This window comes from Halobacillus ihumii (genome assembly GCF_902726645.1).
In the GTDB taxonomy this organism is placed as follows: domain Bacteria; phylum Bacillota; class Bacilli; order Bacillales; family Halobacillaceae; genus Halobacillus_A; species Halobacillus_A ihumii.
The window spans coordinates 748,192-805,862 of the sequence record NZ_CACVAO010000001.1; the positions used below are offsets into that span (position 1 = coordinate 748,192).

General features: G+C 42.0%; 55 protein-coding genes, 1 tRNA gene and 1 other RNA gene (2 of these 57 only partly in view). 11 read left to right on the forward strand and 46 right to left on the reverse strand.

What is annotated here, in order from left to right:
• The 10 genes from G6R08_RS04010 to G6R08_RS04055 all read right to left on the reverse strand — a co-directional run.
• Positions 1-423, reverse strand: partial view of an IucA/IucC family protein gene (locus G6R08_RS04010; RefSeq protein ID WP_163526789.1) — the start only. 1,380 nt of this gene lie to the left of the window's left edge; 423 of the gene's 1,803 nt are visible here — the first part of the coding sequence; its start codon is at positions 421-423; its stop codon lies beyond the left edge, outside the window.
• Positions 402-1,757, reverse strand: coding sequence for a lysine N(6)-hydroxylase/L-ornithine N(5)-oxygenase family protein (locus G6R08_RS04015; protein WP_420810416.1), 1,356 nt, complete (start codon positions 1,755-1,757; stop codon positions 402-404). The genes G6R08_RS04010 and G6R08_RS04015 overlap by 22 nt, the downstream gene beginning before the upstream one ends.
• Positions 1,750-2,316, reverse strand: coding sequence for a GNAT family N-acetyltransferase (locus G6R08_RS04020; protein WP_163526791.1), 567 nt, complete (start codon positions 2,314-2,316; stop codon positions 1,750-1,752). The genes G6R08_RS04015 and G6R08_RS04020 overlap by 8 nt, the downstream gene beginning before the upstream one ends.
• Positions 2,306-4,105, reverse strand: coding sequence for an IucA/IucC family protein (locus tag G6R08_RS04025; RefSeq protein ID WP_163526792.1), 1,800 nt, complete (start codon positions 4,103-4,105; stop codon positions 2,306-2,308). The genes G6R08_RS04020 and G6R08_RS04025 overlap by 11 nt, the downstream gene beginning before the upstream one ends.
• Positions 4,102-5,637 (reverse strand): pyridoxal phosphate-dependent decarboxylase family protein, encoded by a 1,536-nt coding sequence (locus G6R08_RS04030; protein ID WP_240339642.1) that lies wholly within the window; start codon positions 5,635-5,637, stop codon positions 4,102-4,104. Before G6R08_RS04030 ends, G6R08_RS04025 begins: the two co-directional genes overlap by 4 nt.
• 6 nt (positions 5,638-5,643) lie before the next feature.
• Positions 5,644-6,996: an aspartate aminotransferase family protein gene (locus G6R08_RS04035; RefSeq protein ID WP_163526793.1), complete on the reverse strand. Its 1,353-nt coding sequence runs from the start codon at positions 6,994-6,996 to the stop codon at positions 5,644-5,646.
• Between the two features lie 279 nt (positions 6,997-7,275).
• On the reverse strand, positions 7,276-7,851 hold the full coding sequence (locus G6R08_RS04040) for a histidine phosphatase family protein (protein ID WP_163526794.1): 576 nt from the start codon (positions 7,849-7,851) through the stop codon (positions 7,276-7,278).
• A 64-nt stretch (positions 7,852-7,915) separates the two neighbouring features.
• On the reverse strand, positions 7,916-9,610 hold the full coding sequence (gene ilvD, locus G6R08_RS04045; protein ID WP_163526795.1) for a dihydroxy-acid dehydratase: 1,695 nt from the start codon (positions 9,608-9,610) through the stop codon (positions 7,916-7,918).
• 217 nt (positions 9,611-9,827) lie between these two features.
• Entirely contained in the window at positions 9,828-11,321 is a 1,494-nt protein-coding gene (gene glpK, locus G6R08_RS04050; RefSeq protein ID WP_163526796.1) for a glycerol kinase GlpK, read from the reverse strand.
• Between the two features lie 42 nt (positions 11,322-11,363).
• A complete protein-coding gene (locus G6R08_RS04055) occupies positions 11,364-12,194 on the reverse strand; it encodes an MIP/aquaporin family protein (protein ID WP_079527040.1) in 831 nt (276 codons plus the stop codon).
• Positions 12,195-12,533: 339 nt separating this feature from the next.
• Here G6R08_RS04055 and murB point away from each other — a divergent pair, with 339 nt between their 5' ends.
• Positions 12,534-13,454, forward strand: coding sequence for a UDP-N-acetylmuramate dehydrogenase (gene murB / locus G6R08_RS04060; RefSeq protein ID WP_163526797.1), 921 nt, complete (start codon positions 12,534-12,536; stop codon positions 13,452-13,454).
• Positions 13,455-13,594: 140 nt separating this feature from the next.
• Positions 13,595-13,954: a DUF2512 family protein gene (locus tag G6R08_RS04065; RefSeq protein WP_163526798.1), complete on the forward strand. Its 360-nt coding sequence runs from the start codon at positions 13,595-13,597 to the stop codon at positions 13,952-13,954.
• Positions 13,955-14,027: 73 nt separating this feature from the next.
• On the opposite strand, the gene G6R08_RS22240 is transcribed toward G6R08_RS04065, so the two are convergent.
• On the reverse strand, positions 14,028-14,153 hold the full coding sequence (locus G6R08_RS22240) for a hypothetical protein (protein WP_275897923.1): 126 nt from the start codon (positions 14,151-14,153) through the stop codon (positions 14,028-14,030).
• Between the two features lie 217 nt (positions 14,154-14,370).
• Positions 14,371-15,165, reverse strand: a complete 795-nt coding sequence (locus G6R08_RS04070) for a DUF2935 domain-containing protein (protein WP_163526799.1) — start codon at positions 15,163-15,165, stop codon at positions 14,371-14,373.
• 367 nt (positions 15,166-15,532) lie between these two features.
• Between G6R08_RS04070 and G6R08_RS04075 the strand changes: the two genes are divergently transcribed.
• Positions 15,533-17,287 (forward strand): alkaline phosphatase D family protein, encoded by a 1,755-nt coding sequence (locus G6R08_RS04075; RefSeq protein ID WP_163526800.1) that lies wholly within the window; start codon positions 15,533-15,535, stop codon positions 17,285-17,287.
• Positions 17,288-17,421: 134 nt separating this feature from the next.
• Here the strand turns inward: G6R08_RS04075 and ssrA are convergent.
• Both ssrA and smpB read right to left on the reverse strand, forming a co-directional pair.
• Positions 17,422-17,782, reverse strand: a transfer-messenger RNA (tmRNA) gene (ssrA, locus tag G6R08_RS04080).
• 90 nt (positions 17,783-17,872) lie between these two features.
• Positions 17,873-18,337 carry an SsrA-binding protein SmpB gene (gene smpB / locus G6R08_RS04085; protein ID WP_079527050.1) on the reverse strand — a complete coding sequence of 155 codons (465 nt, stop codon included), beginning with the start codon at positions 18,335-18,337 and terminating at the stop codon, positions 17,873-17,875.
• A gap of 125 nt (positions 18,338-18,462) precedes the next feature.
• Here smpB and G6R08_RS04090 point away from each other — a divergent pair, with 125 nt between their 5' ends.
• Entirely contained in the window at positions 18,463-19,350 is an 888-nt protein-coding gene (locus G6R08_RS04090) for a GNAT family N-acetyltransferase (protein WP_163526801.1), read from the forward strand.
• 57 nt (positions 19,351-19,407) lie between these two features.
• Here G6R08_RS04090 and rnr read toward each other — a convergent pair whose 3' ends face one another.
• The 3 genes from rnr to secG form a co-directional block, all read right to left on the reverse strand.
• Positions 19,408-21,696, reverse strand: coding sequence for a ribonuclease R (rnr, locus tag G6R08_RS04095; RefSeq protein WP_163526802.1), 2,289 nt, complete (start codon positions 21,694-21,696; stop codon positions 19,408-19,410).
• Between the two features lie 42 nt (positions 21,697-21,738).
• The gene (locus tag G6R08_RS04100; RefSeq protein WP_163526803.1) at positions 21,739-22,482 is read right to left on the reverse strand and encodes an alpha/beta hydrolase; all 744 of its coding nucleotides are present in this window, start codon (positions 22,480-22,482) and stop codon (positions 21,739-21,741) included.
• A gap of 171 nt (positions 22,483-22,653) precedes the next feature.
• Complete coding sequence (secG, locus tag G6R08_RS04105; RefSeq protein ID WP_163526804.1) at positions 22,654-22,887, reverse strand: preprotein translocase subunit SecG; 234 nt, start codon at positions 22,885-22,887, stop codon at positions 22,654-22,656.
• 258 nt (positions 22,888-23,145) lie between these two features.
• Between secG and G6R08_RS04110 the strand changes: the two genes are divergently transcribed.
• From G6R08_RS04110 to ytzI, 6 genes are all read left to right on the forward strand, one after another.
• Positions 23,146-23,895 (forward strand): DeoR/GlpR family DNA-binding transcription regulator, encoded by a 750-nt coding sequence (locus tag G6R08_RS04110; RefSeq protein WP_163526805.1) that lies wholly within the window; start codon positions 23,146-23,148, stop codon positions 23,893-23,895.
• On the forward strand, positions 23,892-24,833 hold the full coding sequence (gene pfkB / locus G6R08_RS04115) for a 1-phosphofructokinase (RefSeq protein WP_163526806.1): 942 nt from the start codon (positions 23,892-23,894) through the stop codon (positions 24,831-24,833). Before G6R08_RS04110 ends, pfkB begins: the two co-directional genes overlap by 4 nt.
• Entirely contained in the window at positions 24,820-26,706 is a 1,887-nt protein-coding gene (locus tag G6R08_RS04120) for a PTS fructose transporter subunit IIABC (RefSeq protein WP_163526807.1), read from the forward strand. The genes pfkB and G6R08_RS04120 overlap by 14 nt, the downstream gene beginning before the upstream one ends.
• A 57-nt stretch (positions 26,707-26,763) precedes the next feature.
• The gene (locus tag G6R08_RS04125) at positions 26,764-27,030 is read left to right on the forward strand and encodes a phosphocarrier protein HPr (protein WP_163526808.1); all 267 of its coding nucleotides are present in this window, start codon (positions 26,764-26,766) and stop codon (positions 27,028-27,030) included.
• A 4-nt stretch (positions 27,031-27,034) separates the two neighbouring features.
• The gene (ptsP, locus tag G6R08_RS04130; protein ID WP_163526809.1) at positions 27,035-28,753 is read left to right on the forward strand and encodes a phosphoenolpyruvate--protein phosphotransferase; all 1,719 of its coding nucleotides are present in this window, start codon (positions 27,035-27,037) and stop codon (positions 28,751-28,753) included.
• 81 nt (positions 28,754-28,834) lie between these two features.
• Positions 28,835-28,999, forward strand: coding sequence for a YtzI protein (gene ytzI / locus G6R08_RS04135; protein ID WP_163526810.1), 165 nt, complete (start codon positions 28,835-28,837; stop codon positions 28,997-28,999).
• 562 nt (positions 29,000-29,561) lie between these two features.
• Here ytzI and G6R08_RS04140 read toward each other — a convergent pair.
• From G6R08_RS04140 to G6R08_RS04190, 11 genes are all read right to left on the reverse strand, one after another.
• Positions 29,562-30,158 carry a nitroreductase family protein gene (locus G6R08_RS04140; RefSeq protein ID WP_240339643.1) on the reverse strand — a complete coding sequence of 199 codons (597 nt, stop codon included), beginning with the start codon at positions 30,156-30,158 and terminating at the stop codon, positions 29,562-29,564.
• 11 nt (positions 30,159-30,169) lie between these two features.
• Positions 30,170-30,754 (reverse strand): YdcF family protein, encoded by a 585-nt coding sequence (locus G6R08_RS04145; RefSeq protein WP_163526811.1) that lies wholly within the window; start codon positions 30,752-30,754, stop codon positions 30,170-30,172.
• Between the two features lie 140 nt (positions 30,755-30,894).
• Positions 30,895-32,181, reverse strand: a complete 1,287-nt coding sequence (gene eno, locus G6R08_RS04150; RefSeq protein WP_163526812.1) for a phosphopyruvate hydratase — start codon at positions 32,179-32,181, stop codon at positions 30,895-30,897.
• A gap of 15 nt (positions 32,182-32,196) precedes the next feature.
• A complete protein-coding gene (gene gpmI, locus G6R08_RS04155) occupies positions 32,197-33,732 on the reverse strand; it encodes a 2,3-bisphosphoglycerate-independent phosphoglycerate mutase (protein WP_163526813.1) in 1,536 nt (511 codons plus the stop codon).
• Positions 33,725-34,486 (reverse strand): triose-phosphate isomerase, encoded by a 762-nt coding sequence (gene tpiA / locus G6R08_RS04160; protein ID WP_163526814.1) that lies wholly within the window; start codon positions 34,484-34,486, stop codon positions 33,725-33,727. The genes gpmI and tpiA overlap by 8 nt, the downstream gene beginning before the upstream one ends.
• Positions 34,487-34,507: 21 nt before the next feature.
• Positions 34,508-35,689 carry a phosphoglycerate kinase gene (locus G6R08_RS04165; protein ID WP_163526815.1) on the reverse strand — a complete coding sequence of 394 codons (1,182 nt, stop codon included), beginning with the start codon at positions 35,687-35,689 and terminating at the stop codon, positions 34,508-34,510.
• Between the two features lie 186 nt (positions 35,690-35,875).
• The gene (gene gap, locus G6R08_RS04170) at positions 35,876-36,883 is read right to left on the reverse strand and encodes a type I glyceraldehyde-3-phosphate dehydrogenase (RefSeq protein ID WP_163526816.1); all 1,008 of its coding nucleotides are present in this window, start codon (positions 36,881-36,883) and stop codon (positions 35,876-35,878) included.
• Positions 36,884-36,918: 35 nt separating this feature from the next.
• Positions 36,919-37,947, reverse strand: a complete 1,029-nt coding sequence (locus tag G6R08_RS04175) for a sugar-binding transcriptional regulator (RefSeq protein WP_163526817.1) — start codon at positions 37,945-37,947, stop codon at positions 36,919-36,921.
• 142 nt (positions 37,948-38,089) lie between these two features.
• On the reverse strand, positions 38,090-38,323 hold the full coding sequence (locus tag G6R08_RS04180) for a glutaredoxin family protein (protein ID WP_163526818.1): 234 nt from the start codon (positions 38,321-38,323) through the stop codon (positions 38,090-38,092).
• A gap of 67 nt (positions 38,324-38,390) precedes the next feature.
• Complete coding sequence (locus tag G6R08_RS04185) at positions 38,391-38,618, reverse strand: hypothetical protein (protein WP_163526819.1); 228 nt, start codon at positions 38,616-38,618, stop codon at positions 38,391-38,393.
• 172 nt (positions 38,619-38,790) lie between these two features.
• Positions 38,791-38,866: transfer RNA gene (locus tag G6R08_RS04190), tRNA-Arg, on the reverse strand.
• A gap of 324 nt (positions 38,867-39,190) precedes the next feature.
• Here G6R08_RS04190 and clpP point away from each other — a divergent pair.
• Positions 39,191-39,784 (forward strand): ATP-dependent Clp endopeptidase proteolytic subunit ClpP, encoded by a 594-nt coding sequence (gene clpP / locus G6R08_RS04195; protein ID WP_275897946.1) that lies wholly within the window; start codon positions 39,191-39,193, stop codon positions 39,782-39,784.
• A 107-nt stretch (positions 39,785-39,891) separates the two neighbouring features.
• Here clpP and G6R08_RS04200 read toward each other — a convergent pair whose 3' ends face one another.
• The 18 genes from G6R08_RS04200 to glpK (G6R08_RS04285) all read right to left on the reverse strand — a co-directional run.
• Positions 39,892-40,143, reverse strand: a complete 252-nt coding sequence (locus G6R08_RS04200; protein ID WP_163526820.1) for an HPr family phosphocarrier protein — start codon at positions 40,141-40,143, stop codon at positions 39,892-39,894.
• 133 nt (positions 40,144-40,276) lie between these two features.
• Entirely contained in the window at positions 40,277-41,236 is a 960-nt protein-coding gene (gene whiA / locus G6R08_RS04205) for a DNA-binding protein WhiA (protein ID WP_163526821.1), read from the reverse strand.
• Positions 41,237-41,286: 50 nt separating this feature from the next.
• Positions 41,287-42,240, reverse strand: a complete 954-nt coding sequence (locus G6R08_RS04210; protein WP_163526822.1) for a gluconeogenesis factor YvcK family protein — start codon at positions 42,238-42,240, stop codon at positions 41,287-41,289.
• 3 nt (positions 42,241-42,243) lie between these two features.
• Positions 42,244-43,128, reverse strand: a complete 885-nt coding sequence (rapZ, locus tag G6R08_RS04215; RefSeq protein WP_163526823.1) for an RNase adapter RapZ — start codon at positions 43,126-43,128, stop codon at positions 42,244-42,246.
• 16 nt (positions 43,129-43,144) lie between these two features.
• Positions 43,145-43,612 carry an 8-oxo-dGTP diphosphatase gene (locus G6R08_RS04220; protein WP_163526824.1) on the reverse strand — a complete coding sequence of 156 codons (468 nt, stop codon included), beginning with the start codon at positions 43,610-43,612 and terminating at the stop codon, positions 43,145-43,147.
• A 339-nt stretch (positions 43,613-43,951) separates the two neighbouring features.
• Positions 43,952-44,902, reverse strand: a complete 951-nt coding sequence (gene trxB / locus G6R08_RS04225; protein ID WP_163526825.1) for a thioredoxin-disulfide reductase — start codon at positions 44,900-44,902, stop codon at positions 43,952-43,954.
• A gap of 80 nt (positions 44,903-44,982) precedes the next feature.
• Positions 44,983-45,999 carry a tetratricopeptide repeat protein gene (locus G6R08_RS04230; protein WP_163526826.1) on the reverse strand — a complete coding sequence of 339 codons (1,017 nt, stop codon included), beginning with the start codon at positions 45,997-45,999 and terminating at the stop codon, positions 44,983-44,985.
• A gap of 1,089 nt (positions 46,000-47,088) precedes the next feature.
• Complete coding sequence (hisIE, locus tag G6R08_RS04235; RefSeq protein ID WP_163526827.1) at positions 47,089-47,715, reverse strand: bifunctional phosphoribosyl-AMP cyclohydrolase/phosphoribosyl-ATP diphosphatase HisIE; 627 nt, start codon at positions 47,713-47,715, stop codon at positions 47,089-47,091.
• Positions 47,712-48,470: an imidazole glycerol phosphate synthase subunit HisF gene (hisF, locus tag G6R08_RS04240; RefSeq protein WP_163526828.1), complete on the reverse strand. Its 759-nt coding sequence runs from the start codon at positions 48,468-48,470 to the stop codon at positions 47,712-47,714. The genes hisIE and hisF overlap by 4 nt, the downstream gene beginning before the upstream one ends.
• Positions 48,470-49,201 (reverse strand): 1-(5-phosphoribosyl)-5-[(5-phosphoribosylamino)methylideneamino]imidazole-4-carboxamide isomerase, encoded by a 732-nt coding sequence (hisA, locus tag G6R08_RS04245; RefSeq protein ID WP_163526829.1) that lies wholly within the window; start codon positions 49,199-49,201, stop codon positions 48,470-48,472. Before hisA ends, hisF begins: the two co-directional genes overlap by 1 nt.
• Positions 49,201-49,836 (reverse strand): imidazole glycerol phosphate synthase subunit HisH, encoded by a 636-nt coding sequence (gene hisH / locus G6R08_RS04250; RefSeq protein WP_163526830.1) that lies wholly within the window; start codon positions 49,834-49,836, stop codon positions 49,201-49,203. The genes hisA and hisH overlap by 1 nt, the downstream gene beginning before the upstream one ends.
• Entirely contained in the window at positions 49,837-50,424 is a 588-nt protein-coding gene (gene hisB / locus G6R08_RS04255; RefSeq protein ID WP_163526831.1) for an imidazoleglycerol-phosphate dehydratase HisB, read from the reverse strand.
• The gene (gene hisD / locus G6R08_RS04260; RefSeq protein ID WP_163526832.1) at positions 50,421-51,695 is read right to left on the reverse strand and encodes a histidinol dehydrogenase; all 1,275 of its coding nucleotides are present in this window, start codon (positions 51,693-51,695) and stop codon (positions 50,421-50,423) included. Before hisD ends, hisB begins: the two co-directional genes overlap by 4 nt.
• Entirely contained in the window at positions 51,692-52,330 is a 639-nt protein-coding gene (gene hisG / locus G6R08_RS04265; RefSeq protein WP_163526833.1) for an ATP phosphoribosyltransferase, read from the reverse strand. The genes hisD and hisG overlap by 4 nt, the downstream gene beginning before the upstream one ends.
• Positions 52,323-53,510, reverse strand: a complete 1,188-nt coding sequence (locus G6R08_RS04270; RefSeq protein ID WP_163526834.1) for an ATP phosphoribosyltransferase regulatory subunit — start codon at positions 53,508-53,510, stop codon at positions 52,323-52,325. The genes hisG and G6R08_RS04270 overlap by 8 nt, the downstream gene beginning before the upstream one ends.
• A 192-nt stretch (positions 53,511-53,702) precedes the next feature.
• A complete protein-coding gene (locus G6R08_RS04275; RefSeq protein ID WP_163526835.1) occupies positions 53,703-54,521 on the reverse strand; it encodes a hypothetical protein in 819 nt (272 codons plus the stop codon).
• Between the two features lie 95 nt (positions 54,522-54,616).
• Positions 54,617-56,284: a glycerol-3-phosphate dehydrogenase/oxidase gene (locus G6R08_RS04280; protein WP_163526836.1), complete on the reverse strand. Its 1,668-nt coding sequence runs from the start codon at positions 56,282-56,284 to the stop codon at positions 54,617-54,619.
• Positions 56,285-56,540: 256 nt separating this feature from the next.
• Positions 56,541-57,671 carry the 3' portion of a glycerol kinase GlpK gene (gene glpK, locus G6R08_RS04285; RefSeq protein WP_163526837.1) on the reverse strand. Its footprint extends 363 nt past the window's final position, so only the last 1,131 of its 1,494 coding nucleotides appear in the window; the start codon falls outside the window, past its right edge; the stop codon is at positions 56,541-56,543.

The following is a 57,671-nucleotide window of genomic DNA, read 5'->3' on the forward strand; positions in this document are numbered from 1 at the left end:
ATGAATTAACTCATCTGAACTTAAAGAACTGTCCTTTGAAATGTGAACATCAGCCAGCAAGGTATGATTCAATTCCTTGATTAAATGGCCGGCTGTTTCAGGTGACATGCCGATTAACGGCTGAATATCGAGAAGAAATTCAACTGCACTTACTGCTTCTTTCCTGTTTCCATCTTCCTCAATCTCAACAGAATCTATCCTTACATCAAAACTGTCAAAGTACCGCTTTCGGGCAAGAAATTGATAGATTTTACGATCGTTTACAACCAGTTTATAGGCAGTAAGCTCACTTTCAGCCAAAGCCTCAGGCTGAATCATATCTTCGTACATATATTCCGCCATCATTTTCGCGATCAACTGTTTATTGACATGCTTCCAGCGGTCTTTGTCCAATACCTCTTTTATTTGCTCGGCATATAACATACGGACCCTTCTTTCTCTGACTGATTTAAAGTTCCAAAAGTTTGGAATACATATTGCTTCTGTAAAGGAAATACTTCTCTTCCGGCGATCCTGTTAATAATGACTGAGTTTCTATAAGCTCCCAACCCGAGGTCAGGGGCTCCTACACCATGTGAGTGCATTTCCGCATTCTGGACAAATATCTTGTTACCTTGATTAATAATGTTATAGTCTTCTCCAACTTTGTACCTGCCCTGTTCATCCCATTCTATTAAATGATTAAGGGGGGCTAGAAACTTCGGTACTTCAGTTTTATATCCTGTTCCAAGGATAATCACATCACTTTCATTTTCAAATGTTACACCATTAATTAACTGACGGCCGTGCAGATTCCAATTTGTTTGTGCCTTTTCAATCGACGTAATTTCAGACATCGCTTGTAAATGCACGTTCAACGTTTGAGCGCCTCCAACTGTCCCTTCATATAAACAATCATATATATCCGAGATTGTTTCCATACTAATTCCTTTGTACAGCAGGTTTTGTTCCTGTAATAAGTCATCTTTCTTATGCTGAGGCAATTGATAAAAGAATTTTGTATAATCTGGAGAAAAATACTCTAATCCAAGTTTCGAATATTCCATCGGGAAAAAGCCCTTTGAGCGTGTGTACCAATGGATTTCCGCATCTTCTCCTCTAGTTTTTAACAAGTCGAGAAATACTTCTGCCGCACTTTGGCCAGATCCAACTACTGTAATCGAATCAGCATCTGATACGGCTTTCTTTTGCTCTAAGTATTCTGACGTATGGAAAATCGTTTCCCCTGTATGCTCCTTCAGATTTGACGGAATTGAAGGTACAGACCCGATCCCAACTACTAAATTTCTCGTCAAAATTCGAGTATTTGTTTTTTGGTCAAGGTCCTCGACATGTACCTCATACACTTTTTCTCCGTTCTCCAACTGAAGTTCATGCACAGCCTGTACATCCCTATTAAAATGGCAATTCTCAAGCTGCTTAGACACCCACTTGCAATAGTGGTTGTATTCTTTTCGTGAAATATGAAATTTCTCTAAAAAATAGAAGTGATACAATCGCCCATGCTGCTGCAAATAGTTCAAAAAGCTATAATCACTCTGCACATTTGCTAAACTTACTAAATCAGCGAAAAAAGGAACTTGCAGTGTTGTGCCTTCAATCATCATTCCAGGATGCCAGTCAAACTCTGGCTTTTTGTCAAGAAACATTCCACCGATATCGTCTACCTCATCTAGTAATGCGGCTAGGCCCAAATTAAATGGACCAAGCCCAACTCCTATTAAGTCGTAAATAAACTCCTGATCTTGTTCATGAATAGACACTTGACCACCTCTTTTCAAAAACTTCCCGCTCACAGAACATGAGCATTGCCTTCTTATCAGGTAACTGGATAGGTTCTACTTTTCTAAACCCACACTTTTCAAATACATGAATCATTTTCTCGTTTCTACAATCAGGTTCAGCAACCACTTTTTGAGTATCTTGATATGTAAATTGGAACTCCAGCATAGCTCTCAGTAAATGCTGTGATAATCCTTTACCAAGATAACTGGTTTCCCCGATCAACAAATGTATGCCTTGATCGTAAGGTTCTGTCTTATAGCTATTTTCCACGACATCCCCTTTGACCCAATAGCATTCCCAGTAGCTCATCGGCACGCCATCCAACAATCCGATGTATAACTTCTGATGCTGATCGGAAACGGCTTTTTCCATGTGCTTCAGCAAATTTTCTTCAGAGATATTTAATTGCCAGAACGGAATCACATGATCCTGGTGCATCCATTTCATGATCATCGGGAAATCCTTCTCAAGCTCAAAGGGTCTAAATGAAATAGTTTGACTGACCGCCTCATCATAAACCTTATATTCCATGTACACTCTCCACCTTTCTGTAAAGAGGATTCTCCACGAGCGTATAGACGGATTGATTTGCTAATGAACCTATGAGCTCGTCCATATCGTAAAATCGTGTTAATAGATTAGCTTTACAAGGCAACTGGGCATCATATAAAAGCGAATTTAGCAGCGCTGAAGATTCTGAGTTCTCGTCTTCATGCTGCTTTAATCGTTCGTGTAAAAGTTCTATCAACGGTTCCTCTGAGATTAACCCTTTCATTCCAAAACTATTGATTAATCCAAACAAGTGATTGAGGAAGAAGTAATATCTGAACCGTTCAACCGCAATGTCATCAGCACAAATCGTATCACTTTTTTTGTTCAAGTCTGGCAGAATCTTTCTTAAATATTCGGCTTTGGATTCGCTGTAATAGTATCCTTGGTTATCACGATAATAAAATTGAACAGGGTATCCATCTTGTAACTTAACTATCGAATTTTGCTGATGGGCTTCCAACACGATGCCATATTTCCTGTATAACCAAAGGAGAGGCTCCAAGGTTAAGGACAGATATCGATCAAACCAATCAAGGCTCACCTCATCTACCTTCCTGTTTTCGCTCGCAGCTATTTTTTCGATGAGTACTTGTAATCGTGATTGTTCACTGTAAGCATGATCCTGACATAAACCCGCCACTAACGTAACCTGACGACTGCCTTCGTAAAAGGGATTGCCCCGTAAAACTACATCATAACTAGAATCAGAATTAGGCAATTGCAGTTTAAGGTAAGCTGGGTCTTGAATAATCTCAAATCCCGGAAATTCTTCATACAAACGGCTTCCTACTTCCGTTTCCAGCAGTCTGGAGATCTCAACACCTCTGTCCAACTCTTTTTGCTGGTTGACACGTAATGAATTTGTAATTTTTATCGGAATCGAAAACTTGTACATGTACTCAGAATCTTTTCTATAAACCGTACGGAATGATGACGTTGCTGAATATGGTGAACCTAATGGGCCTAGATAGTCGAGCAGACCTTTCTTGAGTAACACTTTAACTTCCTGATCTTCAAGCATTGCTTGGGCTTGCAGGGGATGTACAGGCAATAGAACAAAACCGCTTTGTTCATTCAGGATTTGCTCGATTTTCTCCTGTGATATCTCTGGATCGTTTTGAAGCTGGTTAATAATCTGTTGTCCTGCTGAATGCTGCAATGAACTGTCCTGAATAATATAATCTTGCCTTGCTTTAAAGTAATGAAGCTGAAATTCGCCTTTCATTTCAGGTGAGTAAAGTTTGTCTTCCTTATCCGATATCCCTTGTTTACTTTTAGGAGTAGGGTGCAGCAAGTGTCCTAATAATAAAGATTGTTCCGCTTCGATAAAATCAAAATCATCTTGAACTAAACGCACCGAATCTTGTTCGCGATTTTCAATATATTTGCTTAAGTTTTGACAGCTCAAGATGACTCGAAGCATCAGTTCATCCTGCGTATTTCCTTGACCGTGATGTAAAGATAGCTCCTTCGTAATTAACGAGACTAATGAAATATAATCAAGAGTGATAACCGTCCCATCTCCTCCTGGCTGCAAATAAAATGGATAGGTAAATTGGTGGCGGCCGGTCAGTGACCAATAACGAACAGGAAAAAAAAGTGTCAAGTTTTGATGGGGTAATTTACATACGATGACTTGCTCTTCTTCTGTCTTCACCTGTGGAAATCCGCTGCTGCTTCTTAGTTTGTAATGCCCAGTTTCACGCAAATAACAATTCGCGAAGCTTTGCATGGTAACCTGCTCGGCAATCTGTTTGATATCATTCATTGAGTTACCCTCCTTGATTTGATCTCATTAAATCCCAACACCTCTATGTCATTTAAAATTGCTTTGATATCCGGGATCTCCGTTCTCGGATTTAATAACGTAAACTTTAAATAGATATCCTCTCCAACCTTAGTTTTTGCAATAGCAGCCATTCCTTTTTCAAATAACTGCTGCTGGATAGACCGATTGAGCTCATTTAGTTCCTTCCCCGCGACCCCCTTTGGTTCAAAGCGAAAAATAATCGTATTTAGTTCTGGAGTTGTTGTTAACACATTAAAATGATCTAACTTCTCTATTAGTTGTGCTGATTGATTGGCTACAACGAAAGTATGGTCGATCATGTCACAAAAACGGTCTGTTCCCACTGTTCTAAGTGAAACAAAAAGTTTGAAAGCATCGAATCTTCTTGTCGTTACAACGGACTTGTTAACCAGATTGACGATTCCTTCTTCTTCATCTGCTTCGGGGTTTAAGTAGTCAGCATGATAATTCGTATGTTTAAATGAACGACCATCATTAACGAGAAAAGCACCACAACTGATCGGCTGATAAAACAACTTATGAAAATCTACAGTAATCGAATCAGCAAATTGAATGCCATTTAATTTATGAGCATGTGTCCGGCTTAGAATTAATGCACCGCCAAAAGCAGCATCTGCATGGAACCATAATCCATTTGCGTCAGCTATCTCCGCCAGTTTTTCCAGTGGATCGATACTGCCGAAATCCGTTGTACCGCAAGTTCCTACTAAAGCAAAAGGCAAAGCGCCTTCCTTTCGCAATGTCTCCAGCTTTTCCTGCAAATCATAAATACTAACTCTATGATTATGATCTGTCTTTATGGTTATAACAGATTCAGCTCCCAATCCAAGTTGTGATGCTGACTTCTGAACCGTAAAGTGGGCATCTTCTGAACATAGAATTTTCATCTTTTTGAACGCTGCAGGTAATCCTTCTTGTTGTACCCGACAGCCCCAGTGCTTCTCACAAAAAGAATCTCTAGCTAAAAGAAGTCCCATATAATTGGATTGACTGCCACCACTTGAAAAGATGCCATCAGATGTTTCAGCAAGCCCAAAACGCTGAGTTAACCACGCAATCATCTCTCGTTCCACATAAGTAGCTGCAGTACTTTGATCCCATGAATCCATGGATTGATTGAGTGAACTGATGATCATCTCTGCCGCGATTCCTGATAATAAGGGAGGACAATGCAAATGAGCCACACTTTTTTCGTGAGATATATGGAGATTGTTTTTTAAAAAAGGGGCATCAATGGTTTCTAATAAATTGCTAATCGTCTCTCCCTGCCTCGTTGACATGGTGATCTTGCTTATTGCTTGTTGAACGTTATCAGGTTTTCCGCCCATATAAGGGTGGTCAAACCCTGAAAAAACATCAGTCAGTTTTGCGGATACGTGCTGTACCACCTCTTCATAGGCTTTTAATCCTTTTGCTCCTTGATGAAAAAACAAGTCATCAAACGTTTTATAGCTTGTGTTATCACTTCTCACTTCTTGTAAAGAATGCACGGTTCACTACCCCTTTTCTAATCCAGCAAGTATAGATTCTTTTATGATATTTGCCACGTCGTCAACTTGATGTTTGGTAATGATCAACGGAGGCAACAAACGGACAACACTCCCATGTCTGCCGCCAACCTCTACAATCAAACCTCGCTCTAAGCAATTTTTCTGAATGCCACTAGCAAGTTCTGGATTAGCAGGAAAACTTCCGTCAGAAGAGGGTTTTAACGTTGGATCTACTATTTCAACACCGATCATTAACCCCCTGCCTCTGACATCCCCTAGCTCTGGTACGTCTTTTTGCACCTTTGTTAACAAGCCCATTAATCGATCACCCATGTTTTCAGCGTGTGTCACTAGATTCTGATCCTTAATAAATTTAAGAGTAGCTGTGCCAGCAGCCATAGCCAATTGGTTTCCTCTGAACGTTCCAATGTGAGCTCCAGGCTGCCATTGGTCTAACTTCTTATCATAAATCACGACAGATAATGGCAGGCTGCCCCCTGTGGCTTTAGATAAGACCACAACATCAGGGACAATATCAGCATGTTCAAAAGCAAAGAATTTACCAGTACGGCCGATACCTGTTTGAATTTCATCGATGATAAGCGGAATATTCCTTTCTTCCGTTATTCGTCGCATTTCCTTCAGCCATTCTATATTTGCCGGAATCGATCCGCCTTCTCCCTGAACAACTTCTAAAATCATCGCTGCGGGGGGTAAAATTCCACTTTCAGGATCATCTAACATGTTTTCAATATACCTGCTGCTTATTTGATGACTTGCGTCTCCCCCGATTCCAAAAGGGCAGCGATAGGCGTAGGGATAAGGCATGAAGTGTGTGTTTGGCACAAGCCCATGCACCTTTTCTTTAGGCCCCAAAGTTCCGCTAATCGCCATGGTTCCATGTGTAGATCCGTGATATCCTCCGTGGAAAGATAAAATTGTGCTTTTCCCTGTGGCCGTTTTTACGAGTTTCATTGCCGCTTCGATAGCGTCCCCGCCAGTTGGCCCGCAAAATTGTATTTTAGCTTTTTCCGCAAACTCTTGGGGCAGGGCAGCGTATATTTCATTTATAAATTCTTCTTTTACAGGGGTTGTCAAATCTAGGGTGTGGAAAGGCCTTTGATCTTTGATCACTTGTTCCATCGCCTCGACCACTTTTGGATGATTATGGCCAAGAGCTAATGTCCCTGCACCTGCTAAGCAGTCGTAGTATTGTTTCCCATCCATATCTGTCACAAAGATCCCTTGAGCTTTATCGATTGCAATTGGAATTCTACGTGGATATGAACGGGCATTTGATTCGCGTTGTTCTTGTGTATCTAATAAGGATTGATTGTTTTTCTCCAGCTGTGTCAGCATAAAAAAACTCCTTTACTAATTGATAATTATTTTCAATTGATTTGCAGGACTAGCATAGTTGATAATGATTATCAATGTCAATGAAACTTGTGTACCACTTCATTAACAATCATCGAATCAAAGTGTTTGAATAATTAGAGATTTTTTCACCCTTTACAACTTCCTAAAAAAGACAAAAAATAAGGGATGTGCCTTGTTAAGCACATCCCTTAAGGAGAAAATCGATCATTTTTCAAGTTTTTGTATTTGAAACCAAGCATAAGGTCTTTTGAACTAATTTCAAGCCAAATGTTTCGTGCAATTATAGAGGTCACAGATCCATTTTTCCTCTAATTTATTGACAATCGTAACAGAAGTGTTGTTTAAACTCTCAACCTTTTTAAAACCTTCGTCCAACCCTTGAACAAGGTGTCCAATAAAACCACCATGACTTACGATCAGCACACGTTTATTTGGATGGTTGGTAACTACATCGTTTACAAATGACCTTCCTCGTTTTAGTACATCAGGCTGCTTTTCTATTCCTAACTCAAGGTCACGCCAGTTTACTCCCCACTTCTCTATTCTTTCTTCTTCAATTGTCCCTTCAATTTGTCCGCCTGATACTTCTTTAATTCTCTGATCGAAAAAAATCTCTTGAATAGATAATTGTTCAGCTATAATTTCTGCAGTCTGTTTGGCTCTTAACAAGGGGCTTGAATAAACAAGGCCCCATTCTTCATCCTGCAATCGTTCAGCTAGTTTATATGCGTCCTCTCTTCCTTCTTGATCGAGTGGAATATCCGAATTTCCCTGTGCTCTTTTCTCCTTATTCCACGGTGTGCTTCCATGTCTAATCAACCCAAGTGTGGTCATGTCAGAACCTCCTCTTAACGAAAATAATTCCTAAAAAAAGAGCCGCATGGGCTCTTTTTTCAGATCAGTCTAAATCATGATCCGTAACGGCACCTTTTGAAGCCGAAGACACGAGTCGAGCATATTTCGCAAGTACACCTGTCTTATGTCGCAGCTCAGGTTGTACCCATTCTTGCTTACGGTTTTCTAACTCTTCGTCTGTTACGTCAAAATTAATCTGTTGTGTTTCACTATCAATCATAATCGTATCGCCTTCTTTAAGCAGGCCTACCGGGCCGCCAACGAACGCTTCAGGGGCAACATGTCCAATTACAAACCCGTGTGAACCTCCAGAAAAGCGTCCGTCCGTCAATAGAGCCACTTTACCTCCAAGACCTTTCCCGACAATCATGGAGGTGATTGAAAGCATCTCCGGCATTCCAGGACCGCCTTTTGGACCTACATTTCTAATGACAACCACATCGCCTTCTTTCACTTGGTCTTCCACGATGGCAGTTGTCGCCTCTGCCTCACCATCAAAAACTCGTGCGGGTCCTTCAAAGCGGCTGATTTTCTGCCCGGACATTTTGGCTACTGCTCCTTCTGGTGCAAGATTACCCTTTAATAATACAAGGGGGCCATTCGGTTTTATAGGCTCATCAAATGGCACGATGACTTGCTGTCCCTCTTTTAACGGATCTGCTTCTTCAAGGTTCTCTGCAACTGTCTTTCCTGTTACGGTTAGGCAATCGCCATGCAGCAGTCCTTGTTCGTGCAGCAGCTTCATGACTGCAGGTACTCCGCCACTTTCATATAGATCCTGCATTACGTATTTTCCGCTTGGTTTCATATCAGCAATGTGCGGAACCTCCAGACGAATTCGTTCAAAATCATCGAGGGAGAGATCAACGCCGGCTGAATGCGCCATGGCTGTTAAATGCAAGAACGCATTCGTTGACCCGCCTAGCGCCATCACAACAGTGACCGCATTTTCAAAAGCTTTCTTCGTCATGATATCTCGAGGGTAAATTCCCTTTTCAAGCAATTCAATGACAAGTTCGCCTGCTTGCTTACATTCTTGTTCTTTATAATCATTTACCGCTGGGGTAGAAGACGAACCAGGGATGCTCATTCCAAGCGCTTCTACAGCAGAGGCCATCGTATTGGCTGTGTACATACCACCACAAGCTCCTGCTCCCGGACAGGCATGACACTCCACCTTATGCAGTTGATCATCATCAATTGTTCCCTCATGATACTGACCCACTGCTTCAAATGAAGACACGATATCGATATCCTTACCGTCCAGCTTACCCGGCTGAATAGTACCGCCATAAACATAAACGGAAGGAATATTTAAGCGGCCAAGCGCCATAAGACATCCAGGCGTCGTTTTATCACACCCGCCAATGGCAACCACACCATCTAACCGTTCTGCATTCGTAACCGTCTCAATAGAATCTGCAATGATTTCACGGCTTGGCAGAGAATAATGCATCCCTTCATGCCCCATAGCAATGCCGTCTGAAACTGTAATCGTATTAAAAATCATCGGAGCTCCGCCGTTGTCGGCTGCTCCCTGCTTTGCTTCTTTTGCCAGGTCATCAATATGTATATTACAAGGAGTTACCTCACTCCATGTACTGGCAACACCAATCATTGGCTTCTGAAAATCTTCATCTTCAAAACCAACCGCACGTAGCATCGAACGGTTCGGAACCCTGTTCACACCTTCACTGATTACTTTACTGCGAATACGTAAATCCTTTTTCTCAGCCATTGTCTTCATCCTTTCCTGCCTATCTAACAAAATAAAATAATTTTCTATTATAACGATGATACAGATTTCAGCGTAAATTCGCAATCAATTTTCTGAAAATATGAAACTTTCCATCTAATAAAGCGCTTTCTTTATTGTTCTTATCAACCTTGGTTTTTTAAAAAAATTCTAACCCGGCTGTATTGATCCCAGCCGTGTTAGAATATTATCTTCTGCTCTACTTAAACTCTCTGGTAGCAGCTACGGCCTTTTTCCAGCCGCTGTACAATTGCTCTCGTTTTTCAACTTCCATGGTTTCAGCGAATGTCTGGTCATTCCTCCATTGTTTTGCGATATCCTCTTTATTCTTCCAATATCCGACGGCCAATCCAGCAAGATAAGCTGCTCCTAATGCTGTTGTTTCCTGAACCACGGGCCTCTCTACAGGCACACCGAGAATGTCACTCTGAAACTGCATTAAGAAGTCATTTTTTACAGCACCGCCATCCACACGTAATGTGCTTACATCAATTTCTGAATCAGCAATCATAGCATCGAGAACATCTTTCGTTTGATAGGCAAGCGATTCTAATGTTGCCCGAACGAAATGGTCCTTGGTCGTTCCTCGAGTTAATCCAAACACAGCTCCCCGGGCATCACTATCCCAGTAAGGTGTCCCTAAACCAACAAAGGCTGGAACGAAGTAAACCCCCTCCGTAGTGTCAACCTCTGTCGCGAAGTCTTCACTTTGCGGCGCATTTTCAATCAGTTGCAAACCATCACGGAGCCATTGAATAGCTGAACCAGCTACAAAGATACTTCCTTCAAGCGCATATTCTACTTTTCCGTCAACTCCCCACGCCAACGTTGTCAGTAACCCATGCTTAGAAGTTACCCCTTCTTCTCCAGTATTCATCAACATAAAGCAACCCGTGCCGTAAGTGTTTTTAGCCATTCCCTTGTCAAAACAAGCCTGACCAAACAGGGCAGCTTGCTGGTCTCCAGCAATTCCAGCGATCGGAACCTCATGCCCGAAGAAATGATAATCAACTGTCTTCGCATACACTTCTGAAGATTGTTTCACCTCTGGGAGCATTGTTTTTGGAATGTCCAGAATTTCTAATAATTCATCATCCCACTTCAGATCATAAATATTGAAAAGTAACGTCCTGGAAGCATTTGAATAATCTGTAATATGGGTCTTTCCGCCAGACAACTTATAGACGAGCCATGTGTCCATAGTTCCAAACAGCAGATCACCTTTTTCTGCTTTTTCGCGGGCCCCTTCGACATGGTCCAGAATCCATTTCACCTTTGTTCCTGAAAAGTATGGATCCAACAATAGCCCTGTTTTTTCTTTAAAAAGCTCATTATGTCCTTTTTCGCGCAGATCCTTACAAATGCCTTCCGTTTGACGGGATTGCCAAACGATCGCTTTATAAATTGGTTTTCCAGTATGTTTATCCCAAACTACCGTCGTTTCTCGTTGATTTGTGATACCGATTCCAGCTATTTGATCAGGCTCAACGTCGGCCTTTCTAAGAACTTCCGCCACACAGGCAAGAACCGATGTCCAAATCTCATTTGCGTCATGCTCCACCCAGCCTGGTTGAGGGAAAAATTGCTCAAACTCCTGTTGACCTGTTTCAACAATTTCTCCTTTTTGATTAAATAAAATGGCTCGTGAACTTGTCGTACCCTGATCTAACGATAAAATGAATGTGTCACTCATTTGAAAATCACCCTCCAATTATAGTATTTAAGTCAGGTTAAATTAGACTATCTTTTCCTCAATTTTATCTGCAGCGGTTTCACCTTTCTTCAACTCTGCTCTCGCTGCACCGAATAAAATGAAGGCCATGATCACACTTAACACCCAAAATAATGGCGTGAATTCTCCTAGGAACAAGGCCCGGTAAAAGACAGCACCATAGATTCCGCCTAAAATGGGACCTACAACAGGGATCCATGCATAACTCCAATCAGATCCTCCCTTCCCTGGTATCGGCAGCAGCGCATGCGCGATTCTCGGGCCAAGGTCACGGGCAGGATTGATCGCATACCCAGTGGCTCCCCCTAAGGACATTCCAATCGCTACAATTAAAGCCCCAACAATCAATGGATTCAAGCCCTCTGTAAAATCATTAGCACCAATAAACATCAATCCCATCAACAGGACAAATGTACCCACTATTTCACTAACTAAATTAGAAAACGGACTGCGAATAGCCGGGTCTGTCGCAAATACACCCAGTTTTGCTGCCTGATCTTTTGTCTCTTTCCAATGTGGCAAATAATTAAAGAATACAATTACAGCGCCGATAAAAGCACCAAGCATTTGCGCACTAATGTATAACGGCACTTTCGACCAAGGGAATTCTCCAGCTGCTGCAAAGCCTAGTGTGACAGCAGGATTAATATGCGCTCCTGTAAAATTACCAACTGCATAAACACCCATAGCTACAGCCAGCCCCCAGCCGATCGTAATCACAACCCAGCCGGCACCTTCTGCTTTGGTGCCTTTCAACACGACTCCACCGACTACTCCGCCGCCCAAAATAATCAGAATCATCGTGCCCAGTACTTCAGCAACAAATTCAGACATAAGCTCACTCCTTTTGTTCCATTAACCTCGTTTTGAAGACAAAAAAAAGACCCACCACTAAAATGCCAGTACTTTTCTAAAAAATAAAGTACTAAAATTAGTGTGAGTCTCCAGATCTCCATCACGTAGTTAACTTGTTAATTACAATTTAAACCATTGTGTAAACGCTGTCAACAGATTTAATCAAATTGGTTAAGATTGCTTAATTCAGAAAAGAATGTTTTAGAAAGGATTATTTTACGTTTACTGCGATATAATTGTATAAAAATAACTTTGATTATCGCCCATTTTATTATAAACTTCAGTAATGAAGAAAACTTGGAAATAGGAATGGTGTTCATGTTTAATAAACAAAAAACGTACGATAAATTATTAGAGCTTGTAAAGGCAGAAAACATAAAACCAGAAGAAAACTTAAGGAACCATCTCTACACAAAACTTGGCGGAAAAGCCGATTTCTTTATCACGCCGACAACTTATGAGGAAATTCAAAAAGTTGTAAAATTCTCTAATGAAGAGGATATCCCCTTCACACTGCTTGGCAACGGATCAAATTTAATTATTAAAGACGGTGGTATCCGCGGAATCGTCATCAACCTCAAGCACCTTGATGACATTTCTACAGAAGAAAATACGCTGGTAGCTCAAAGTGGTGCTCGCATTATCGATGCCTCATTATTTGCCATGAAACAACGTTTATCTGGCCTTGAATTCGCCTGCGGAATCCCTGGGACAGTTGGGGGAGCTCTTTACATGAATGCAGGGGCATACGGTGGAGAAATTAAAGATGTCCTGGACTACGCTTATGTTGTAGATAAGAACGGAGATATTGTGAAGCGGCTGGCTACAGAATTAGATCTGGACTATCGCACCAGTAACATACCAGACAATGGGGACATTGTAATTGAGGCGACTTTTAACTTGAAACCTGCGAAATATGAGGACATTAAGGCTGTAGTCGATGACCTCACTTATAAACGGGAATCTAAACAGCCACTGGAATACCCGTCTTGCGGCAGTGTCTTTAAACGCCCGCCTGGATACTTTGCAGGCAAACTTATTCAAGATAGCAGGCTCCAGGGAACGAACATTGGCGGGGCTGAAGTTTCTACGAAGCATGCCGGTTTTATCATCAATAAAAATAATGCAACAACAACAGATTATATTTCTTTGATCGAACATGTACAACAAACAGTCAAAGATAAATTTGGTGTTGAACTTGAACGAGAAGTAAGAATTATTGGAGAAGATAAAGAATAAATGTAGCTGCGTATCCATCGGGTGCGCAGTTTTTTTATGATTTTCAAACTGCTGCCCTTTTGGCTGCATGACTTGCTGAATAAAAATTACAATTTAAAAGATAATAGTCAGTGAAGTTATATAAAGGAGCATACAAACTTATGACAAGCTTTTTAGTCAAAATCGTTACCCTTCCGATTGTACTCATCTTAGCTATGTATTGTTTAGCCGGTGTCGATTATGGCTCAATATGGCAGCCTATCATAGTTTCCATCGTTCTGTTAGCAGTAGGATTAGTTATGGAATATATGCTGCTTAACGACCAGGGTTCATTATGGAGAAGTACTCTGTTAGATTTCATAACATCCTTCCTCATTATTTGGGCATTATCCAATATATTTATGGGGGCAGAGGTTACGTTTACAGGGGCCCTCATTACTTCCTTAGTCATCGGAGTGTGTGAGTATTTTCTTCACAAATATCTTATCGGTTCCCGAAAAACAGCTAAATCACCAGCATAATTTGAAAATACCGAAGCAGAGACAGCTTCGGTATTTTTCATGCTTTGTATTGTTATTCAAGGATTATTCATGGTCAAAATCCGAATTCTTGATCCTCTAAGCACATCTCACATACATCGTAACTATCGTAGGTGTGTTCAAACAGGTTATCTCCAGCTGTTTGCTGAATTCTACCGCATATTTCACAAATTCGAACCATTTATACCAAGCTCCTCGTTTTTTGATCCAATTTCTCACTAAATGACAGTATTAAACTATGGAGCGTTCACCTTAACAATCTATGTATAAACCTCTCACTTGCTTATATGATTTCCTTTGATGGGCTCATTATGCAATAAAAAAGAGAGCTCATGTCGCACATGAACTCTCCTATTATGGACTTCTCTTACTTTAAAGTTCTTTTTCATACACACATCTCATGCTTGGAGACGAGGTTTAGTGGGGTCGCATTCTGGCCGCTGAAGCTCGGTCGATTCTGAAAGCTTGATCAAATAGTAGCATTCTTCCCTCATCATATGGTCAGCCATTAGAGGAGCAAATGTCCCTAACGCCTCCTTACTTAACTCTAACTCTTCGATTTCATTAAGAAAATTGCTGAAAAGCTTCATTTCAAGGGAGACATTATGATTAAATCTTTCTAGTGCTGGAAAAGAGGAAAGATTTGTTCGTAGGAATCCCGTCATTTCAACGGCCTTTAAGTAGAAATCTTCAAAATCTTTAGTAAAGTGATCACTTTTTGATTTGATCTTCTTTTCAATTCGATCCATATTATCTGAGATGGCTCCTGCATGACCCGCTGCATCTAACAGCCAAAGTAAATGGTGATGCAGTTCATGAAACACAGGTGGTACTTCTCCTTTTTTCAAATAAGTCAAGATCCGTAAATACTCCTCCAATTCATTCACCATATGATTGATGAAGGTTGGACCCAACCCTATCTTAATCTTCCCTATCAGATGCAGCTCAATAATATGAAGCTTAAACTCCCTTAGCCTCTTGCCCGCTTCATCAGCCTGTTTACTTAATTCTATAAAGTCTCCTTCTGGAACCCTTGCCAGAAGATGATCAAATACTTGAATGAAATGTTTAGCCATTTTGATTTCTTCTTTTTCTTCTGGTGCAAGTGAGTCATGAATAAAGCGAGCGTGGTCCCCTAACACTTGCAGCCAAAATCCATGCTCAAATTTAGCTGTTTGTTGAAAATCCGTCATCAGGTCCTCTCCCCTTTTGATTCCATAATAGTAAAAGCATATCTAACCTTTTTAAAAAATATGACAGTCCCCTGGGGTTTTGTCGACTACCTCTCATAGATTAAATGTTTTATTTTCTTTAATACCGAATAAAGAAAAATATGACTCAATGACTATGAAAAATGAATTAATTGCTCAATATTAATGAGCCACTTTAGTTACTATTGGTAAAATAAGCAAATTAACTTGTTCCCTTGTTCTATGAGTATCGATCTATTCTAAAAAAATCCATTTCACGACGATTTACAACAATTAACAACTCATTAATAATCAACCTCTATCATAAAACACGAAACAACTAATTTAGAATTAGAGAGGTGAAGGTAACATGTCACAAGAAAAACCATTGAATCAATGGATCGAACAGTTAAATCAGGAAAGTCAATCGAAAAACTTCGACCGACGAGATTTTCTGCAAGGGGCAGGAAAAATTGCAGGTCTTTCCCTCGGACTCGTAATCGCTCAATCGATGGGTGGATTGAAGGTTGACGCATCTGCTGCGAAATTCAGCAGCTATCCTTTTTCTCTTGGAGTTGCTTCTGGAGAGCCTTTGTCTGACAGTGTTGTACTTTGGACGAGACTTGCTCCAGAACCTCTTAATGGCGGCGGAGTTCCCTGGCACAATATTCCGGTGAAATGGGAGTTAGCTAAAGATGAGCACTTCCGCCATATTGTTCAGCGTGGCACAGAAGTAGCCAGACCAGAACTAGCTCATTCTGTCCATGTAGAAGTAGACAGACTTCAGCCAGATACCGTATATTTTTATCGTTTCAAGGCAGGTCACGAGCTTAGCCAGGTAGGTAAAACTAAAACGATACCTTCAGCTGGTGCCAGCATATCAAGTCTTACTTTTGCCTTTGCTTCTTGCCAGCAATACGAACATGGGTATTATACAGCCTACAAACATATGGCTAAAGAAAACCTCGACCTTGTCTTTCATTTGGGTGACTACATATATGAATATGGTCCAAATGAATATATATCCGGTACAGGTAACGTCAGAGACCATAGTGGTCCAGAAATTAAAACGCTGAATGATTACCGAAATCGTCATGCACAATATCGAACTGATCAGGATCTACAATCAGCACACGCTGCTTTTCCATGGGTTGTCACATGGGATGATCATGAAGTGGAAAACAACTACGCTGATATGATTCCGGAAAATGGGCAGTCCGTTGAAGAATTTGTAAAACGACGTGTCGCTGCTTATCAGGCGTATTACGAGCATATGCCGCTGAGACGGTCTTCCATGCCTCATGGTGCTGATATGCAGCTATATCGCCAATTCTCCTATGGTGATTTAGCCAATTTCTTTGTTCTGGATACACGCCAATATCGTTCTGACCAGGCAAATGGAGACACAAGTTCTCCTCAAACACCTGAATCTCTTGATCCAACACGTACCCTTCTCGGGGAGAAACAAGAGAATTGGCTGCTTCAAAATCTTGGCCAATCACAATCTAATTGGAACGTCATGGCCCAACAGATTTTCTTTGCTCAACGAAACTACGGTGCAAGTCCAGAAGAACCAAAGTTCAGCATGGATGGCTGGGACGGATACACTCCTGCCCGACAGCGAATTACCGACTTCGTGAAAAGCAAAGATATGGATAATTTTATTGTCCTAACAGGAGATGTCCATGCAAACTGGGCCTCGAACTTAATTGCTGATTTTAATAAACCTGATTCGCACATTTATGGGGCGGAATTCGTTGGGACTTCCATTACCTCAGGTGGAAACGGTTCAGATAAGCGGGCAGACACGGATCGGATTTTAAACCTAAATGAACACATTCGATTTTTTAACGATTTTCGTGGTTATGTTCGCTGCCACGTAACACCCCATCAATGGAAAGCGGACTATCGTGTTCTTCCATATGTAACAGAACCAGGAGCAGACATTTCGACGCGAGCCTCTCTCGTATATGAAAAAGATCAAGTTGGTATTAGAGAAGTATCACAACACACTGTTCCCCAAGGTAAAAAATCCTCCAATGAAGTTGAGGAGGATCGGTATAAAGCACATAGTCGTGCGCATAAAAAGCAAGTTAAAAAACAAAAGAGTAAACTTCCTAACTAATTTGAACATAAACCTATGCAAAAAAAGCAGGCGTGGTAACGCCTGCTTTATCTATGTAAGGAAACCATAAAAAGCGGCCTCACCGTTATGGTAAGACCGCACTAATTATTGTATTCAGCCACCAAATTATGTATTGGTGGAGACGGTGGGAGTCGAACCCACGTCCGGAGATATCGGCACTCGGGCTTCTACAAGCGTAGTTGATATATTATCTTTCACTGTCTCTTCAGCCTATCAACGGGCTTCCGAGCAGCTAGCCTGATTAGTCTCTTCGTCTTTCCTCAGGCGGTGGAAAAACGCGTAGCCCGCTTCAGTTTGAGACCCTTCATCTAGCACACGGGCGATGCCAGGAAGGATCAGCTATAGACTACTTACGCAGCTACAGCTAGGTTATCGTTAGATTCGCCAGTTATTATAGGCAAATGACGTTTTACGAGTCGTCGCTCGACTTGCAACCCAAGCTCGACCTATCCCCGTCGAATCCGTAACGTCCCCGTTAGGATTAAGGATAGAGCATCAAGCTCTTTATTCATATTTTGTTTGCGACATAATTATTATAGCACATTTGAACTAAAAATCAAGCAGCTACTTTAAACTGTCCTTAATAGCCCGGTCGATTTCACGATTAACCTGCTTACGTTTTAGGTCCTCACGCTTATCATATTTCTTCTTCCCTTTTCCTAGGCCAATTAGTACCTTGGCTACTCCATTTTTTATATAAATCTTCAGGGGAACGAGAGAATATCCCTTTTGCTGGGTTTGACCAATCAGCTGGTTGATTTGTTTCCGATGAAGCAGAAGTTTACGGCTTCTAGTAGGATCATGGTTAAAAATATTGCCCTGTTCATATGGGGAGATATGAAGGTTATGCAAATAAACCTCTCCGTTACGAATACGTGCGAAGCTATCTTTCAAGTTTACACGACTTGCCCGTATCGACTTAATTTCGGTTCCTTGCAAGACAATCCCCGCTTCAAAGGTTTCTTCTATAAAAAAATCATGACGCGCTTTTTTATTTTGCGCGATGGTCTTTCCATTTCCTCTTGGCATAGCGATTTCCTCCTCTAATACGTGAATTTAATTGTACCAAATATCTGATGTATATCCAATTTGAATCTTATGAGAAAACCTTATTATGGACACTCTTAACGAGGGTGTGAGATGATACTTTACAAATGTTAACAAAAGGAGCGATTACATTGAACTCCCAGGTCATGCCTGTCAAAAAACTAACACTTCATGATTTACCTGCTGTAAAACAGATGAATACAGGAATCGATGATGATTATGTGATCCGTGTTTTTGACCGCTTGATTAGTTCCAGCACCCAGGAGCTATTTGGCTTATTTCACGAGGGGCAGTTGGTCTCTATTGGGGGGTACAGCTTGTTCGGGAGTAACCAATATGCCATGATTGGACGGTTAAGAAGCGACCTCACCCTTCGTTCAAAAGGGTATTCTACTGCGTTGCTTTCTCAAGTAATCAAGGAACTAAGAGATATGCCTGAAGTCAAATGGATTGGGGCAAACACTCATCTCTCAAACTACCCTACTCGGAAAGTACTTGAAAAGATAGGATTGCAGCCAGGCCAGGTAAGTCATTACTTGACCTTAACATCACCTGAGAAGTTAAACGGTCATACTCTTGGAAAAGTTTGGGGAGAAATTTATGATATAAAAGAGAAACTCTCCTACTTACTCAGTTTGTCAGATAACGCCCTTGGTTTGTTTCCTTATGAATGTTATTACCCTTTACCGTACGATCAAGTGCTTTTCACAGAGAAATACTTAGAAGATGCTTGTATGTATGTGAATCCAGCTCAAACAAGATTTGTATTAATCAAAAATGACCAAAAGAAGTATCAGTATTCTCATGTTAAATATTTTTGGAACGATCATTATCAACAGCCCGGGTTTTTTGAGACCATCTATGATCACTGGAAAAAGAATAAGGACAATTACGGCTGCTGGATCGACTTCTCAGAAGAAGGATTTAAACAAATACCTGATTTAAGCCCTTACGAAGTCCAGGACCCATGGATTCTTTACGGGTTAGCAACCTGACAGAACCAAGCGCGCAGTAACTTACCGCGCGCTTAGTCTATATAATAAAAGGTAAATTTACTTCTTTTTCTTTCTTCCCTTTTTAGGAAGTCCTTTATTACGATAAAAAGGTTTATTTCCTTTTTGCTTTTTCTTTTTCTTGTTTTTTTTCTGCTCAGGAGCTTTTGATTGAATTTGAGTTGGGCGAGATTTACGTTCCCGTTGTTTTCTAGGTTTCATCCCAACTACTTCAAAATCAACCACTCTTTCGTCTAAGTTTACGTTGACAACCTTGATGGTGATCTCGTCACCGATTCTAAACATGTTGCCTGTTCGCTCACCGATCATGGCAAATTGCTTTTCCTGGAAATTGTAGTAATCATCGGTTAGTGTACTCACATGTACAAGCCCCTCTACCGTATTAGGCAGCTCTACAAATAGCCCGAAACTTGTTACTGAACTAATTACACCCTCATACTCTTCGCCGATTTTATCTTCCATGTATTCCGCTTTTTTCAGATCATCTGTTTCCCGCTCAGCATCAACAGCAGCTCGCTCCATCTCTGAAGAGTGTTTGGCGATTTCAGGGAGCTGGTCTTTCCAATGCTTCCGAGTATTATAATCCAATTTGTCTTCCACCAAATACGTTCGAATTAGCCGATGGACGATCAAATCAGGGTATCTCCGAATCGGTGAGGTGAAATGGGTGTAGAACTCTGTTGATAAGCCGAAGTGGCCGAGACTCTGTGGATCATATTTTGCTTGCTGCATAGAGCGAAGCATCAGCTTCGAAATAATCATTTCTTCCTGGGTTTCTTTCACTTCTTCGAGTACTTTCTGCAAGGCTTGAGGGTGAATGTTATCGGCAGATCCTTTCACTGCAAATCCTAAATTAGCTACAAATTCAAAGAAGTTTTGTAATTTAGACTCATCCGGGTCCTCGTGTACACGGTGTATAAACGGCACGTCCATCCAGTGGAAGTGCTCAGCTACTGTTTCGTTAGCTGCCAGCATGAACTCTTCAATCAGACGTTCAGCTACAGAACGTTCACGAATTTTAACGTCAACAGCTTTGCCTTCTTCATCAACAATCACACCGGCTTCTTTAAAATCAAAATCAATCGCACCACGACCAAACCGCTTCTTTCGCAGCGTAGCAGCCAGTCCTTCCATTTCACGGAACATCGGCACAAGATCTTTATACTTTTCTATGAGTTCTTCATCATTATCCTCTAATATCGAATTAACGTCACGATACGTCATCCGTTCGTTCGTTTTAATGACACTTTGGAAAATTTCGTGCCCAACTACATCACCTTGGCTGTTAATTTCCATTTCACACGATAACGTTAATCTATCCACTTGAGGGTTAAGCGAACAGATCCCATTCGATAACCGATGAGGGATCATCGGGATCACTCGGTCAACTAAGTATACACTTGTCGCCCGTTCCTTAGCTTCTTTATCAATAGGAGAATTCTCGTCAACATAATACGTAACGTCCGCAATATGGACACCTAATTTATAATGGCCATTATCCAGTTTTTTAACTGTGACCGCATCATCTAAGTCTTTAGCGTCTGCTCCATCAATCGTCACAATCATCTCATCACGGAGATCACGGCGACTGCCAATCTCATCTTCTGAGATTTGATCAGGTGTCTGGCCAGCCTGGTCAAGAACCTCTTCTGGAAATTCAGTCTTGATGCCATGCTTATGAATAATCGAGATGATGTCGATCCCTGGATCGTTTTTATGACCCAGTATTTCCACAACTTCCCCTTCCGCACTCATCCGCTCTTCAGGAAACTTAGTAATCGATACAATGACTTTATGCCCCTCTATTGCACCATTTGTTTGACCTTTAGGGATAAATATATCATTGGGAATCCGTTTATCATCGGCCACCACAAATCCAAAGTTACGGCTTGATTCAAATGTTCCGACCACTCGCGTGGTAGCACGTTCCACAATTCGGATAACCGTCCCCTCTGGGCGTTGGCCATTCTCGTCCCTCTTTTCAACGCGGACGAGCACCGTGTCATTATTCATGGCTGAATGTAAATCAGAATGATGGATATAAACATCATCCTTACTATCGTCTTCCGGGAGCAGGAACGCAAACCCCTTTGCATGCATCTGGATCCTGCCGCGGATTAAATTCATTTTCTCCGGCAGTCCAAAGCGGTTTTTCCTCGTTCGAACAAGTTCACCCTGTTCTTCCAATTGATTCAGGGCTTTCATCAGGTCTTTGAACTCGTCTGATCCTTGAAGCTCAAGCGCTTCTTCAAGTTCACTCACCGACAAAGGTTTAGAAGCTTTTTCATTAAAGTGTTCACGTACTTTTTGTAATAACTCATTGTTCATCTTCGTCTTACCTCCTTTAAGCAAAGGACAAGACTCTGGTCCTTAAGACCAATCAAGAGATTCAAGAAATGCGAGGATGTCCTCATGAAGCTGTTCTTTTTCTTTATCCATTGTGATCACATGGCCAGAGTTTTTGTACCATTTGATATCCTTTTGATCGGACTCTATTTGCTCATAAATATAATTAGCACTTTCTGTATTAATCATCTCATCTTGTTCAGCTTGAACGATAAAAGCCGGCGTATAAATTTGGTCGACTTCATCGTGAACACTGGTGATGAATTGTCCGAGCTGTTTAAACATATCTTCTGATTCATCTAATAATTGCTGGACTTCTTCCTCAATAGTATCTTTGTCTTTTCCTTCTAATTGTTTATATTGTTTCGCTTTAAACTGGAAGCCCTGGGTCAGCTGCGTTTCATTATCAAAGAACATGGGTGCACACATTGTCACGATACCCTTAATAGGCTCTGAGTATGCAAGTTTCAACCCAAGAACTCCACCCAATGACAGACCAGCCACTGCAATTTGTTCATATCCCAATTCGCGTAAGTGGTTCAATGCGTCCTTAACATCTGTCCACCATTGCTCTGGTGTCACATCATTCAACGCCTCTAATTCCTGTCCATGGCCACGGTAAATGGGGGCATGACTTGTATACCCATGCTTCTGAAGAAACCGGCCAAGCATCCGTACATCAGCAGAATGGCCTGTAAATCCGTGAAGTAATAACACGGCACGATCTCCCGCTTCAAATGTAAATGGTTCTGGTTGTTTTATTTTCATATCGTTTGCTCTCCTTACTTCAACTATTTCCTTAAATGGAAAAAATCATTCCTGATTTGCAATGTTTCTATCTTACCAAATTCAGTCACAAATCACATCAGATTTATTTATTCCACTAAAAAAGCCGTGCTTATGTAAAAAAAGCACGGCTTTTCATTCATTTATTTAAGACTATCCTAAGACGTAAGCTGCCAGAAAAGAAAGGACAAAGAATAAGACTCCTGTTATAACAGTTGCCCGATGAAGTACGGCATCGATTCCGCGTGCTTTCTGTTTCCCAAACAATTGTTCAGCTCCTCCAGAGATAGCTCCAGATAACCCGGCACTTTTACCAGATTGTAATAGCACAAGAACAATTAAGGCAATCGTATCAATTGCTAATAGAGTAATCGCAAGTGTTTCCATGATGTGCCAACACCTCCTAAAGACGCACAAGTAACTATTTTTAAATGTAGCATAAAAGCCCCTAATCAGCAAGAAAATTTAGATGATTAAAAGGAAATCAAATGAATATTTTTGGAAAATTATAGATCGTCGAATTACCTTGTGACTGTTTTTGAAAATACATTGACTGATAATGATTAAATTTGATTGATTATGATTGATTTTTGTAAAGGCTTACTTTAAAATATAGTTAAAAGGAATAAGAGAGGAGGAGCTTGATTGTTAACACCAGAACGACATAGGCTAATTCTTGAACTGATTCAAGCACATCATACCGTTACAATCAAACAGCTTGTAGAACATACTACATCCTCTGAATCGACGATCAGACGCGATCTGGATCAATTGGAGCAGTTAGGGAACCTTAAGCGAGTACATGGTGGTGCATCGTTAAGGCAAGCCACAAGTGAGGAACCAACACTACGTGAAAAAACAACCAAAAACCATCAGGAAAAGACCTCCATTGCAACCATGGCTGCATCTATGGTCCGAGATGGAGATTGTATCTTTATTGATGCCGGTTCTACAACTTACGAAATGATCCCCCATTTATCGGATAAAGACATTACTGTCGTTACCAATGGATTGAATCATCTTCATGCACTTACCAGCCATTCGATTCCCACGTATATTCTTGGAGGATTTGTTAAGCAGCGGACTAAAGCAATAATTGGAACCATGGCTTTGAAAAACTTAGAGCAATATCGATATGATCAATGTTTTCTTGGTGTAAACGGTCTTACACTTGAAGACGGTTTTACTACTCCTGATCCTGAGGAAGCAGTCATTAAACGCACGGCGTTATCTCTTTCTCAAAAGCGGTTTGTCCTGGCTGATCACTCCAAGTTTGAGGAAGTCGCCTTTTCAAAAATTGCTGATCTAACAGAAGCAAGCATTATTACAAATTATCAAGGCGCTTTATCTGCTTCTTATAACGAAAAAACTAGCTTAAAGGTTGTGACACCATGATCTATACTTGTACTTTAAATCCTTCAATAGACTATATTATGCACGTTGACCAAGTTCATCTTGGCAGGTTGAACCGGGCAGATAAGACATTATATTATCCAGGTGGAAAAGGGATTAACGTTTCACGGGTAATGGCTAGACTCTCTGTAAAAAACACGGCACTTGGCTACCTTGGAAAATTTACAGGCAAGTTCATTACCGACTTCCTAGACCAAGAAGACGTTCAGCACAAATTTGTTGATACAGGCCAATATACACGGATTAACGTCAAGCTAAAAGATGATCAAGAATCCGAAATTAACGGTCCAGGTCCAGATATAGATCCCCAGCAGCTGGATGAATTGCTGTGGCAATTTAAAAAGATGAAAACAAATGATATTCTCATTCTGGCAGGAAGTGTGCCATCCTCTCTCCCTGAAGATTTTTATTCCCAAGTTTCCGAAATCTGTGAAACCAATGGAGTATTGCTTGCGGCAGACACTTCTGGTGAAGCATTGAAACAACTAGTTGGGAAATCTTTGTTTTTGTTAAAACCAAATGATGATGAGCTTGGAACCTTGTTTAACACTACCATTGAAACAAAAGAACAAGCTGCTTACTATGCCCACAAGCTTATTCACCAAGGTACTAAACATGTGATCGTCTCCATGGGGGGAGAAGGCGCTGTTTATGTTAATGAAGAGGAACAGATGCATGCGACCGTGCCTCAAGGAAACGTTAAAAACTCAGTAGGAGCTGGTGATTCAGTTGTTGCTGGATTTATCTCTGCTCTTTCTTTAAACAAGGACATGAAAGAAGCCTTTAGATATGGAGTAGCTGCCGGAAGCGCTACAGCTTTCCAGGATGACTTATGCCATCAATCAGATGTAGAAAATTTGGTAAATCAAATAACGATCACCCCACTTCTTAAGGAGGGAAACACAAATGAAGATTACTGATCTATTAACAACGAAAACAATCGTTCTTAATATGAGTGCTTCATCAAAGGCAGAAGCGATTGATGAGTTAATCGGTAAGCTGGACGAAGCCGAGAAGCTCTCTGATCGAGAAGAATATAAAAAGGCGATCGAGGCTCGCGAACAACAAAGTACTACAGGTATTGGAGAAGGAATTGCAATCCCGCACGCCAAGACTTCCGCGGTTGCTGAACCGGCCATTGCTTTTGGACGCTCACAAGAAGGTCTTGATTATGAGTCCTTAGACGGTCAGCCCACCAATCTCTTTTTTATGATCGCTGCCTCTGAAGGAGCGAATCAAACCCATTTAGAAACACTATCTCGTTTATCATCGTTCTTAATGGATAAGAACTTCCGTGCTAAGCTGGAAAATGCTAAAACAGAAAGTGATGTGATTGAAGCGATCAACGCGAAAGAGGCAGAGGAAGATGAGGAAGAAACAACTTCTCCTGACGGAAAAATCCTTGCCATAACTGCCTGTCCTACTGGGATCGCTCATACGTACATGGCTGCGGATAAACTTAAAGATACGGCCAAAGAAATGGGAGTCAATATTAAAGTACAGACCAATGGCTCAAGTGGTGTAAAAAACCGCCTGACTGAAGAAGACATCGCCGGAGCTGACGCGATTATCGTTGCAGCGGATACGAAAGTGGATATGAGCGGTTTTAATGGAAAACCAGTTATTGAAGTTCCAGTAGCGAAGGCCATTCATGAACCAGAAGACTTACTCAATAAAGCGGTCCATAAAGATGCTCCTATTTATCAAGGAGATCAAAACAGTTCTGACTCTTCCTCTGGTGACAAAAATCAGCGAACAGGATTTTATAAGCACCTTATGAATGGAGTCTCAAACATGCTTCCATTCGTAGTCGGCGGAGGTATTCTCATTGCGATCTCTTTCTTCTTCGGGATTAACGCAGCTAACCCGGAGAGTGATCAATACAATCGCTTTGCTGAGATGCTAAGCATAATTGGCGGCGGTAATGCCATGTTCCTGCTCGTTCCTGTCTTAGCAGGTTTCATAGCCTCCAGCATTGCCGATAGACCTGGTTTTGCTCCTGGTATGGTTGGGGGCTTAATTGCTATCACATCCGGCACAGACGGTACAGGCTCTGGATTTTTAGGTGGTTTAATTGCCGGTTTCCTTGCTGGTTACCTGACTGTCGGAATTAAGAAACTACTGGCAGGACTGCCAGACGTACTTGATGGACTCAAAACCGTTCTGTTTTATCCCGTGCTATCGATTTTTGGGACAGGAATGATCATGTTACTGATCAACCCTCCTTTAACGAGCATCTATACTGGCCTGCTGAGCTGGCTTGAAGGACTAAGCGGCGCCAACATTGCTCTTGTCGGATTGATTTTAGGAGGAATGATGGCCGTAGACATGGGGGGACCTATTAACAAAGCAGCCTATACCTTTGGGTTAGCTACGCTTCAGGCCGGAAATTATGAATTTATTGCCATTGTCATGGCCGGAGGAATGGTTCCACCATTAGCTATGGCTATTTCAACAACACTGTTCAAAAACAAATATACTGATCAGGAACGCGAAACTGGAAAAACAGCCTATGCTCTCGGTGCCTTTTTCATTACTGAAGGGGCTATCCCATTTGCTGCCGCAGACCCTGGAAGAGTGATTCCGTCCATGGTTGCCGGATCTGCAATAACTGGGATGCTAACAGCGCTTTTCACCATTCATCTAACAGCACCGCATGGCGGAATCGTTGTCATTGGGTTAGTACAGGGCGGCTTAACACAAGCTCTGCTGTACATCCTGGCTATCCTTATAGGCTCGATTGTGGCTGCAATTATAGTAGGATTCTTGAAAAAAGACATGCGAAAGGCTTAAAATAGTATAGTTAGGGTATCTTTGCACTAAATACCTATTTATCAAGGAGGAATAATCATGGTAGAAAAAACATTTAACATTACATCTGCAGACGGTGTTCACGCTAGGCCGGCAACCGTACTTGTACAGAATGCAGGCAAGTATGAGTCAGATATTAACCTGCATTATAAAGAGAAGGCAGTTAACTTAAAATCCATTATGGGCATTATGAGCTTAGGAATCCCATCAGGAGCTGATGTTAAAATTACTGCTGAAGGAAATGACGAGCAAGAAGCGATCGATCACCTCGCAACGACAATGAAGAATGAAGGTCTGGGGGAATAATTGCATGGGACAATTACAAGGAATTGGGGCTTCCAGCGGTATTGCTATTGCTAAGGTCTATCGCTTAGAAGCTCCAGATCTTACTTTCGAAAAGACAAAAATCGACCAACCTGCTGATGAAATCATGCGGCTCCATGATGCAATTGATATTTCAAAGAGCGAGCTTGAAAAAATTAAAGAACACACGAAAAAAACGTTGGGCGATGAGCATGCGGAAATTTTTTCTGCACATTTGCTCGTCTTAAGTGATCCGGAACTTATTAATCCGATTGAAGATAAAATCAAATCTGATGATGTAAATGCTGAAGCAGCTCTGGATGAGACAGCCGACATGTTCATAAACATGTTCAAAAATATGGACAATGAATATATGAAAGAACGGGCGGCTGATATTCAAGATGTAACGAAGCGTGTAATGGCACACCTGCTTAACGTCACTTTCCCTGACCCTGCATTAATTAATGAAGAAGTAGTTATAGTCGCTGACGATCTTACTCCTTCTGATACGGCGCAGCTTAACAAACAATATGTAAAAGGGTTCACCACAGATATCGGCGGACGTACATCTCACTCTGCTATTATGGCTCGCTCACTTGAGATTCCAGCAGTAGTTGGTACTAAAGACGTGACAAGTCAGGCTGAGAACGATTCCATGATTATTGTGGATGGGATTGACGGTAATGTCATCCTCAACCCTGCTCCTGATGAAATCGAAACTTATCAACAGAAGCTTGCCGATTTTGAAGAGAAAAAACAAGAATGGGCTAAGCTCAAAGATGAACCAACAAAGACTTCTGAAGGAGAACATGTAGAACTTGTGGCCAATATCGGTACTCCTGAGGATGTTGATGGTGTATTAAATAATGGCGGAGAAGGTGTTGGTCTTTACCGAACTGAGTTTCTTTATATGGGCAAGAACCAACTGCCTACAGAAGAAGAGCAGTATGATGCTTATTCTTCTGTCTTGAAGCAAATGGGAGACAAACCTGTTGTTGTTCGTACGCTTGATATCGGCGGCGATAAAGAACTGGACTATTTAGACCTTCCAAAGGAAATGAATCCATTCCTTGGCTTCCGAGCGATTCGCCTTTGTCTGGAACGTGATGATATCTTCCGTATTCAATTGCGTGCCTTACTGCGGGCAAGTGTCCATGGGAACTTGAAAATTATGTTCCCGATGATTGCAACGTTAGATGAATTCCGTCAGGCAAAGACTATTTTAAATGAAGAGAAAGACAAGCTTGTTCAAGAAGGTGAGGATGTATCCGATCAAATTGAAGTAGGAATGATGGTTGAAATTCCAGCAACAGCTGTAATTGCTCGCCAGTTCGCTAAAGAAGTTGATTTCTTCAGTATTGGAACAAATGACTTAATCCAGTACACAATGGCTGCTGACAGAATGAATGAACGCGTTTCTTACTTGTATCAACCTTATAACCCGGCTATCTTAAATCTCGTAAACAATGTAATTGAAGCGGCTCACTCAGAAGGCAAATGGGCTGGAATGTGTGGAGAAATGGCAGGAGATGAAATTGCCATCCCACTGCTTCTTTCGCTTGGATTAGATGAATTCAGCATGAGCGCCACTTCCGTACTGCCAGCGCGAACCCAAATCAAATCTTTATCTAAACAGGAGCTGGCTTCCTACAAGGATGAAATTCTAGCTATGGGTACTGCGGAAGAAGTTGTTGAGTTCATTAAAGATAAAGCAAATCTCGTATAGAAATCACTCTTAGTTTATGGCAAAATGATCAATAGATAAAAGATCTTCTTTTTCAAATTGTAATAGGAAAGAAGTGTTTTCATGACATTTACGATCATTATGATTATTTGTGTGGCGATCGTACTTGGCGTAGCCGCTGCCTTCGCAGTAGCTATTTCAAAAGGATACGACTACAAACACACAGTTGATCCATTGCCGGATGAGAGTCACGATAAGGAAGAACATAAAAAATCTGATGTCCGCTGAACCGGACATCAGATTTTTTTGTTGAATACATGAATTTCATAACCCTCAGCTTTTGCACAGTCGTTCCACTATCTAGATGATGTGAAGGTGGTCGGGGAAATAACTCGCTTTCCGTGGGCGTACGGTGAGCTTCCTCAGGCCTGTCGCCTTCCGGGATCTCACCTTGTACGATCCTCCCACAGGAGTCTCGTTATTTCCCCTCTCACCTTTCTATAAAAAGCGGGAAGAAACGGCTCTCTACCACTGCAGATACACTCCATAACCATTGATGATGAGTATATCTGTTGAAGAAATTATTCCCTAGCCTTTTACAACTCGATTTTTTATTAAGATGGTTCCGTTACTCTCAGTAACGAAATGGGGATGGGAAACTGCGAGACTCCTACGGGAAAGGAAAGGCTGGCGAGGCCCCGGAGGTCGTAGACCGAGGAGACTTGCCGTCTTCCCCGTGGAAAGCGAGTGGTTTCCCATCCCCCATTCTCCAATTAAAAATACGGAACCTTACTCAGATTTCAAGAAGCTACACAAATAGAGTGGCCTATCAGTCTTCAGTGTAAAAGAACTATTTTGAATTTGACCCAAACGATTCATTTTGAAAGGTAAGTTGAACTTTGCGCCGTGCTTTCGGCTCGGGAATACGGGCTGGGTATCCCAACTGTATGACACCTGCCACCTTATGAGATGCCGGGTCAAGGCCAATCCCTTTAATAAACTCAGTGTCATGAATATAAGGACTCGTGGTCCACAATCCCCCGACACCCTTCTCCCATGCGGCCAATTGTGCATTCTGAATAAAGGCGCAAACGGCGGAATAATCCTCTTCAAACTTATGAAGGTCAGAATCACGTTCTAGATAAATTAAAGCATGATGAGGAATTTGAATCAGGAACTGTTTAATTCCGTTCATCATCTTATCTGCTTTCTCAGCAGAATATCCTTTGGCAAAGCCTTGCCTCAAATAACTTTCGATAACAAGATCGACATAGTGCTGTGCGCCCTCATTCTGATACACCACTACGTTCCAGGGTTCTTTTAAACGATGATTTGGTGCCCAGCTGGCTATCTGAAAAATCTCCTGCAGCACTGCTTCATCTACTAATTCATTTTTAAAGTCGTGAATCGACCGTCGAGTTTGTATGGCATCTATCACATTCATCATTTCCCCCGCCTTTATGAGCGAAAAGGATCCAACAGCTTATATCCGATAAAATAAACCCATTCTCTTAAAAAGAAGGGCATTTTCGTTTCTAATGTTTTATAGGCGGAATAATCAGTTGGCACCCCAGTCGCTTCCATTCCATTTTCCCTTGCCACCGCTACAGCTCTTTTTAAATGATATTTATCACTAACAATCAGGAAGGAATCTACTTTTTGCTTCTCAGCCACTTCCTTCGCATTAATTAGATTTTCTTTTGTAACCTGTGAAGTACTTTCAATGAGAATATCTGACTTAGGAACTCCATGGTTTACTGCGTAATTACGACCTACCTCCGCCTCAGAGGCCACGGCATGTTCACTTTCTCCACCGGTAAAAATTAGATATTCAACTTGTCCATCTTTATAAAGTTCAATTCCTTGTTTTAAACGACCTTCAAACACGGGGCTTGGCTCGCCATTCCATTGGGCAGCTCCCAATACAATGGCTGCTTCAGCCTGCAGGTTATCCTGTTCTTCTCCGTATGTCCAAATCGAATACCCAGTGAATGCAACATAACTTATAATCAGCCAAATGACTATGGCTATGCATTTTTTCATACTCTTTGCTCTCCTACTAACAACTCTGACAACTATCCTCCATCATAACACAGAAAATTCCTAATTGAATGCCCTATTTTTTCATAAAAAGACCACTTGGCATATCACCAAGTGGTCAGTCAAAGTTATATTCCTGCGTCTTACTTATGAAGGTTATAGAATGCTTTATCTCCTGCATAAGTAGCTGTTCCCAGCAGTTGATCTTCAATGCGGAGAAGCTGGTTGTATTTAGCTACTCGGTCTGTTCGTGATGGAGCACCTGTCTTAATTTGTCCAGCATTCGTTGCAACGGCAATGTCAGCTATTGTAGCATCTTCAGTTTCACCAGAACGGTGAGAGATAACAGCTGTGTAGCCAGCACGCTTGGCCATTTCAATGGCTTCAAATGTTTCAGTAAGTGAACCGATTTGGTTAACCTTGACCAGGATAGAGTTCCCAACGCCTTCTTCAATGGCACGGGCAAGCTTCGTTGTGTTTGTAACGAACAGATCATCGCCAACTAATTGAACACGATCACCAATTCGATCTGTTAATAGCTTCGTACCCTTCCAATCATTTTCATCAAGTCCATCTTCAATGGAAATAATCGGATATTTATTAACAAGTTCTTCGTACCAGTCAACCATTTCTTCAGAAGTACGAATGACTCCTTCGCCTTTCAGGTTGTACTTACCATCCTCATAAATTTCAGAAGAGGCAACATCCATTGCCAGCTTAACTTCTTCATCAGGCTTGTACCCTGCTTCTTCAATCGCTTCAATGATTGTAGAAAGAGCTTCTTCGTTCGATTGAAGGTTTGGAGCAAATCCACCTTCATCACCAACACCTGTATTGTAGCCTTTTGCCTTCAATACTTTCTTCAAGGCATGGAAAATCTCTGCCCCCATGCGTACAGCTTCTTTAAAGGTAGGTGCACCAACAGGCATAATCATGAATTCTTGTATATCAACGTTATTGTCTGCATGCTCTCCGCCGTTTAAAATATTCATCATTGGAGTTGGAAGCGTTGAAGCCGTGAACCCTCCAAGATACTTGTAAAGAGGCTGTCCAACTACGTCAGCTGCTGCATGAGCTACAGCCATAGAAACGCCCAGAATAGCATTGGCACCTAATTTTCCTTTGTTTTCAGTTCCGTCAAGCTCGATCATCAATTGATCAATGATCACTTGCTGTGTTACATCCATACCTAATAGATTAGGAGCGATTTTTTCATTAACGTTTTCAACGGCCTGGATAACACCTTTCCCTAAATAACGGTCTTTATCTCCGTCACGCAATTCAACAGCTTCGTATTCTCCAGTAGATGCACCGCTTGGAACGAGTGCACTGCCAAAAGCTCCGGATTCTGTATAAACTTCAACTTCAACGGTTGGGTTACCACGTGAATCAAGTACTTCACGTGCGTATACATCTGTAATATATGGCATTAAAATCTCTCCTTTTTATTTAATTAATGATTTTCCTGTCATCTCTTCAGGCTGTTCGACTTTTAACAACTGCAGCAGCGTGGGTGATAAGTCCCCAAGAATTCCGTCCTGGCGAAGCTTTACCCCATCTTTTGTAACAATAACAGGAACAGGGTTGGTCGTATGAGCAGTCATTGGATTTCCGTCAAGTGTCGTCACCTCATCGGAATTTCCGTGATCTGCCGTAATTATAGCATGACCGCCTTTTTCATGGATCTTATCTATAATCTTTCCTAAACATTCATCTACGGTTTCAATCGCCTTAATTGTTGGTTCAAGCATACCTGAATGACCCACCATATCAGGGTTGGCAAAATTCAAAATGATCGCATTGTGCTTATCTGCAGCCAATTCACCCAGCAGGGCGTCCGTCACTTGATAAGCACTCATTTCCGGCTGCAAATCGTAAGTAGCTACTTTTGGTGAATCGATCAGAATCCGCTCTTCGCCTTCAAATTCCTTCTCACGTCCCCCACTCATAAAGAATGTGACATGAGGGTACTTCTCAGTTTCAGCGATACGTAGCTGGTTCATCTCATGACTTTCCAAAACTTCACCGACAGTATTTTTTAACTCATTTGGTGCAAATGCAATGTTACTGTCCACTGCACCACTATATTGAGTCATACTGACAAAGTGAAGGTTCTTAGGCGCGTTTTCTCCACGATCAAAATCATTGAACTCATTGTTAGCAAAAGAACGTGAAATTTGAATGGCCCGGTCAGGACGGAAATTGAAAAAGACGACAGCATCTTCATCCTCGATCGAAGCGATATGATGACCTGTTTCATCCGTAATCACAACCGGTTCTACAAATTCATCATAGATTTCCTTTTCATAGGATTCCTTAACAGCTTCAAGCGGATCAGAATAAGCCGGACCTTCACCATAAGCAATTGCATCGTAAGACTTTTTCACACGATCCCAGCGGTTATCCCGATCCATCGCGTAGTAACGACCGGAAAGCGTAGCAAACTGCCCTACACCTATTTCAGCCATTTTCTCTTGAGCCTGTTTAATATAGGTCAGAGCTGATTGTTGATCAACATCCCGACCGTCAAGAAAGCCATGTACATATACTCTGTCTAAGCCGTAATCTGCTGCAAGTTGAAGGACAGCGTACATATGGTTAATATGACTATGAATTCCCCCGTCTGAAAGCAGACCAAAGATGTGCAGACCCTTCTTATTCTCTTTAGCGTGTGTGATAGCTTGTACGAGTGACTCATTTTTCATAAACTCTTGTTCGCGGATGGCTAAATTAATCCGTGTTAAGCTTTGATAAACGATGCGGCCAGCCCCAATGTTCAAATGACCGACTTCAGAATTCCCCATCTGTCCGTCTGGAAGACCGACATACTCGCCACTCGCTTGCAGCTGAGCATGAGGGAAGTCGTTCCAGTATCGATCAAAGTTAGGAGTGTTTGCTTGCTTCACCGCATTCCCCATTTCCTCATCTCGAATGGCAAAGCCATCCAGAATAATGAGGGCAGCTAAATTTTGCTTACTCATGCTTACCTGCCTCCACTAGTTTTAAGAAAGAATCAGCTTCAAGGCTTGCTCCACCTACTAAGGCTCCGTCAATATCAGATTGAGAGAGAAGTTCATCTACGTTAGCTGGTTTCACGCTGCCACCGTATTGAATACGTACCGCTTCTCCAGCCTCTGTACTTGCAAATTCGCCGACCACTTTACGAATATGTGTGCAAACCTCATTAGCCTGCTCAGAAGTTGCTGTACGTCCTGTGCCGATTGCCCATATTGGTTCATAAGCGATGATCGTATTAGAAATTTGCTCAACAGTCAGTCCTTCTAATGCCTTCTTCACCTGTGATTTTACATGGTCCATCGTTTGATCAGCTTCACGCTGATCAAGCGTTTCTCCTACACAAACAATTGGTGTTAATCCATGGTTAAAGGCAGCATGAACTTTCTTGTTCACCACTTCATCTGTTTCTTCAAAAATCTCGCGACGTTCAGAGTGGCCAAGTACAACATAAGTAACACCAAGTTCTTTAAGCATAACCGGGCTTACTTCACCTGTGAAGGCACCACTTTCCTCAAAGTGCATGTTTTGAGCACCAATTTCAAGGGAAGTCCCCTTCGTTTCTTCTACCATTTTTTGAAGAAATGGAAATGGAGCACAAACGATAGATTCCACTGCACTTGCTGAAGGAACTTCATTTTTTGTTGCTTGAACAAATTCATTTGCCTCTGAGTGCGTTTTGTTCATTTTCCAGTTACCTGCAATTACTTGCTTACGCATGTCACAACACCTCTCCATAAATTATTTATCGTTAAGTAAAGCTACGCCTGGAAGTTCTTTCCCTTCCATAAACTCAAGGGATGCTCCGCCCCCTGTAGATACGTGGTTCATATCATCGGCAAAACCAAACTTCTCTACGGCTGCAGCTGAATCCCCGCCGCCAATTACGGAATAACCTTCCGTCTCTGCAAGTGCATTAGCTACACTCTTCGTACCATTTGCAAACGTCTCCAGTTCAAATACTCCCATAGGTCCATTCCAGATTACTAACTTGGAGTCTTTGATCACATCTGCGTACTTTTCTCTCGTTTTAGGACCGATATCCAAGGCTTCCCAATCAGCCGGAATGCTATCGATCGCTACTTCTTTCGTGTTAGCAGAGTCAGAGAAATCATCAGCAACGATTACATCTTCAGGCATCAAGAAATCGACACCTTTTTCCTCTGCTTTTTTCATATATTCTTTCGCAAGATCAATTTTATCTTCTTCAAGCAGTGACTTGCCAATTTCGTGGCCTTGAGCTTTTACAAACGTATAGGCAAGTCCGCCCCCGATGATCAGATGATCTACTTTATCAATGAGGTTGTCTATGACGCCAATTTTATCTTTTACCTTTGCGCCTCCGATGATGGCTGTGAATGGACGATCAGGATTCGATAAAGCGTTACTCAGCACCTTAATCTCTTTCTCCATTAAAAAGCCTGCAACTGCAGGGATATGTTCTGCAATCCCAGCTGTAGAAGCATGAGCCCGGTGTGCAGCACCAAAAGCATCATTCACATATAAATCAGCCATATTGGCAAAAGCCTTGGCTAATTCAGGATCATTTTTCTCTTCACCAGGATGAAAGCGAACGTTTTCAATCAGAAGAATATCTCCTCCCTGTGTTTCTGAAAGAGCTGTATTCACTTCTTCGCCCACTACTCCATCCGTTTTCGTGATGGTTTGGCCGATTAGTTCACTTAAACGCTTGGCAACCGAATCAAGCCGTAATTCTTCCACGACTTCGCCTTTAGGTCGTCCAAGGTGACTCGCAAGAACCACTTTAGCTCCATTGCCAGATAAGTGTTTAATCGTCGGCAATGCTGCTTTAATTCTTGTGTCATCCGTCACCTCACCCCCGCTCATGGGAACGTTAAAGTCAACACGGCAAAAAACGGTTTTTCCTCGTACGTCTACATCACGAATCGTTTTCTTATTCATGAAATGGACAACCTCCTTCAATTTGGTCAGGACTAGTTCCTGCCCATTATGTACGTTTCCACGAAACTTTTATGTGAAAACGCCTAATCAGGAACTCTTAATCACATGGATAAAGGAGGAGGACATGCATGGACCTCCTCCTTTATCTATTAGCATACATGAAATTGTTAGTCAGTGATACTCGTATTATAGGCCTTTGCTCTTAAGATATACAGCAAGGTCTACACAACGGTTAGAGTAGCCTGTTTCGTTATCATACCATGAAACAATTTTGACCATATTGTCTTCAAGAGTCAGGGTAGATAGACCATCAATAATAGAAGAATGAGTGTTGCCGTTATAGTCTGTTGAAACTAAAGGCTCGTCACTATAATCTAGAATACCTTTAAGGTTGCCTTCTGCCTCTTCTTTAAGTGCTGCGTTCACTTCTTCAGCTGTTACATCTTTATCTAGTTCTGCAACAAGGTCAACGATAGAAACGTTAGCTGTTGGAACACGCATAGCCATGCCGCTAAGTTTACCGTCTAGTTCAGGAAGCACTTTTGCTACAGCCTGGGCAGCACCTGTTGTTGTTGGGATGATATTCTGACCAGCAGCACGTGCACGACGGTAGTCTTTGTGCGGCAAGTCAAGGATTTGCTGATCATTCGTATAAGAGTGAACTGTTGTCATCATTCCTCTTTTTAGACCAAATTTATCATTCAATACCTTTGCGTATGGTGCAAGACAGTTTGTCGTACAAGAAGCGTTAGAAATTACATGATGCTCATCTTTGTTATATTGATCTTCGTTTACACCCATAACTACTGTAAGGTCTTCTTGTTTTGCTGGTGCAGAAATGACAACCTTCTTCGCTCCTGCATCAAGGTGTTTCTTCGCATCGTCACGCTGAGTGAAGCGACCAGTAGACTCGATTACGATTTCTACTCCAAGATCTCCCCAGCCAAGGTTAGCAGGATCTTTTTCAGAAAGAACTTTAATCTCTTGCCCGCCAACTACTAGATTATCGCCATTAACAGTAACCTCTTCTTCAAGCTTACCGTGAACTGTATCATATTGCAGCAAGTGTGCCAGCATATTGGCATCCGTTAAATCATTTACAGCTACAACCTCTACTTCATTATTTTTAAGCGCAGCACGGAAAACATTACGTCCAATGCGGCCGAAACCGTTAATACCTACTCTTACAGTCATGCTAATTCCTCCTTAAAATAGTAAACAATTTTTATTTAAAAGGGGTAACCCCTTACTAACTCTGACGCGGCACCTTCATCGGTAATCAGTATATTACTTTGACCCGGCTGAAAATAGGAAGCAATAGCCTGTGCTTTCGACTTTCCTCCCGCCACCGCGATAACATCATCAGCTGAGGACAGATCCTCTAACTGCAATCCAACCGTCCGGACTTTATGAACGATCTCGCCCGATTCGTTAAAGTAATAACCAAACGCTTCTCCTACTGCTTGTCTTTCATGAATTAACTCCAGTTGAGAAGTTGGCGTTTTACGTCGTTCGGCCATTGTCATAGCCTCCCCTATTCCGTGAACAACCATACCTGCATTACGGATCATATCCAGCACTTCTTTAATAGAAGGTTCTTCAATGATCGTCTGATAAGATTCCTCACTTAAGGGGTCCGGAACGTAGAGAAGACGATAATCTCCTCGTGCTTTTTTCGCCATTTCAGCACAAATCGTATTGGCTTGGTTCTCGACACGCTCTCCAAGACCTCCGCGAGCAGGTACAAACATACATTGACTCGCTTTTTCGAGAGGTGTCATCATTTCTGCAACAGCAGCCATTGTCGAGCCACCGGTAATAGCCACAGTTTCTCTTGAATGCAAATGTGCCTTCAAGTATTCAACACAAGCTTTACCCATTTCCTGTTTAACCCAGTCTAACTGGTCACTGTCACCTGGAATAACGACAACATCGTCTAATTTTAATTTATCCATTAACTGCTGTTCTAAAACTTTTATTCCAGTTACATCCTTAATAAACTCTGCTAACTGTTCAAGAATCGCTTGCCCTTCATAGGTCAAGTGCATCCCTCTTGATGTGATATCAACAGCTCCTTGCTTGCTCAAGAAGTCTACTTCACTTCGAACAGTTCTTTCAGCAAGTTGACTGTTCTCAGACAGTGCCCTCCTGCCTACCGGTTGCATCAACCGAATATGGTGGAGCAGTTGATAACGTCTTTGCATAACTTCAAGGACATCTGGAAACAATTTCTTTTGTAAGTCAATTAAAGCTCTCATGAAAAAGCTCCTTTATTATGAAAAGTATATTAGTCGGGATAGATATGTCCCAGGCAGTCATAATCTGTCCCGCTCGGAGCAAAAAAATATCCTTTTCAATTTATATATTATCAGTGCAGGTGAAGCTGTGCAACTGAAAAACTCACTGTAACCGCTCTCTTAGCGAAAAAACATCGATTTCCCGGTAATCAATTCTTTCACCATTAATAAAAAGGACGGGAATTTCAAGAAAGTAACTACGCAGTAATTGCTCATCTTCCTCAATATCAACCTCAGTCATTTCAATTTGATAATCCATGGCGAGAACTTCAATCAGTTCTTTAACTTCATCACACAACTTACAATTACTTTTACCGTAGAGAGTTATTTTATTCATGTTGTCTTCCCTCCCTATTTGGAGCATACAGTTAATCTGTGACTTTGATAAAACTAATAAAGCCACGTTAAGAAACGTGGCTTACAAAATCATAATAACCATGGTCAATTTTAAATTTCTTCGCTTCTAAGAACTCAATCAATTCATCTTCACCAACCGTTCGTTCAAGGGAACGATACAGTGACTTTAAATTAAAGGACAGCTTTCTTCTATGCTGCATATCAAGAATATGGATTCTACGGTCTTCTGGAATCTTTTCAGTTGATATGATTTTGAAACGAATAATATTTGTCATAAAATCCCCTTTTCGCTTAACGAAAACCAACAATCGGATATCCACAAGAATAACACACACAAATTTCGAGTGAAACTTATAACACTCAGCCTGACTAGAAAATGAGCTACAAAAAACCACCTGCTAAAATAGGCGGCGTGGGTAAATTAAATATAAATAATGTAAGTAAAAGCGCGCCCGAGAGGATTCGAACCCCCGACTGACGTAGAACCGGAATCTACCGCTCTATCCAACTGAGCTACGGGCGCAAAATCAGAAAGACAAGGTATATTATACGATTAATCAGCAAGAAAATCAAGATCTATTTTGACTTGAGCGTCTTGGAATTCTAATCATAATCACAGGTTTATCCTGTTCAAATTAGGGAAATGATGGTACAGGGATGCTCTATTGTACCAGCATCTGCGATTTTTTCTATAACCGCGAATCTATAAGTCCTGTACCTCTCTCCAAACCAGCCAAGGACTAAAGAAATTAGTCAAAAAGGTACAATCTTTTCGTTTGACCTTTTCTGACCTTAAAGGTATGATAAAAACATATTCCATCATATATGCAATGATGAAAAGGAGGAAATTACAATGAATTTAATCCCAACAGTAATTGAACAAACTAACCGTGGAGAACGTGCCTATGACATTTATTCCCGTTTATTGAAAGATCGGATTATTATGCTAGGCAGTGCTATTGATGATAATGTTTCCAACTCTATCGTTGCTCAGCTATTATTCTTAGCTGCTGAAGACCCTGAGAAAGACATTTCACTTTATATCAACTCTCCGGGTGGATCCATTACCTCTGGAATGGCCATTTACGATACGATGCAGTTCATCAAGCCAAACGTTTCTACAATCTGCACAGGGATGGCCGCTTCTATGGGTGCTTTCCTTCTCAATGCCGGTGCAAAAGGAAAACGTTATGCACTGCCAAACAGTGAAGTGATGATCCACCAGCCACTCGGCGGAACACAGGGGCAAGCATCCGACATTGAAATTCACGCTAAACGCATCATCAAAATGCGTGAGAAATTAAACCAAATTCTATCAGAACGAACTGGTCAGCCGCTTGAAGTGATCGAGCGCGACACAGACCGTGATAATTTCATGTCAGCCCATGAAGCTGTCGAATATGGTCTAATCGATAAAGTGATGGAAAAGACAGGCGAATAAGAACAAAAGCCCGCTGTATGAACAGCGGGCTTTTGTTATGTACAACCATGGAACCACAAACCATTTATGATCATAAAATTTTGTTCATTTCTTCACATAAACACGTATTACTCTTTCACAAAGGACGTTAATTCAGCTATCGCTTTTTCTTCATCCGTTCCTTCAGCTATTAACAAAATTTCCTCATTATAGGCCACTGCCAAACTCATGAGCCCCATAATACTCTTTGCATTCACCCGCTTCTGATCTTTCTCAATAAAAATATCCGCTGAAAAGCGATTGGCTTGCTGCACGAATTGAGCAGCAGGCCTAGCTTGTAAACCTGTCTCTAATTCAACCTTTACGGCCTGTTCAATCATTTATTCATTCCCCTCTCTATTATGTCTTCATTATTTTCAGAAAGCGCATACAATTCGTTTAAATAAAGAACGCTTTCTACAGGAAAGCGCCCTCAATTGTAAATAATTATAGCATGAAATTTTTCAGATTACATTATTTTTGACTACTTTCCTTTACTTCACCCCGCCTAACTTTGTCCGCAAAATCATCGATCTTGCGCAGGCGATGGTTAATACCAGATTTACTTATCGGAGAACCTGATACTAACTCCCCAAGCTCTTTTAACGAAACTTCCTGATGCTGAAGCCGAAGTGAGGCGATTTCGTGAAGCTTATCAGGTAAAGCCTCTAATCCTACAGTTTGTTTAATGAACCTAATATTTTCTACCTGCCTGAACGCAGCTCCAATCGTCTTATTTAAGTTGGCCGTTTCGCAATTGACAAGCCGATTAACAGAGTTTCGCATATCTCTGACGATACGTACATCTTCGAATTTAAAAAGAGCCTGGTGCGCTCCGATATTACTAATCAGCTCGGTAATCTTCTCCGCCTCTTTTAAGTAAGTAATAAACCCTTTTTTTCTCTCCAGGGTCCGGGCATGTAACCCAAAGCTGTTCATTAGCTCACATAATGCCTCATTATGTGACTCGTCAGAAGAGTGGATCTCCAAATGGTAAGATGATGTTTCCGGATTATTTACAGATCCTCCCGCCAAAAAGGCTCCTCGCAAGTATGCTCGCTTGCATCCAGTAGTGGCCAAATACTTTTTTGGAATCTCCGGGTTGACCGAAAAAGGCCCGACTAAAATTTCTAAGTCTTTTAACAGTTTTTCGGCGTTTTCTTTCATTCTGACAATATAAACATTATTCTTTTTTAAACGCATTTTCTTTCTTACCAGAAGTTCTACAGGATATGGATACAGCTTTTTAATCAGCATATAAATGCGTCTCGCTATCGCAGCATTCTCTGTTTGGATATCTAATAAATAGGACTTATTAGATAAAGAGAATGTTCCATTCATTCGAACGAGGGCTGCCAATTCCGCTTCCACACTATTCTTCTCATCGGCTTCTACATTCGTTAGTTCCTTTTTAATCTCTGATGCAAACGACACTATGTTCACCCCCATTTTAAACAAGCTTCAAGCGGCATGACTTCTTTCTCCTATAACATCGAATGCAGCAAATGAGCTAATTTAGTCGTATCATGGCGAATGGCTGCCTGACTTTTATCAATAATATCTTCTTCAATAATATTTAGTCCCAGTGCCTTAATTCGATCCATGTCATAATGCACAGGTTCTGCATTTTCTTCTGCATAAACTTTCCTGATATTTGGCCCGATTGGCTTATTATGAACGACAACAGAATGAATGCACCCTTCTCCGACGTGATCATATATAGCCTGCACATGATCAGCTGCTGTATAACCTGATGTTTCCCCTTCCTGTGTCATCACATTACACACATACGTTACCTTCGCCTTCGTTTCTCTTAATGCCTGACCGATCTCTGGTATTATAATGTTCGGCAGAATGCTAGTGTATAGACTGCCCGGTGCAATTACAACCAAGTCTGCGTCTTTAATGGCATCCATCGCCTCAGGCAATGGCTGAATAGGAAGCGGGCTGACATATACGCGTTTAATTCGTTTATTGGCTTTTGGGATATTCGACTCCCCCGTTACAAGCGTCCCATCTTCCATCTCAGCATGTAGATTCATGGAGTGGTTAGCAATAGGATAGATATTCCCTTTCACATTCAGCACACGAGAAATTTCCTTAATTCCATGGTAAAAATCTCCTGTCATTGATGTCATCGCAGCGAGCAGCAAGTTTCCCATCGAATGTCCAGAAAGTCCATTCCCATTCACAAAACGGTGTTGAAATAAATCAAGAAGCATTGGTTCTGCATCTGACATTGCTGCTAGTACATTCCTAATATCACCGGGTGCCGGGATAGAAAGCTCATTTCTTAATCTTCCTGAACTCCCTCCGTCATCTGCAACGGTCACGATCGCGGAAAGGTCTATTGGAAAATATTTAAGCCCTCTCAATAATACAGGCATCCCAGTCCCTCCGCCAATGACTACTACCTTGGGTTTATTCAAACGATCCATGGATTACAAACCCTTTCTTTTATCAATATCCCGGTGCGTCACATGGGTCACAAAGTCACTGGAGAAGTAATTGGAAAGGTACTCAGCTATGGCAACAGAACGGTGTTGACCGCCTGTGCAGCCGATTGCTACTACCAACTGACTCTTTCCTTCTCTCTTATATTGCGGCAGCATAAACTGCAGCAAATCTTTTAGCTTTTCAAGAAATTTTTGAGTATCAGACCATTTAAATACATAAGAGGATACTTCTGAATTTAATCCTGTCAGCGGGCGCATATTTTCCACATAATGCGGGTTTGGTAAAAACCTGACATCGAACATAAGGTCCGCATCGATCGGCACCCCATACTTAAACCCGAAAGAAACCATCTGCACAGAAAACACTTGCTGTTTCTGTGCTTTGTATCGGTCGAGAATTCTATCTCTCAGCTCCTTCGGTTTAAGGCTGGATGTATTAATAATGGTTTGAGCCCGGCCCCGCAGTTCGTCCAGCATCTTACGCTCCTGACGAATGCCTTCGAGTGGAAGGCCGTCTTTAGCCAGCGGGTGAGATCGTCTTGTTTCCTTATATCTCGAAACAAGGGATTGATCTTCTGCATCTAGAAACAGAATATGACTATCCAGCCAATCTTCATTCCCTAAACGATCAAGGGCATCAAATAAAGAATCGAAAAACTCACGCCCTCTTAAATCCATCACAAGGGCAACATTTTTAATATCATTAGTTGAATCCTTCATTAAGTCCAAGAATTTAGGTAAAAGGGTCGGCGGCAGATTATCAACACAAAAAAAGCCTAAGTCTTCAAAGCTTTGGATAGCAACGGTCTTTCCTGCTCCAGACATTCCAGTTATGATTACAAGTTGAGTATTGTTTTCTTTTTCTGCCATAAGCCATCGCTCCTCATTACGTAGGTCGACACGGGTCCAGTTCCTGGTCGATCAATTGAAAATCAGTTGTATAGATGAATGTACCGTATACTTGTTCTTCACTCGATAAAATATGATTGAATATATAACGATCACCTTCAGCCATCGGTTTATCCAGCACTTCTTCTACAGCTACCCATTCGAGTTGGCCCTCTTCACTGACTTCTAATAGCTCTCCTTGATAGTCTGTTGTATAAAAGGTAAACATCATCCACTCCTGAACAGTTTGATCGTCCTCTTTCATGATAAATGTGAAAGAACCTTTAAGTTCAGGATCTTTGATACGTAAACCCGTTTCTTCGTGGAATTCACGGACTACGGAATCTTTAATATTTTCCCCAGCCTCCATTTTTCCGCCAGGGGCAACATACCAGCCACGCCTTGGTTTTTTTAACATTAATATATGATTATCTTTTCGTAAAATACAGTTTGCTACACGTTGCACGTCTTGTCACCTCATTTTATTCTCTAGAGGGCATTCTTATCTATTATACAATGAATACGTAATTGGCTACAATGTTATGCTTGCTTCATTAAGGCAAATTACTTACGTTTTTACTACAGGAGTAATAGGGACTGGCTGTAAATCACAGTTTTTTCCCGTTCACTTACAAACTTTATAAGTACCAATAATTTAATTTTCGCAAAAAAGCACAAAAAAATGCACAGGTGATAAACACCTGTGCCTAATAGAGATCTATTAAAAGGGGGTCAATTAATCACTTTTATTGTACCCCATTAATGTTTCATGCGTGTTACAGGAGAATTAAGCTGGAGTTACTTTTTATTTTACCGTTTTTAACTCCTCTAATAAATTCTCAATATAATTCTGTGCAGACTGAGCAGCAATACTGCCGTCGCCAGTTGCTGTCACAATTTGACGTAATTCTTTCTCACGAATATCTCCTGCCGCGAAAACACCCGGCACTTTTGATTCCATTTTTTCGTCAGTTTCAATATAGCCCTGTTCATTCGTAACCCCAAGACTCTCAAATGGTTTACTGAGTGGGATCAGACCGATATAAATAAACACACCGTTTGTATCGAACTCGTATTCTTCGTTAGTTTTATTATTATACAACGTGACGCTTCCGACTTTGCCGTCTTCATCATTGATTTCTTTCACTACAGTATCCCAAATGAACTCAATCTTATCATTATCAAACGCACGATCTTGTAAAATCTTCTGTGCGCGCAGTTCATCACGGCGGTGAACAATCGTTACTTTATTAGCAAAGCGGGTGAGATAGACCCCTTCTTCTACAGCAGAGTCTCCTCCGCCCACAACAACAAGTTCTTTCTCTTTAAAGAAGGCACCGTCACAAACGGCACAATAGGAAACACCACGGCCGCCCAGCTCTTTTTCACCCTCGACGCCTAATGCTTTGTATTGTGCACCTGTTGTTATGATGAGGGCACGGGTTTTATACTCTTTATTTCCGGCAACAACCGTCTTGTACTCTTTCCCCTCAATTACTTCTTTAATGTCCCCATAGGCATACTCTGCACCAAACTTTTTAGCATGATCAAACATTTTATTGGAAAGGTCTGGCCCCAGAATATGATCAAACCCAGGGTAATTCTCTACATCTTCGGTATTTGCCATTTGACCACCTGGAATACCGCGCTCAATCATTAACGTATCAAGATTAGCCCTTGAAGTATATACGGCTGCCGTCATCCCTGCCGGACCGGCGCCTGCTATAATGACATCATAAATTCTTTCTTCGGTCATGGATCATCAACTCCTTGTCAACACAATCTTAATCCTGTAAACATCATAATAAATCTTACTAAGAGCGTCCATTAATGTGCTTATCCTCGAATCCATGGCCCGCCTTCTTCACTCAACTTGGGAAACTGTTTACAACCTTTTTCCCAAAGCTGCAAAGCACGCGATGGATTACCAGTGTGATAGCAAGAAATACTAAACCATTTATAATAGCTTCTTCTTCTCACTACTTGTTTATTCCTCAATGCACGAAAACGGTCCACTGCTTCATTATAGTATCCAGCTCGCGCTAACGTTTCAGCAATCGCCAATTTTTGTTGTTCGTGCATAGGATACACGTTTCTTAATGGTTCGATTAAGGAAATCGCGCGTTCCTCTTGTTGTTCGGCTAAGTAAAAACACGCTAGATTGACGAGGCTGTGTATATTTTTATGATCTTTCTTAAGCCATGCGTTCTCCAATTCAATCGCTTCGGCATGTTCGCCGATCTGAAATAAGGCATACGCATACTTATGCTTGGCAAGACTAAATTCAGGGAACAGTTCCATCATTTCTTGTAAAACAGGCAAAGCTTGGTCCCATTCTTCATGCTCTAAATGATAAAAAGCCGTTTCCTGATAGATAAGCAGTTCATCTTCATCATCAAAAGCAAAGTCTTCTTCAATTTCTTCCTCTTCTAAAGAATTAAGCATACCCAGCAGTTGTTTGGCTGCTTCTTCAAAATCCCCATCATCCGTATAATCTAAATATTTTTCGGCGTACTTTTGTGCGTCATTTAATAGGCCCAAATGGGCATAATTGTTAGCCATCAAGTAGTAACAGTCCGGATATTGTTCCCCATATTGGACAATTACTTCACTTAATAGCTGATTCGCAGCATGATAAGAGCCAACCTCGGTGTATACGACAGAGAGCTGACAAGAATAAAGCGGTTCATCCGGACTGATCTCTATGGCTTTCTTCAGCCATTTAACAGCCGCATTGAACCGCCGTTTTTTAAAGGCATGGATTCCATGAGAGAAATAAAAATTCCCTGTTGGTAAAAAAGGGATGATATTTGTCTTTTCATTCGTTGCCGCAGGATTCGGTGATGTCGTCATGACGGTCCCCCTATTTTCCGTGTCCATTCTCACTAATTATGCAGTATAACATAGAAGCGGGAAATGAAATAGAAGAAATTTGTATTTTTTTGTAGTTGAGTCAATTTCATAATGGCCTTACAAAAATAAAGACTTTGGATGGGGAGAAGGTGGTCGAGGAAATAACTCGCTTTTCATGAGGTTAGAGCAAAAGTAAGATAATAACAATTGGTGCATATAAACCGCTGCGAAAATATACTTCGCTTTCCGCGGACGGCTGTTGAGCCTTCTTGTGCTGGCGCACTGCGAGGTCTCACCTAGGCCTTTCCTCCCGCAGGAGTCTCCGTATATTTTCTCCGCTAAAACAGCACATCGTTCGTCTGTTTACTTAAGAAGTCTAGTTTGTCCCATTCTCGTTCGACGTTGGCACATGCCCTCGTGCGTAGTGGGGTAGTTCGGCCTTGAAACAGGACGTTTCGACTTTATCTGAACTTCCTCTATCCCTAAAATTCCTTGAAGCCCAAAATTAACCGAACAACCTTTAACTCGCCAACCTTTCCGTAGAAGTTCCGCAGTTACTATCCTCCATTTCGTTAATGCGAGCATCGGAGCCATCTAATAAAAATTGGAGTTGTAAAAAAGGACAGGGGATAGTTGCTTCAACGTATAAACTCACCCATTAATAGTCATAGAGTGTTTCTACAGTGACAAGACCGTTCCTTCCCCCTTTTATAGAAAGGTGGAAAAGGAAATAGCGAGACTCCTGTGGGATTATAGTACAGGGTGAGGCCCCGCAGGCGAAGCCGAGGAGACTCACCGGTTAAAGGATGTTCGGTTAAGTTCGGCACGTCGTGTGCCAACACCGAACGACCCCACGTCCTGTGGGGCCACGGAAAGCGAGTTATTTCCACGACCACCTTCTCCTCAACTAGATGATGGAACGTCTAAATTAATAACAATCATTTCAAATTTTCTGCTTGACTAGACTTCTCTTTCACTTACCAATCCCCTTGCTGTGCAAAGGCTGAGAATGGAGTTAAATTAAACATTTTTTGAAGGGCATTATAAACAAAAAATGGCCGCTGCCGCACTAGACAGAGACCACTTCTTTTATCCTTTATGGCGTTTTTCTAATACAGCCAGCACCTGATCGAAGCTGACCCCTCGGTCTGTTAATAACATTAACAAATGAAATAATAAATCTGCTGACTCGAGTGAAAGTTCTTCGGGATCATCGTTTTTCGCGGCGATGATCACTTCACCTGCTTCCTCACCAATTTTTTTAGCGATACGGTCTACACCTTGCTGGAAAAGCTGGGAGGTATAAGAATTCTCAGGTAAAGTCGTCTTTCTCTCTGCCAGGACTTTTCTTAATTCGTCTACGATAGCATAGGGCTGATCCCCTGCACGTACATCTTGGCTCAGTAAAGATTCTGTGAAGCAGCTATAATCACCCTTATGGCAGGCTGGGCCAGACGGAATGACCTGGACTAACAAAGCATCCTGATCACAGTCAAATCGTATTTCCATGACTTTCTGCGTATGACCTGATGTCGCACCCTTATGCCAAAGCTCTTCTCGAGAACGACTGTAGAAAACCGTTTCTTCTTTTTCTAAGGTAAGTTCAATTGATTCTTTATTCATGTAAGCAAGTGTCAGCACCTCTTTTGATCGAGCATCTTGCACGATCGCAGGCACTAACCCTTTTTCATTGAATTGAATGTCTTGCAAATTCATCGAACAACGACTCCTCTCTCTGCCAAGTATCTCTTCACGTTTCCTATTGAGGTTTCTTTGTAATGAAAAATAGAAGCAGCCAGCGCTGCATCGGCATTTACTTTGTTGAACACTTCGTAAAAATGCTGCGCCGAACCAGCACCTCCTGAGGCAATGACCGGAACTTGTATGACTTCCTGAACTGCTTCTAGTAAAGGTAAATCAAAGCCTGATTTTTCACCGTCTTGATTCATAGAGGTTAACAAAATCTCTCCCGCTCCCAGGCGAACAGCTTCCTCGGCCCACTCTGTGACCAGCCACTCAGTCGGGGTTCGGCCTCCATGAGTGTACACGCGCCACGTATCCACTGAGCTATCAAAACGAGCGTCAATGGCTACAACGATACATTGGCTGCCAAAGTAGTCGGCCCCTTCCCGTATCAACTCTGGACGCTTCACTGCAGCTGAGTTTAAGGAAACTTTATCAGCACCGTTGCGTAACGTTTCCTTAATGTCTTGTAACGTACGAATCCCACCGCCAACTGTAAAAGGGATGGCTAGTTCTGAAGCCACTTCCCTTACGACGTCTATCATCGTTTTTTTTCCTTCATGACTAGCAGAAATGTCGAGAAAAACAAGCTCATCTGCACCTTGCTCATCATATACTTTTGCTAATTCAACAGGATCGCCGGCGTCACGAATATCCACGAATTGAACACCTTTAACAACTCGTCCTTCTTTCACGTCTAGGCAGGGAATAATCCGTTTAGATAACATTAGCGCACCTCCACTCGAAGTGCTTCTGACAGCTGGAAACGATTCGTATACAACGCTTTCCCTACTATAGAGCCAATGACGTGCTGATTTTGATATTCCTTGAGTTCATTCAAGTCTTCAAGTCCTTGAATTCCACCCGATGCGATCACGTTCACTTCTGTTTCAGACGCTAAGCGAACAATTTCTTTCGTATTTGGGCCCTTAAGCATTCCATCCTTTGCAATATCGGTATAAATAAAGGTTTCTGCCCCAGCCTCTGCCAGTTCTTTCCCTAAATCAACCGCCTTCACTTCAGAACGCTCAAGCCAGCCGTCTGTTGCTATAAACCCTTCTTTTGCATCTAAACCGATTACGATTTTTTCATTATACTTCTGTAATAGCTGTTTCGTTAATGGAAGATCACGAATAGCTAGCGAGCCGATTATGACACGGTCAACTCCTTTATCAAGGTAAAAGGCCGCGTCCTGTTCAGATCGAATGCCACCCCCAACTTGTACGTTACAATCAAGTTCCTGAGCCACTCTTAATACATGTTCGGCATTTTGCTTTGACCCTGCTTTTGCCCCGTCCAAATCGACCATATGGATCCAGGACGCTCCAATGTCGGCAAACTCCTTTGCCACTTCAAAGGGATTATCTCCATAAACAGTTTGTTTGTTAAAATCGCCTTGTTCTAAGCGGACACACTTTCCATCACGCATATCTATTGCAGGAAAAATTGTAAAACTCATCACACATGCTCCTTACTCATTTGCTTGCAGAAGTTTTCTAATAATTGCATCCCGGCCCGACCACTCTTTTCCGGATGAAACTGACTAGCTACGAGAGGCCCCCTCCCTACAATAGCCGGCACATCCATGTGATAATCAGCCGTAGCATACAAAAGAGACGAATCTTCTGTTTGAACAACATAGGAATGAACGAAATAAACAAACTCTTCTTCAACTTCTAATAAAATGGGGTGTTCCGGTTGATGAACCTTTAACTGATTCCAGCCCATGTGTGGAACTTTAAAAGGAATTCCTTGATGATCTCGCCCGGTGAATCGCTTAATTTTCCCGGGAAATAAACCTAGTCCGGCCGTAGTCCCGCCTTCATCGCTTTCTTCAAATAAAAGCTGCATCCCCAAGCAAATACCATATAGAGGTACACCTTCATCCACTTTTCTTCGAATAAAGTCAATGAACTGATGTTCATGTAAGGCCTTCATGGCATCAGGAAAGGCCCCTACCCCAGGCAATATATAACCATGACAGTTCTCAAGTTTGCTGGGGCGATCACCGATCATATAAGGAACACCAAGTCTTTCTAATGCCTTAGAAACGCTGAATAAGTTTCCCATTCCGTAATCAATGATTCCAATCATTTATAAACTTCCTTTCGTACTCGGCACTCCTTGAATACGGGGGTCGATCTGGGTGGCTTCATCTAGTGCTCTGGCTAACGCCTTGAACATGGCCTCGATAATATGATGGGTATTATGGCCGTGATGAAGTACGATATGCAGATTCATCCGTGCTTCAACAGCAAGCTTCCAAAAGAATTCATGCACATTTTCTGTGTCAAATGTCCCCACACGGTTTTTAGGTAATTCTGCTTTCCATTCAAGATGCGGACGGTCGCTTAGATCAACCGCAACCGTAACAAGAGTTTCATCCATAGGAAGTGTCATAGAACCGTATCGTTTAATTCCTTTTTTATCGCCCAGAGCCTGTTTTAAAGCTTGCCCAAGGCAAATGCCAAGATCCTCCGTTAAATGGTGGTCGTCCACTTCTACATCACCTTTACCCGTGGCGTTTAAATCAAATAACCCGTGCTTTGTGAACAACTCCAGCATATGTGCCATAAAAGGGACCTGTACCTGGAGGTCAGATTGGCCTTCACCATCTATATTTAAATCAATCTGTATATCTGTTTCTCGAGTGGTTCTCATAATTGATGCTGTTCGAGTCATTTCCATCGCTCCTTGCGTGTTTCAATCGCTCTAGCATGAGCTTCTAATCCTTCTAACCTGGCAAATTGGGCAATCTTTTCTGCATGTTGCTGTAATGCTTGTTCACTATATGAAATTACACTCGACTTTTTAACAAAATCATCTACTGTGAGCGGACTTGAGAACCGTGCTGTGCCGTTCGTCGGAAGCACGTGGTTCGGTCCTGCGTAATAATCACCGACGGGCTCACTGCTATAAGGTCCCAGAAAAATAGCTCCCGCATGCTTCACCTTTGCCATGTCTTGAAAAGGATCCACCGTCACGATTTCTAAGTGTTCCGCAGCGATTTCGTTTACGGTATCCAACGCCTCCGCTTTTGTGTCACAAACAATAATGGCACCATAGTCCTCAACACTTGATTTGGCGATCTGATACCTTGGCAAAGAACGAAGCTGTGCATAAACTTCGGTGCGCACTTCTTCTGCCAAAGTCTCATCTGTTGTAACAAGAATACTGGAAGACCTTGCATCGTGTTCAGCTTGCGACAGCAAATCAGCTGCTAATTCAGCAGCTTTTGCAGTATGATCCGCCAAGATCGCAATTTCACTTGGTCCTGCGATCATGTCGATATCCACATCTCCGAATACTTCTCGTTTAGCTAAGGCTACATATACATTCCCAGGACCGGTAATTTTGTCTACGGGAGCTAGTGTTTCTGTACCGTAAGCTAAAGCTGCAATGGCCTGCGCTCCTCCTGCTTTATAAACCTGGTCAATTCCTAGCATATGGGCTGCTGCGAGTACTCCAGCTGGAATACTCCCCTCCTTGTCTGGCGGGGTTACCATCACGACCCGGTCAACTCCAGCTACCTGAGCAGGGATTACGTTCATCAGGACCGAAGAAGGGTAAGCAGCCGTTCCACCAGGCACGTAAATTCCCGCTGCATCGATGGACGTCACTTTTTGTCCAAGAATTGTCCCATTATCCTTCGCATCAAACCAAGAAACAGTTTGTTGCTTTTCATGAAAGTTCCTAATGTTCGCTGCCGCTTCTTCTAAGATCGTTCTATAATCCTGATCCATTGATGTATAGGCTTCAGACAATTCTGTCTTCGTGACACGCCAGTTCTCAATGTCCGCCCCATCAAATTGTTTCGTATAGGTTTGAACAGCTTGATCTCCGTTCTGCTTCACCTGTTGGATAATGTCCTGAACCGCTTGTCTCTGCTCCTCTGTGCCCTGATCGACACTTCGTCTCAGGGAGGATACGTCAGACCTTCTCATCATTCTCATGAACGTTCCACCTCCACGACGGCACTTAACTCCCGCACCATTTCATCAATTTCACTGCTTTTCACCCTGTAACTCACTGGGTTCACGATTAGTCTGGAAGTAATATCAGCAATCTTTTCATATTGTATTAATCCATTCTCCTTTAATGTGCGCCCTGAAGAAACGATATCCACGATCCGGTCAGCCAGACCAATAAGCGGGGCAAGCTCAATGGACCCATTCAGTGGAATAATCTCAATCTGCTCTCCCTGTTCCCTGAAGTAGTCAGACGCCACTTTTGGATACTTTGTTGCAATTTTAGGTGCAATCCGTCCAAGCGGCTGATCAGGAAGGCCAGCGACAGCTACATAACAGGGACTGATTTGTAAATCCAGAACTTCATATACATCACGATCCTGCTCTAACAGAACATCCTTACCTGCTATGCCGATATCCGCAGCTCCATATTCGACGTATGTCACCACATCCATCGGTTTCGCCATCATAATTTTAATGTTTTGTTCTGGAAACTCTAGAATCAGCTTTCTGGAATCTTCAGCATCTGAGGACACATGATAGCCTGCCTGCCTCATTAGCTCTGCTGCTTCCTCATAAATTCTTCCTTTTGGCATGGCGATCGTTAAGGCGTTATTCATTAAGACCGCCTCCTTTTTCAGTAAAATCTACACTTTCATGGAGCTGCTCTTTGAATTTTTCTAAATCCGGAATCTGATCAACATGCTGCAAGAGCACATATAACCCTTCCCGTCGTAGTGCACGGGCTTTTTGTAAACCTTCCGCATGTGTATCATCATCGACGATCACTCCCACTCTACTGTCATCCTCTTGTTCTTGGACTTCCAGCGCTTCAAGCAGTCTTTCTAAGTGTATGGCAAAGCCTGTGGCCGAAGCGTTGAGTTGAAAGGATGGCAGCAAGGTATCATAGCGCCCTCCATTACAAAGCAATGCTCCTAGCTTGGGGGCATAACCTTCGAACAATATCCCTGTATAATAGTTCATATGACTGATTAAATTAAGATCCACATGGACGTACTGGTCAACACCATACTGCTTCAAAATTTTATACAGCTGCTTTAATTCATTTACGGCCTGCATGCACGATTGATTTCGAGCCAATGCTTTACTGGCTGTAAACACTTCCTCACCGCCGCGCATTTTCAAAATGGAAAGCAAAGCCTGCTTTGTTTCTTCCGGAAGCTGGCTCATCTTAACGTCTTCGCGAAAACCTACATAGTTTTTTCGATATAAATGTTGAAGGAGAAGGTCTGTTACTTCGGACTCTTCCCCAAGCAAATCCCGGAAGAAAGACTTTACAAAACCAATATGTCCAATTGTAATAACAAATTCATCTAAGCCCGACTGTTTCAATGAATCCACTAATAGAGCAATTACTTCTGCATCCCCATAAGAGGAATGATCACCGATCAACTCCGTACCCACTTGTTCAAACTGGGCCGGTTTGCCTCCTTCCGTTTGTTGAGCTCGAAAGACTGGCCCTTCGTAAGCAAGCCTTAACGGAAACTCGGTATCTTTAAGCTGTGAGGCCGCTACTCGAGCAATTGGTGCCGTCATATCCGGGCGCAGAACGAGCGTATGACCCTGCTGGTCCAATAATTTAAACAATTGCTGCTCAGGTGTTGCACTCATTTTGCCCACCGTTTCATGATACTCAAGCAGCGGAGTATCCATCAGCGAATAGCCATAAGAAAGAATTGCGGAAGTAAGCTTTTCCCTGGCCTTCGTTTTTTGATTATAAAAAAAAGGAAGCGTGTCGCGCATTCCTAGTGGTTTTTCAAACATAAGCCTTTTAGCCATTGAAGTACCAACCTTTCTCAAAACGAAAAATCCTTTAGTATGCTAATATGCTAACAAAATAAAGACAAACCGTCAAAGCATTTATTATTTCTTTCCCTTCCCTCACAAACTGCAAACCAAAGCTTGCATCCCTATCTCTGGTCCCCAACAAATTCATAAAAGAAAAAAGCACCGAAAATCAATCCAGTGCTTCTAACCATTCATACTAGTTTGTAACAAAAACAAGAAAGCTACTAACGAATGAGGGATCTTATCGCGAATTTCCCAATCAATCAAATAACCAGGCATCTTGTCAAAGCGATCTGCCGCTTCAATAGGGACGGCCCCCCTCTTTGCAGTAGCCCACACCTTTCCCTCTTCGTCCGAGATCGTATAGTGACCGATGCGCGTATCACCTTCAGCCTTCCAGTGGACATTCGCCTTTTCAATGTAATAAAACGTGCTTTTACTTGATTTCTTATTGCGCTTTAATTCCGTATAAGCCACATAGTTCCCGTTGGGATGCTGAACATACCCTCTCCAATGTGTCCCGCCTTTTTTGTCAATTTTATAAGAAGTTTCCCCCTGTTCTCCGATCATTTGATAAGAGGCGGGAGTCAGCCACCCGCCAGCGTAGATAGATGCTAACGTTCCCATTAGCCGATTACCAAACGGATCTTGCTTAATCTCACTGTAAACAGCTCCGTCCATATCGTATAACTTAGCATGAAAAATAGAGGAAGCCTTATGACCAACGTACATCCGCTTAGGAAACCTGTTAAATGTCTGAAGAGATAAATCCTCAACAAATTGAAGTGACTGCTTTGCTTTCAAAGAATCTTTCCAGCCGCCTTTGAGAAGAGCCCCGCCTATTGCCGTAAAGAAAATAGCATAGAATATCCCTAAGGCAGCACTCCCGCCATTCGTAAAGAAAATTGAAGTAACAAAAAATACCATTACAATTAGAAATACACTGCCTGTTAGCAGCTGTCTTTTAGCATCTCTTCGAATCAAGCTTTGTACATCAGTCATGAAAGCCCCTCCATAAAAAACCAACTATAATTAGTAAAATTATACATCAGAAAAGACGATCACTCAATACAAGAGAGATCGCCTTCTCATTTCGACTATCCTATTTCCACCGGCTGGACAGCTTCTTCTAACAATTGGTTTAATTCATCCGTGTACGTTTGCTTTTGTTTAGCCGTCCATTCTAACTCACTTGCCATGTAGTCGATGACCGCATGTTGATGCTGTTTCACCCACTTTATATCAAAGAAGAGTGCCCCTGTCCTTCTGATAAAGAAGTCAACAGGTTTGTAAATCATTTCATACTCTAACGCTACTACAAGCTGAGCGAAAGCAACCGGGTCGATTTGCGCATGTTCAGCATCAGCTTTTCTTTCCTTATACAAATGAAATACGGTATCGACATTAGCTCCGTATAAGCTCACAAGCTTATTAGCAGCTTCCTTCGACAACCCCATGGATTCACCAATCTTAATTCGCTCTTCCTTAAATTGCTTAAACCCTTTAGAGCCGTTAACTTCTCCGCCTGACAGCGGCAAATGAATGGATTCAGAATCGGAGTAGCGGATCCCGTATTCTTCCATTAATTTGTCACGAACTAAATCGACGGCGGATTGAGCCATCTTGCGATAACCCGTCAATTTGCCGCCTGCCATTGAAATCAAACCAGAATCGGACACAAAGATCTCATCTTTACGGGAAATTTCCGATGGGTCTTTGCCTTCCTCATGAATCAACGGTCTTACCCCAACCCAGCTGGACTCTACATCATCTGCTGTGACTCCAACGGTTGGGAACATGTAGTGAATGGCCTCCAAAATATAATCTCGATCTGCCGTCGTCAGTTTAGGATGGGAAATCTCCCCATCATATTCTGTATCCGTTGTCCCTACATATGTTTTTCCATCCCGCGGAATCGCGAAGATCATTCGGCCATCAGGTGTGTCAAAATAAACCGCCTGTTTCAATGGAAATGTGCTCTGGTCAAATACAAGGTGAGCCCCTTTCGTGAGCTGCAGCGTTTTTCCTTTTTTAGATCCATCCAGCCCTCGTAATTCATCAACCCACGGACCGCCAGCATTGACGATTTTTTTAGCCTCGACTTGATAAGTCTCTCCGCTGATCGTATCTTCCACAATTACTCCTTCAACTGAACCCGCATCGCTGTACAAGAAATCGATTACTTTTGTATAATTGGTCGACAAAGCTCCATACTCTACCGCTTTCTTCATGACCTCAAGTGTTAACCGGGCATCATCTGTTTTGTATTCCACATAGAAGCCAGCTCCTTTTAACCTATCGCGTTTCACAAGCGGTTCCCGTTCAATCGTTTCCTCGGGGGTCAGCATCGTTCTCCGTTCACTTTTCTTAACACCCGCTAAATAATCATATACTCTCAATCCGATATTCGTAGTAAACGGGCCAAAGTTGCCTCCTTCGTGAAATGGCAGCATCATCCACTCTGGTGTGGTCACGTGGGGGCCATTTTCATAAACAATCTCACGTTCTTTCCCTACTTCAGCTACCATCTTCACCTCAAATTGTTTTAAGTAACGAAGCCCTCCGTGTACTAGCTTAGTCGAGCGGCTGGAGGTACCAGCTGCGAAATCCTGCATCTCCACAACTGCCGTTTTCATTCCGCGGCTGGCTGCATCTAATGCAATTCCGGCCCCGGTTATCCCCCCGCCGATTACAAGCAGATCCCATTGCTCACGATTGAGCTGTTCAAATTGATTCTTTCGATGATAATTGGTGAATTTATCCATACAATCGATCTCTCCTTCTACCCATTTCATTGCTAATGAGGCCGTCTGTTACGTTTATTCCCTGATTAAGACTAAAATATGTGTAGGAATAGCGTACGTTATGAATAACTTTACTCGATTTCACAAAAAAAAGAGACCACGAACATCTTTATAACTATTGTTATAAATTGCCGTGGTCTCTCCGTATCTCCGACCTCATCTATTAACTTACTTATCATCATAACAGATTTTCTGCGTTTGTAAAAGTAGAACGATATTATTTAAATACACGCGCTGCCTCTACAGCTTTCTTCCAGCCTTTGTAAAGATCTCGGCTTTCCTCTTCATTCATTTGCGGTTCGAAATCTTTTTCCATAGACCATTGCTTTGAAATTTCCTCTCGATCTTCCCAGAAATCTACAGCAAGACCTGCTAAATAAGCAGCTCCAAGCGCCGTTGTCTCATTGATCTTCGGACGTTCCACAGGTACGTGTAAAAGATCACTTTGAAACTGCATGAGTAAATCATTTTTAACAGCACCGCCATCAACACGAAGTTTCTTCAAATCAATGTTAGAATCTTCGACCATTGCACCGACAACATCTTTTGTTTGATATGCGAGGGATTCAAGTGTAGCTCGCACAAAGTGGGACTTTTTCGTTCCACGGGTTAAGCCAAAAACAGCTCCACGCGCCTCACTATCCCAGTAAGGCGTGCCTAATCCAACAAAAGCCGGAACAACATATACCCCGTCCGTGGAGTTTACTTCTCCAGCAATGCTTTCGCTCTGTTTGGAGGATTCAATCAACTGCAAACCATCACGAAGCCATTGAATGGCAGATCCTGAGACGAATATGCTCCCCTCGAGAGCATATTCTACTTTTCCATCCAGTCCCCATGCCAGTGTTGTCAACAGCCCATTATTCGAGCGAACGGCTTCATCTCCCGTATTCATCAGCATAAATCCGCCTGTACCATATGTGTTTTTGGCCATTCCTTTCTCAAAACACGCCTGGCCAAATAAAGCAGCCTGCTGATCGCCTGCGATCCCGGCAATAGGAATGTTATTTCCGAAGAAATGATAATCAACCGTATGAGCATACACTTCCGAAGATGGCTTGACATCTGGAAGCATGCTCTTCGGCACACCTAAAATGTTAAGCAGCTCCTCATCCCATTTTAGCTCATAAATGTTGTACATTAACGTTCTAGATGCATTCGAATAATCAGTAACGTGTTCCTTTTTCCCAGATAACTTATAAACAAGCCACGTATCTATGGTACCGAACATAAGATCACCATTTTCAGCTTTTTCCCTTGCGCCCTCAACATTGTCCAGTATCCATTTCACTTTTGTACCTGAAAAATAAGGATCTAACAACAATCCGGTCTTATTGCGGAATGTATC

Bases quoted from the DNA above. Each gene is read 5' to 3' on its own strand.
- G6R08_RS04100 (WP_163526803.1), bottom strand. From the start codon at position 22,482: ATGAAAATAAAACAACCAGAACCATTTACATTTGAAGCGGGAGATCGT.
- hisA (WP_163526829.1), bottom strand. From the start codon at position 49,201: ATGAGTTTTACAATTTTTCCTGCAATAGATATGCGTGATGGAAAGTGT.
- ptsP (WP_163526809.1), top strand. From the start codon at position 27,035: ATGGGACAATTACAAGGAATTGGGGCTTCCAGCGGTATTGCTATTGCT.
- G6R08_RS04020 (WP_163526791.1), bottom strand. From the start codon at position 2,316: ATGGAATATAAGGTTTATGATGAGGCGGTCAGTCAAACTATTTCATTT.
- G6R08_RS04025 (WP_163526792.1), bottom strand. From the start codon at position 4,105: ATGAATGATATCAAACAGATTGCCGAGCAGGTTACCATGCAAAGCTTC.
- murB (WP_163526797.1), top strand. From the start codon at position 12,534: ATGTTTAATAAACAAAAAACGTACGATAAATTATTAGAGCTTGTAAAG.
- tpiA (WP_163526814.1), bottom strand. From the start codon at position 34,486: ATGCGTAAGCAAGTAATTGCAGGTAACTGGAAAATGAACAAAACGCAC.
- G6R08_RS04035 (WP_163526793.1), bottom strand. From the start codon at position 6,996: ATGCTGACACAGCTGGAGAAAAACAATCAATCCTTATTAGATACACAA.
- G6R08_RS04230 (WP_163526826.1), bottom strand. From the start codon at position 45,999: ATGACGACATCACCGAATCCTGCGGCAACGAATGAAAAGACAAATATC.
- G6R08_RS04040 (WP_163526794.1), bottom strand. From the start codon at position 7,851: ATGACCACACTTGGGTTGATTAGACATGGAAGCACACCGTGGAATAAG.
- G6R08_RS04185 (WP_163526819.1), bottom strand. From the start codon at position 38,618: ATGACAAATATTATTCGTTTCAAAATCATATCAACTGAAAAGATTCCA.
- G6R08_RS04075 (WP_163526800.1), top strand. From the start codon at position 15,533: ATGTCACAAGAAAAACCATTGAATCAATGGATCGAACAGTTAAATCAG.
- eno (WP_163526812.1), bottom strand. From the start codon at position 32,181: ATGCCATATATTACAGATGTATACGCACGTGAAGTACTTGATTCACGT.
- hisH (WP_163526830.1), bottom strand. From the start codon at position 49,836: ATGATTGGAATCATTGATTACGGAATGGGAAACTTATTCAGCGTTTCT.
- G6R08_RS04065 (WP_163526798.1), top strand. From the start codon at position 13,595: ATGACAAGCTTTTTAGTCAAAATCGTTACCCTTCCGATTGTACTCATC.
- rapZ (WP_163526823.1), bottom strand. From the start codon at position 43,128: ATGGCAGAAAAAGAAAACAATACTCAACTTGTAATCATAACTGGAATG.
- G6R08_RS04145 (WP_163526811.1), bottom strand. From the start codon at position 30,754: ATGAAAAAATGCATAGCCATAGTCATTTGGCTGATTATAAGTTATGTT.
- G6R08_RS04140 (WP_240339643.1), bottom strand. From the start codon at position 30,158: ATGATGAATGTGATAGATGCCATACAAACTCGACGGTCGATTCACGAC.
- G6R08_RS04165 (WP_163526815.1), bottom strand. From the start codon at position 35,689: ATGAATAAGAAAACGATTCGTGATGTAGACGTACGAGGAAAAACCGTT.
- pfkB (WP_163526806.1), top strand. From the start codon at position 23,892: ATGATCTATACTTGTACTTTAAATCCTTCAATAGACTATATTATGCAC.
- gap (WP_163526816.1), bottom strand. From the start codon at position 36,883: ATGACTGTAAGAGTAGGTATTAACGGTTTCGGCCGCATTGGACGTAAT.
- gpmI (WP_163526813.1), bottom strand. From the start codon at position 33,732: ATGAGTAAGCAAAATTTAGCTGCCCTCATTATTCTGGATGGCTTTGCC.
- smpB (WP_079527050.1), bottom strand. From the start codon at position 18,337: ATGCCAAGAGGAAATGGAAAGACCATCGCGCAAAATAAAAAAGCGCGT.
- G6R08_RS04125 (WP_163526808.1), top strand. From the start codon at position 26,764: ATGGTAGAAAAAACATTTAACATTACATCTGCAGACGGTGTTCACGCT.
- trxB (WP_163526825.1), bottom strand. From the start codon at position 44,902: ATGACCGAAGAAAGAATTTATGATGTCATTATAGCAGGCGCCGGTCCG.
- G6R08_RS22240 (WP_275897923.1), bottom strand. From the start codon at position 14,153: ATGGTTCGAATTTGTGAAATATGCGGTAGAATTCAGCAAACAGCTGGA.
- G6R08_RS04090 (WP_163526801.1), top strand. From the start codon at position 18,463: ATGTTAACAAAAGGAGCGATTACATTGAACTCCCAGGTCATGCCTGTC.
- hisIE (WP_163526827.1), bottom strand. From the start codon at position 47,715: ATGAATTTGCAAGACATTCAATTCAATGAAAAAGGGTTAGTGCCTGCG.
- hisF (WP_163526828.1), bottom strand. From the start codon at position 48,470: ATGTTATCTAAACGGATTATTCCCTGCCTAGACGTGAAAGAAGGACGA.
- hisB (WP_163526831.1), bottom strand. From the start codon at position 50,424: ATGACTCGAACAGCATCAATTATGAGAACCACTCGAGAAACAGATATA.
- G6R08_RS04055 (WP_079527040.1), bottom strand. From the start codon at position 12,194: ATGTCTGAATTTGTTGCTGAAGTACTGGGCACGATGATTCTGATTATT.
- G6R08_RS04175 (WP_163526817.1), bottom strand. From the start codon at position 37,947: ATGAGAGCTTTAATTGACTTACAAAAGAAATTGTTTCCAGATGTCCTT.
- G6R08_RS04275 (WP_163526835.1), bottom strand. From the start codon at position 54,521: ATGACTGATGTACAAAGCTTGATTCGAAGAGATGCTAAAAGACAGCTG.
- hisG (WP_163526833.1), bottom strand. From the start codon at position 52,330: ATGAATAACGCCTTAACGATCGCCATGCCAAAAGGAAGAATTTATGAG.
- G6R08_RS04070 (WP_163526799.1), bottom strand. From the start codon at position 15,165: ATGACGGATTTTCAACAAACAGCTAAATTTGAGCATGGATTTTGGCTG.
- G6R08_RS04280 (WP_163526836.1), bottom strand. From the start codon at position 56,284: ATGGATAAATTCACCAATTATCATCGAAAGAATCAATTTGAACAGCTC.
- secG (WP_163526804.1), bottom strand. From the start codon at position 22,887: ATGGAAACACTTGCGATTACTCTATTAGCAATTGATACGATTGCCTTA.
- ilvD (WP_163526795.1), bottom strand. From the start codon at position 9,610: ATGGCTGAGAAAAAGGATTTACGTATTCGCAGTAAAGTAATCAGTGAA.
- G6R08_RS04270 (WP_163526834.1), bottom strand. From the start codon at position 53,510: ATGGCTAAAAGGCTTATGTTTGAAAAACCACTAGGAATGCGCGACACG.
- G6R08_RS04210 (WP_163526822.1), bottom strand. From the start codon at position 42,240: ATGGATCGTTTGAATAAACCCAAGGTAGTAGTCATTGGCGGAGGGACT.
- ytzI (WP_163526810.1), top strand. From the start codon at position 28,835: ATGACATTTACGATCATTATGATTATTTGTGTGGCGATCGTACTTGGC.
- glpK (WP_163526796.1), bottom strand. From the start codon at position 11,321: ATGAGTGACACATTCATTTTATCGTTAGATCAGGGTACGACAAGTTCA.
- G6R08_RS04120 (WP_163526807.1), top strand. From the start codon at position 24,820: ATGAAGATTACTGATCTATTAACAACGAAAACAATCGTTCTTAATATG.
- hisD (WP_163526832.1), bottom strand. From the start codon at position 51,695: ATGAGAATGATGAGAAGGTCTGACGTATCCTCCCTGAGACGAAGTGTC.
- G6R08_RS04200 (WP_163526820.1), bottom strand. From the start codon at position 40,143: ATGATTGAACAGGCCGTAAAGGTTGAATTAGAGACAGGTTTACAAGCT.
- G6R08_RS04180 (WP_163526818.1), bottom strand. From the start codon at position 38,323: ATGAATAAAATAACTCTCTACGGTAAAAGTAATTGTAAGTTGTGTGAT.
- rnr (WP_163526802.1), bottom strand. From the start codon at position 21,696: ATGAACAATGAGTTATTACAAAAAGTACGTGAACACTTTAATGAAAAA.